The sequence below is a fragment of the Rhodococcus sp. GQ147 genome (genome assembly GCF_059759155.1).
This window is the reverse complement of record NZ_JCAXDU010000023.1, coordinates 1-57,527: the sequence shown is the minus strand read 5'-3', so window position 1 is coordinate 57,527 and position 57,527 is coordinate 1. Positions and strand designations below refer to the sequence as shown.

The 57,527-nt window shown below is 68.3% G+C and carries 53 protein-coding genes and 1 pseudogene; 30 read left to right on the top strand and 24 right to left on the bottom strand.

The window, feature by feature from the left end; all coding sequences use genetic code 11:
* The first annotated feature begins 11 nt into the window (after positions 1-11).
* Together obgE and proB are read left to right on the top strand one after the other, a co-directional pair.
* Positions 12-1,469, top strand: coding sequence for a GTPase ObgE (gene obgE / locus AC6CID_RS21650; RefSeq protein ID WP_019289071.1), 1,458 nt, complete (start codon positions 12-14; stop codon positions 1,467-1,469).
* A 51-nt stretch (positions 1,470-1,520) separates the two neighbouring features.
* Positions 1,521-2,624, top strand: a complete 1,104-nt coding sequence (gene proB, locus AC6CID_RS21645) for a glutamate 5-kinase (RefSeq protein ID WP_006551186.1) — start codon at positions 1,521-1,523, stop codon at positions 2,622-2,624.
* Positions 2,625-2,629: 5 nt separating this feature from the next.
* Here proB and AC6CID_RS21640 read toward each other — a convergent pair whose 3' ends face one another.
* Together AC6CID_RS21640 and AC6CID_RS21635 are read right to left on the bottom strand one after the other, a co-directional pair.
* Complete coding sequence (locus AC6CID_RS21640; RefSeq protein WP_006551187.1) at positions 2,630-3,475, bottom strand: NAD-dependent protein deacetylase; 846 nt, start codon at positions 3,473-3,475, stop codon at positions 2,630-2,632.
* A gap of 5 nt (positions 3,476-3,480) precedes the next feature.
* The gene (locus AC6CID_RS21635; RefSeq protein WP_498354443.1) at positions 3,481-5,019 is read right to left on the bottom strand and encodes an ATP-dependent DNA ligase; all 1,539 of its coding nucleotides are present in this window, start codon (positions 5,017-5,019) and stop codon (positions 3,481-3,483) included.
* 134 nt (positions 5,020-5,153) lie between these two features.
* Here AC6CID_RS21635 and ligD point away from each other — a divergent pair, with 134 nt between their 5' ends.
* Complete coding sequence (ligD, locus tag AC6CID_RS21630) at positions 5,154-6,092, top strand: non-homologous end-joining DNA ligase (protein WP_498354442.1); 939 nt, start codon at positions 5,154-5,156, stop codon at positions 6,090-6,092.
* Positions 6,093-6,116: 24 nt separating this feature from the next.
* On the opposite strand, the gene AC6CID_RS21625 is transcribed toward ligD, so the two are convergent.
* From AC6CID_RS21625 to AC6CID_RS21605, 5 genes are all read right to left on the bottom strand, one after another.
* Positions 6,117-7,052: a D-isomer specific 2-hydroxyacid dehydrogenase family protein gene (locus tag AC6CID_RS21625; protein ID WP_024100603.1), complete on the bottom strand. Its 936-nt coding sequence runs from the start codon at positions 7,050-7,052 to the stop codon at positions 6,117-6,119.
* A 49-nt stretch (positions 7,053-7,101) separates the two neighbouring features.
* Positions 7,102-7,500, bottom strand: a complete 399-nt coding sequence (locus AC6CID_RS21620) for an ectoine synthase (RefSeq protein WP_006551191.1) — start codon at positions 7,498-7,500, stop codon at positions 7,102-7,104.
* Positions 7,501-7,558: 58 nt separating this feature from the next.
* On the bottom strand, positions 7,559-8,848 hold the full coding sequence (ectB, locus tag AC6CID_RS21615; RefSeq protein WP_006551192.1) for a diaminobutyrate--2-oxoglutarate transaminase: 1,290 nt from the start codon (positions 8,846-8,848) through the stop codon (positions 7,559-7,561).
* A gap of 61 nt (positions 8,849-8,909) precedes the next feature.
* The gene (gene ectA / locus AC6CID_RS21610) at positions 8,910-9,416 is read right to left on the bottom strand and encodes a diaminobutyrate acetyltransferase (RefSeq protein ID WP_064060935.1); all 507 of its coding nucleotides are present in this window, start codon (positions 9,414-9,416) and stop codon (positions 8,910-8,912) included.
* Between the two features lie 216 nt (positions 9,417-9,632).
* Complete coding sequence (locus AC6CID_RS21605; protein WP_064060936.1) at positions 9,633-11,819, bottom strand: RecQ family ATP-dependent DNA helicase; 2,187 nt, start codon at positions 11,817-11,819, stop codon at positions 9,633-9,635.
* Positions 11,820-12,168: 349 nt separating this feature from the next.
* Here AC6CID_RS21605 and scpC point away from each other — a divergent pair, with 349 nt between their 5' ends.
* Positions 12,169-13,710: a succinyl-CoA:acetate CoA-transferase ScpC gene (gene scpC / locus AC6CID_RS21600; RefSeq protein ID WP_039587366.1), complete on the top strand. Its 1,542-nt coding sequence runs from the start codon at positions 12,169-12,171 to the stop codon at positions 13,708-13,710.
* 75 nt (positions 13,711-13,785) lie between these two features.
* Here the strand turns inward: scpC and AC6CID_RS21595 are convergent, their stop codons facing one another.
* Positions 13,786-14,400 (bottom strand): DUF3515 domain-containing protein, encoded by a 615-nt coding sequence (locus tag AC6CID_RS21595; RefSeq protein ID WP_024100608.1) that lies wholly within the window; start codon positions 14,398-14,400, stop codon positions 13,786-13,788.
* A 96-nt stretch (positions 14,401-14,496) separates the two neighbouring features.
* Here AC6CID_RS21595 and AC6CID_RS21590 point away from each other — a divergent pair, with 96 nt between their 5' ends.
* From AC6CID_RS21590 to AC6CID_RS21580, 3 genes are read left to right on the top strand one after another with little or no spacing between them, the layout of a single operon-like run.
* The gene (locus tag AC6CID_RS21590; RefSeq protein ID WP_052227379.1) at positions 14,497-15,468 is read left to right on the top strand and encodes a thiamine-phosphate kinase; all 972 of its coding nucleotides are present in this window, start codon (positions 14,497-14,499) and stop codon (positions 15,466-15,468) included.
* Positions 15,469-15,513: 45 nt separating this feature from the next.
* Positions 15,514-16,041 carry a gamma carbonic anhydrase family protein gene (locus tag AC6CID_RS21585; protein WP_006551198.1) on the top strand — a complete coding sequence of 176 codons (528 nt, stop codon included), beginning with the start codon at positions 15,514-15,516 and terminating at the stop codon, positions 16,039-16,041.
* A gap of 3 nt (positions 16,042-16,044) precedes the next feature.
* Positions 16,045-16,773 (top strand): uracil-DNA glycosylase, encoded by a 729-nt coding sequence (locus tag AC6CID_RS21580; RefSeq protein WP_064060937.1) that lies wholly within the window; start codon positions 16,045-16,047, stop codon positions 16,771-16,773.
* 22 nt (positions 16,774-16,795) lie between these two features.
* On the opposite strand, the gene AC6CID_RS21575 is transcribed toward AC6CID_RS21580, so the two are convergent.
* Positions 16,796-17,611, bottom strand: coding sequence for an enoyl-CoA hydratase/isomerase family protein (locus tag AC6CID_RS21575; RefSeq protein WP_006551200.1), 816 nt, complete (start codon positions 17,609-17,611; stop codon positions 16,796-16,798).
* An 88-nt stretch (positions 17,612-17,699) separates the two neighbouring features.
* Entirely contained in the window at positions 17,700-17,891 is a 192-nt protein-coding gene (gene rpmB / locus AC6CID_RS21570) for a 50S ribosomal protein L28 (protein ID WP_006551201.1), read from the bottom strand.
* Positions 17,892-18,124: 233 nt separating this feature from the next.
* Between rpmB and AC6CID_RS21565 the strand changes: the two genes are divergently transcribed.
* The 10 genes from AC6CID_RS21565 (at position 18,125) to mutM (ending at position 30,268) form a co-directional block, all read left to right on the top strand.
* Positions 18,125-19,813, top strand: coding sequence for a DAK2 domain-containing protein (locus AC6CID_RS21565; RefSeq protein ID WP_033096480.1), 1,689 nt, complete (start codon positions 18,125-18,127; stop codon positions 19,811-19,813).
* A gap of 45 nt (positions 19,814-19,858) precedes the next feature.
* A complete protein-coding gene (gene recG, locus AC6CID_RS21560; RefSeq protein ID WP_033096481.1) occupies positions 19,859-22,150 on the top strand; it encodes an ATP-dependent DNA helicase RecG in 2,292 nt (763 codons plus the stop codon).
* A gap of 182 nt (positions 22,151-22,332) precedes the next feature.
* Positions 22,333-25,734: a pyruvate carboxylase gene (locus AC6CID_RS21555; RefSeq protein ID WP_498354441.1), complete on the top strand. Its 3,402-nt coding sequence runs from the start codon at positions 22,333-22,335 to the stop codon at positions 25,732-25,734.
* The gene (gene rsmD, locus AC6CID_RS21550; RefSeq protein WP_006551204.1) at positions 25,731-26,297 is read left to right on the top strand and encodes a 16S rRNA (guanine(966)-N(2))-methyltransferase RsmD; all 567 of its coding nucleotides are present in this window, start codon (positions 25,731-25,733) and stop codon (positions 26,295-26,297) included. The genes AC6CID_RS21555 and rsmD overlap by 4 nt, the downstream gene beginning before the upstream one ends.
* Entirely contained in the window at positions 26,294-26,785 is a 492-nt protein-coding gene (gene coaD / locus AC6CID_RS21545; protein ID WP_006551205.1) for a pantetheine-phosphate adenylyltransferase, read from the top strand. The genes rsmD and coaD overlap by 4 nt, the downstream gene beginning before the upstream one ends.
* A 138-nt stretch (positions 26,786-26,923) precedes the next feature.
* Entirely contained in the window at positions 26,924-27,682 is a 759-nt protein-coding gene (locus AC6CID_RS21540; protein ID WP_006551206.1) for a DivIVA domain-containing protein, read from the top strand.
* A gap of 101 nt (positions 27,683-27,783) precedes the next feature.
* Entirely contained in the window at positions 27,784-28,398 is a 615-nt protein-coding gene (locus AC6CID_RS21535) for a YceD family protein (RefSeq protein WP_006551207.1), read from the top strand.
* Between the two features lie 2 nt (positions 28,399-28,400).
* Positions 28,401-28,583, top strand: a complete 183-nt coding sequence (rpmF, locus tag AC6CID_RS21530) for a 50S ribosomal protein L32 (protein WP_006551208.1) — start codon at positions 28,401-28,403, stop codon at positions 28,581-28,583.
* An 11-nt stretch (positions 28,584-28,594) separates the two neighbouring features.
* A complete protein-coding gene (rnc, locus tag AC6CID_RS21525; RefSeq protein WP_498354440.1) occupies positions 28,595-29,398 on the top strand; it encodes a ribonuclease III in 804 nt (267 codons plus the stop codon).
* Positions 29,399-29,404: 6 nt separating this feature from the next.
* Complete coding sequence (mutM, locus tag AC6CID_RS21520) at positions 29,405-30,268, top strand: bifunctional DNA-formamidopyrimidine glycosylase/DNA-(apurinic or apyrimidinic site) lyase (protein ID WP_498354439.1); 864 nt, start codon at positions 29,405-29,407, stop codon at positions 30,266-30,268.
* Between the two features lie 37 nt (positions 30,269-30,305).
* Here mutM and pcaG read toward each other — a convergent pair whose 3' ends face one another.
* Together pcaG and pcaH are read right to left on the bottom strand one after the other, a co-directional pair.
* A complete protein-coding gene (gene pcaG, locus AC6CID_RS21515) occupies positions 30,306-30,989 on the bottom strand; it encodes a protocatechuate 3,4-dioxygenase subunit alpha (protein WP_498354438.1) in 684 nt (227 codons plus the stop codon).
* Positions 30,986-31,717 (bottom strand): protocatechuate 3,4-dioxygenase subunit beta, encoded by a 732-nt coding sequence (gene pcaH, locus AC6CID_RS21510; protein ID WP_498354437.1) that lies wholly within the window; start codon positions 31,715-31,717, stop codon positions 30,986-30,988. The genes pcaG and pcaH overlap by 4 nt, the downstream gene beginning before the upstream one ends.
* A 94-nt stretch (positions 31,718-31,811) precedes the next feature.
* Between pcaH and AC6CID_RS21505 the strand changes: the two genes are divergently transcribed.
* The 11 genes and pseudogenes from AC6CID_RS21505 to AC6CID_RS21455 all read left to right on the top strand — a co-directional run.
* Positions 31,812-32,783, top strand: coding sequence for a LysR substrate-binding domain-containing protein (locus AC6CID_RS21505; RefSeq protein ID WP_094980614.1), 972 nt, complete (start codon positions 31,812-31,814; stop codon positions 32,781-32,783).
* Positions 32,776-33,213 carry an OsmC family protein gene (locus AC6CID_RS21500; protein WP_006551214.1) on the top strand — a complete coding sequence of 146 codons (438 nt, stop codon included), beginning with the start codon at positions 32,776-32,778 and terminating at the stop codon, positions 33,211-33,213. The genes AC6CID_RS21505 and AC6CID_RS21500 overlap by 8 nt, the downstream gene beginning before the upstream one ends.
* A 3-nt stretch (positions 33,214-33,216) precedes the next feature.
* Positions 33,217-33,504, top strand: a complete 288-nt coding sequence (locus AC6CID_RS21495) for an acylphosphatase (protein WP_006551215.1) — start codon at positions 33,217-33,219, stop codon at positions 33,502-33,504.
* An 87-nt stretch (positions 33,505-33,591) separates the two neighbouring features.
* A complete protein-coding gene (locus AC6CID_RS21490) occupies positions 33,592-34,536 on the top strand; it encodes an SMP-30/gluconolactonase/LRE family protein (RefSeq protein WP_498354436.1) in 945 nt (314 codons plus the stop codon).
* 36 nt (positions 34,537-34,572) lie between these two features.
* The gene (gene smc, locus AC6CID_RS21485) at positions 34,573-38,199 is read left to right on the top strand and encodes a chromosome segregation protein SMC (protein ID WP_498354435.1); all 3,627 of its coding nucleotides are present in this window, start codon (positions 34,573-34,575) and stop codon (positions 38,197-38,199) included.
* A gap of 12 nt (positions 38,200-38,211) precedes the next feature.
* On the top strand, positions 38,212-39,795 hold the full coding sequence (gene ftsY / locus AC6CID_RS21480) for a signal recognition particle-docking protein FtsY (RefSeq protein WP_498354434.1): 1,584 nt from the start codon (positions 38,212-38,214) through the stop codon (positions 39,793-39,795).
* A gap of 221 nt (positions 39,796-40,016) precedes the next feature.
* The gene (locus AC6CID_RS21475; RefSeq protein WP_006551219.1) at positions 40,017-41,324 is read left to right on the top strand and encodes an ammonium transporter; all 1,308 of its coding nucleotides are present in this window, start codon (positions 40,017-40,019) and stop codon (positions 41,322-41,324) included.
* A gap of 63 nt (positions 41,325-41,387) precedes the next feature.
* Positions 41,388-41,726: a P-II family nitrogen regulator gene (locus tag AC6CID_RS21470; protein WP_006551220.1), complete on the top strand. Its 339-nt coding sequence runs from the start codon at positions 41,388-41,390 to the stop codon at positions 41,724-41,726.
* Positions 41,716-44,229 (top strand): [protein-PII] uridylyltransferase, encoded by a 2,514-nt coding sequence (locus AC6CID_RS21465; protein WP_024100623.1) that lies wholly within the window; start codon positions 41,716-41,718, stop codon positions 44,227-44,229. Before AC6CID_RS21470 ends, AC6CID_RS21465 begins: the two co-directional genes overlap by 11 nt.
* Positions 44,230-44,357: 128 nt before the next feature.
* Complete coding sequence (ffh, locus tag AC6CID_RS21460) at positions 44,358-45,926, top strand: signal recognition particle protein (protein WP_024100624.1); 1,569 nt, start codon at positions 44,358-44,360, stop codon at positions 45,924-45,926.
* Between the two features lie 63 nt (positions 45,927-45,989).
* Positions 45,990-46,304, top strand: a pseudogene (locus tag AC6CID_RS21455) (amidohydrolase family protein); the annotation flags it as partial.
* A gap of 470 nt (positions 46,305-46,774) precedes the next feature.
* Here the strand turns inward: AC6CID_RS21455 and AC6CID_RS21450 are convergent.
* Positions 46,775-47,071 (bottom strand): hypothetical protein, encoded by a 297-nt coding sequence (locus tag AC6CID_RS21450; RefSeq protein ID WP_498354433.1) that lies wholly within the window; start codon positions 47,069-47,071, stop codon positions 46,775-46,777.
* Positions 47,072-47,261: 190 nt separating this feature from the next.
* Between AC6CID_RS21450 and AC6CID_RS21445 the strand changes: the two genes are divergently transcribed.
* Positions 47,262-47,417 carry a hypothetical protein gene (locus tag AC6CID_RS21445; RefSeq protein WP_498354432.1) on the top strand — a complete coding sequence of 52 codons (156 nt, stop codon included), beginning with the start codon at positions 47,262-47,264 and terminating at the stop codon, positions 47,415-47,417.
* Positions 47,418-47,493: 76 nt separating this feature from the next.
* On the opposite strand, the gene AC6CID_RS21440 is transcribed toward AC6CID_RS21445, so the two are convergent.
* Both AC6CID_RS21440 and AC6CID_RS21435 read right to left on the bottom strand, forming a co-directional pair.
* Positions 47,494-47,748 (bottom strand): hypothetical protein, encoded by a 255-nt coding sequence (locus AC6CID_RS21440; protein ID WP_248846231.1) that lies wholly within the window; start codon positions 47,746-47,748, stop codon positions 47,494-47,496.
* A gap of 297 nt (positions 47,749-48,045) precedes the next feature.
* Positions 48,046-48,303: a hypothetical protein gene (locus AC6CID_RS21435; RefSeq protein ID WP_248846232.1), complete on the bottom strand. Its 258-nt coding sequence runs from the start codon at positions 48,301-48,303 to the stop codon at positions 48,046-48,048.
* 247 nt (positions 48,304-48,550) lie between these two features.
* Here AC6CID_RS21435 and AC6CID_RS21430 point away from each other — a divergent pair, with 247 nt between their 5' ends.
* Complete coding sequence (locus AC6CID_RS21430; protein ID WP_498354431.1) at positions 48,551-48,856, top strand: hypothetical protein; 306 nt, start codon at positions 48,551-48,553, stop codon at positions 48,854-48,856.
* A 467-nt stretch (positions 48,857-49,323) separates the two neighbouring features.
* On the opposite strand, the gene AC6CID_RS21425 is transcribed toward AC6CID_RS21430, so the two are convergent.
* The 9 genes from AC6CID_RS21425 to AC6CID_RS21385 are packed head-to-tail and all read right to left on the bottom strand — an operon-like array spanning position 49,324 to position 57,043.
* Positions 49,324-49,626 (bottom strand): hypothetical protein, encoded by a 303-nt coding sequence (locus AC6CID_RS21425; RefSeq protein ID WP_006551226.1) that lies wholly within the window; start codon positions 49,624-49,626, stop codon positions 49,324-49,326.
* A complete protein-coding gene (locus tag AC6CID_RS21420) occupies positions 49,623-51,107 on the bottom strand; it encodes an MFS transporter (RefSeq protein WP_217579895.1) in 1,485 nt (494 codons plus the stop codon). The genes AC6CID_RS21425 and AC6CID_RS21420 overlap by 4 nt, the downstream gene beginning before the upstream one ends.
* Positions 51,104-52,204, bottom strand: coding sequence for a pyridoxal phosphate-dependent aminotransferase (locus AC6CID_RS21415; protein WP_064060945.1), 1,101 nt, complete (start codon positions 52,202-52,204; stop codon positions 51,104-51,106). Before AC6CID_RS21415 ends, AC6CID_RS21420 begins: the two co-directional genes overlap by 4 nt.
* Positions 52,201-52,710: a GNAT family N-acetyltransferase gene (locus AC6CID_RS21410; protein ID WP_006551229.1), complete on the bottom strand. Its 510-nt coding sequence runs from the start codon at positions 52,708-52,710 to the stop codon at positions 52,201-52,203. Before AC6CID_RS21410 ends, AC6CID_RS21415 begins: the two co-directional genes overlap by 4 nt.
* A complete protein-coding gene (dapF, locus tag AC6CID_RS21405; RefSeq protein WP_498354430.1) occupies positions 52,707-53,567 on the bottom strand; it encodes a diaminopimelate epimerase in 861 nt (286 codons plus the stop codon). The genes AC6CID_RS21410 and dapF overlap by 4 nt, the downstream gene beginning before the upstream one ends.
* Positions 53,554-54,501, bottom strand: coding sequence for an N-acetyl-gamma-glutamyl-phosphate reductase (argC, locus tag AC6CID_RS21400; RefSeq protein ID WP_033096491.1), 948 nt, complete (start codon positions 54,499-54,501; stop codon positions 53,554-53,556). Before argC ends, dapF begins: the two co-directional genes overlap by 14 nt.
* A gap of 22 nt (positions 54,502-54,523) precedes the next feature.
* Positions 54,524-55,234 (bottom strand): 2OG-Fe dioxygenase family protein, encoded by a 711-nt coding sequence (locus AC6CID_RS21395; protein ID WP_006551232.1) that lies wholly within the window; start codon positions 55,232-55,234, stop codon positions 54,524-54,526.
* Positions 55,231-56,205 carry an iron-containing redox enzyme family protein gene (locus tag AC6CID_RS21390; RefSeq protein ID WP_230826425.1) on the bottom strand — a complete coding sequence of 325 codons (975 nt, stop codon included), beginning with the start codon at positions 56,203-56,205 and terminating at the stop codon, positions 55,231-55,233. The genes AC6CID_RS21395 and AC6CID_RS21390 overlap by 4 nt, the downstream gene beginning before the upstream one ends.
* A gap of 25 nt (positions 56,206-56,230) precedes the next feature.
* Positions 56,231-57,043: a ThiF family adenylyltransferase gene (locus AC6CID_RS21385; protein ID WP_198162495.1), complete on the bottom strand. Its 813-nt coding sequence runs from the start codon at positions 57,041-57,043 to the stop codon at positions 56,231-56,233.
* Positions 57,044-57,527 lie beyond the last annotated feature (484 nt).

The following is a 57,527-nucleotide window of genomic DNA, read 5'->3' as shown; positions in this document are numbered from 1 at the left end:
AAGGTCCACCCATGTCCCGCTTCATCGACCGGGTGGTGCTGCACGTCAGCGCCGGCAAAGGCGGCAACGGCTGCGCCTCCGTCCACCGCGAGAAGTTCAAGCCGCTCGGCGGCCCCGACGGCGGTAACGGAGGAAACGGCGGCGATGTCGTCCTCGAAGTCGACCGGAACGTCCACACCCTGCTCGACTTCCACTTCCACCAGCACGCCAAGGCGACCAACGGTGCCCAGGGCGCCGGCGGCCACCGCAACGGTGCCAACGGCGGCGACCTCGTCCTGAAGGTTCCCGACGGCACCGTCGTACTCGACCGCGACGGCCGCATCCTCGCCGACCTCGTGGGCACCGGCACGCGTTTCGTCGCCGCGCACGGCGGTCGCGGTGGTCTCGGCAATGCCGCACTCGCGTCGAAGGCACGCAAGGCCCCCGGCTTCGCGCTCCTCGGTGAGGAAGGCGAGGAACTCGACCTCGTCCTCGAACTGAAGTCCGTCGCCGACGTCGGCCTCGTGGGCTTCCCCTCGGCCGGCAAGTCGTCGCTCGTGTCGGTGCTGTCGGCCGCCAAGCCGAAGATCGCCGACTACCCGTTCACCACCCTCGTGCCGAATCTCGGTGTGGTGCAGTCGGGCGACACGACCTTCACCGTCGCCGACGTGCCCGGCCTGATCCCCGGCGCCAGTGAGGGTCGCGGCCTCGGCCTCGACTTCCTCCGTCATCTCGAGCGCTGCGCCGTGCTCGCGCACGTTGTCGACTGCGCGACCCTCGAACCCGGCCGCGACCCGATCTCCGACATCGACGCGCTCGAGGCCGAACTCGCCGCCTACCAGCCTGCGCTGTCGGGCGACAGCGGACTCGGCGACCTCGCCGAGCGCCCCCGCATCGTCATCCTCAACAAGGCCGACGTGCCCGACGCGAAAGAACTCGCCGAGTTCGTCACCCCCGAACTCGAGGCCCGTGGCTGGCCGGTCTTCACGATCTCGGCCGTGAGCCGCGACGGCCTGCGTCCGCTGACGTTCGCCCTCGCGAGGATGGTCGACGAGTACCGGGCGGCGCATCCGCCGGCCGCGCCCACCCGCCCGGTGATCCGTCCCGTCGCCCGCGACGAGGAGGCCTTCACCGTGGTCCGCGATCCCGAGGTGCCCGGCGGATTCATCGTGCGGGGCACCCGTCCCGAGCGGTGGGTGCGCCAGACGGCCTTCGACAACGACGAGGCCGTGGGTTACCTCGCCGACCGACTCGCCCGTCTCGGCGTCGAGGACAAGCTCGTCAAGCTCGGCGCGGAACCCGGATGCTGGGTCACCATCGGCGAGGTCGGCTTCGAGTGGGAACCGCAGACGCAGGCCGGCGTGGACGTCGTGCCCACCGGTCGCGGCACCGATGCCCGTCTCGACCAGGTCGACCGCGTCGGCGCTGCCGAGCGTCGCCACGCGAAGAAGGTGCGCCGCGGCCTGGCCACCGACGACGAGTTCGAGTAACCGTCCGCGCGCCCCGACCGTTCAGGAAACCCGAAGCGTACCGAGGAGAACATGAGCGACACCCGGGAGGTCGTCTCCCACGCCCGCAGCGTAGTGGTCAAGATCGGCTCGTCGGCGATCACGAGCCTGGTGGGTGGACTCGACCGTGGCCGGCTCGATCGTCTCGTCGATGCCATCGAGGCCCGCATCCGCACGGGTTCGAGTGTCATCGTGGTCTCCTCGGGTGCGGTCGGTGCCGGGCTCGCACCGCTCGGTCTCACGAGTCGGCCGCGTGATCTCGCGACGAAGCAGGCCGCGGCCAGCGTCGGGCAGCTCACCCTCGCCCACGCCTGGGGCACCTCCTTCGCCCGCTACGACCGCACGGTGGGCCAGGTGCTCCTCACCGCCGACGACATCGGCCGGCGCACTCAGCACCGCAACGCGCAACGCACCCTCGACCGGCTGCGTTCGCTCGGGGCGGTGCCGGTGGTCAACGAGAACGACACCGTCGCGACCGTCGAACTGCGCTTCGGCGACAACGACCGGCTCGCTGCACTCGTCGCGCATCTCATCGGCGCCGACGCGCTGATCCTGCTGTCCGACGTCGACGGCTTGTACGACGGGGATCCCCGCAAGGGCTCCGCGAACCTCATCCCCGAGGTCCGCACCCCCGAGGATCTCGACGGTGTGGTCGCCGGGTCGGGCGGCGCGCTGGGCACCGGTGGCATGGCGTCGAAACTGTCCGCGGCCCGTCTCGCGGCGGACTCCGGCGTGCCGGTGCTGCTCGCCGCGGCCTCCCAGGCCGATCGTGCGCTGGGCGCCGCCGACGTCGGCACGGCCTTCGCGGCCCGCCCACAGCGTCTGTCGGCGCGGCGTTTCTGGGTGCGGCACGCCGCCGACGTCCACGGTTCGCTTTATCTCGACGAGGGTGCCGTGCGGGCCGTGATGGAGCGGCGACGCTCGTTGCTCGCCGCCGGAATCACCGGCACCAGTGGCGGTTTCCACGCCGGCGACGTCGTCGGCATCGTCGCGCCCGACGGCCGCACGGTCGCGCGCGGGGTGGTGGCCTACGACGCGTCCGAACTCGATTTCATGATCGGCTTCTCGACCGGTCAGCTGCCGCCGGATCTCCAGCGACCCGTCGTGCACGCCGACGACCTCGTCCGGGTGGTCTGAGAACCTCACGAAGTCGGTGCGGTCACCGCGTCGGCCAGGAAGGCGAGGGTCTCCGAGGTACCCGCCTCGAGCTTGAGGGTCGCCAGCGCATCCCCGCGGGTGGGGCCACGATTGATCACCACCACCGGGATGTTCCGCTGCACGGCGCGACGTACGAACCGCAACCCCGACTGCACCGTCAGTGAGCTCCCGGCGACCAGCAGGGCGTCGGCACCGTCCACCACCGAGAAGGCGAGATCGACGCGCGGGCGCGGCACCGTCTCCCCGAAGTACACGATGTCGGGTTTGAGCATCCCGTCGCAGCGCTCGCAGTCGACGACGACGAAGTCCTCGGTGTCGGTGACCACCGCGTCCGCATCGGGGGCGACCTCGAGACCGGTCGTCGCGCGCATCCGGTCGTCGAATCCCGGATTGGCCGCGCACAGCCGTTCGTGCAGCGTGAACCGCGAGATGCGGTGTTCGCACGACAGGCATCGGACCTGCGCGTAGGTGCCGTGCAGGTCGATGACCTGCCGGCTGCCGGCCTTCGTGTGCAGCAGGTCGACGTTCTGGGTGATCACGCCGACGACGGAACCGGCGCGTTCGAGGGCCGCGAGCGCCCGGTGCCCGGGATTCGGGCGGGCGGCGTCCATGTGCTTCCAGCCGACGTGGTTGCGGGCCCAGTAGCGTTGCCGGAACTCCGCGTCGCCGACGAACTGCTGGTAGGTCATCGGGTTGCGGGGCGGCGAGTCCGGTCCGCGATAGTCGGGGATACCGGAGTCCGTCGACAGCCCGGCGCCGGTGAGAACAGCGATCCGACGGCCGTGCAGGAGAGTGGGCAGGTCGTCGGAACGGAGTGGAACGTCGATCACTCCTTCTACGGTAGGCGGCTTCCGGGAACCGGTGCCGCGGGCAGCAGCGCGCGGACCGCATCGATGGTGTCGGCGTCGGCGGCCGACTTGTCGGGCCGGTACCGCAGCACCCGTGCGAAGCGCAGCGCCACCCCGCCCGGATAGCGGCTGCTCGTCTGCACTCCGTCGAGTTCGATCTCGACGACGATCGCGGGTCGCAGGTGGACGGTGTGCTCGTCGCGGTGTGTCTCGTGGCGTGGGAATTCCTCTGTCTGCCACTGCAGCAGCGCGTCGGTGAGTCCCTTGAACGTCTTCCCGACCATGATCGGCGGACCACCGTCGGGGTCGCGGGCACCGAGGTGCAGGTTGGACAGGAAGCCGGTGCGGCGCCCGTAACCCCATTCGGCGGCGAGCACCACGAGATCCAGGGTGTGCTCGGGTTTGACCTTCTGCCAGGCTCGGCCCCGGCGGCCGGCGGTGTAGGTCGATGTGAGCGACTTCACCATGACGCCCTCGTGACCGTTGCCGAGCGAGTCACCGAGGTGCGCCTCGGCGCTGTCGGCGTCCGGAGCGACGAGCGCGGGGATGCGGTGCTCACCCGCGACGCGGGCGAGATGGTCGCGACGCACCGACAGCGGCTCGTCGAGCAGGTCGGCGCCGTCGAGGTGCAGGCAGTCGAAGAAGTACGGGTGGAGAAGCAGTTCGCGTCCGGAGCGGGCACCGAACCGGCTCATGGTCTCCTGGAACGGTCGGGGACGGCCGGCATCGGTGAGCGCGAGTGTCTCGCCGTCGAGCACGACACTGCGGCACGGCAGCGCCCGGACGAGTTCGGCCAGTTCGGGGACCGATGCGGTGATGTCGCGCAGCGTGCGGGTGAAGATCCACACCGCGTCCTCGTGGCGGTGCACCTGGATGCGTGCACCGTCGAGTTTGTACTCCACGCTCACCGCCCCGTCGAACTCGATGAGTGCCGCCTCGAGCGACTCGGCGGGTGAGGCTAGCATCGGCCGGACCGGTCGGCCGAGCTCCAGGCCGAACTCCGCCAGCGCGTCGACACCACCCTCGAAGGCCGCCGCTGCGGCCTGCGCGAGTCGGCCCGACAACATCACCGCCCGACGGACCGGTTCGACGGGGAGACCGGCTGCCGCTGCGACCGCATCGGTCATCACCCCTTCGAGCGCGCCCTGCCGCAGCTCACCGCCGAGGAGCGCGACGAGGAAACGCTGCTCGGCCTCGGTGGCCCGTTCGAACAGATCCAGGAGCAGTTGCTGCCGCGCGGCGGTGGATCCGGAACCGGAGATGCCGGCGAGGCGGTCGAGGAAGCCGGACACCTCGTCGACGTCGAGCACGGGATCGTCGGCGACCGGTGCGGAGAGGCCGGCGAGGGTGCGGAAACCGACACCCAGGCGACCCTGGGTCATCTCTCCGGACAACCACGAGACCACCGCTTCGACCTCGTGAGGTTCGGCGCGCCCGAGTAATTCCCGCAGCAGATCGATCTTGGTGCGTCGTGACCGTGTGGCGGCGACGGCGACGGAGGTGTCGACAACCGAGTGCAGCAGCATCGCTTCGACGTTAGCGCCCGGACGTGCCACGCGGAGGAAATCGTGCGCCGGGGTGTATTTCCGCACGGGGTGGGAATCGAGAGGCCAGGATGGTGCACAGGACGCCTCCACGCAGGGAGGGACGGGAGACGCGGATGAGCAAGGACGCCGATGCAGTCGAACTCGACGTGGACGGTCGCACGGTGCGCATCTCGCACCCCGAGCGCGTGTACTTCCCCGAGATCGGGGCGACCAAGCTCGACCTCGCGAACTACTACCTGAGCGTGGGAGAGGGGATCGTCCGGGCACTCCGCGAACGGCCCTGCATGCTGCACCGGTTCCCCGACGGGCTCGAAGGGCGGAAGGTACACCAGAAGCGTTTGCCGCGCGGGGCTCCGGACTGGGTCGAGACCGTGCGGGTGCACTTCCCGCGCTACGACCGCGATGCCGACGAACTGTGCGTGACCCATCTCGCCGACGTCGTGTGGGCCGTGCAGATGTCCACCGTGGAGTTCCATCCGTGGAACTCGCGGCGCAGCGACGTGGAGCGACCCGACGAGTGGAGGATCGACCTCGATCCGATGCCCGACTGCGATTTCGACCGGGTCCGGCGTGTCGCGAAGGTGGCGCACGAGGTGCTCGACGAACTCGGTGCCATGGGCTGGCCGAAGACCTCGGGCGGCGACGGCCTGCACGTCTACGTCCGGATCGCGCCGGAATGGGAGTTCGACGACGTCCGAAGGGCCGCATGGGCTTTCGCGCGGGAGGTGGAACGACGCGCGCCCGGCGACGTGACGACGGCATGGTGGCGCAAGGAACGCGACCCGTCGGCGGTCTTCGTCGACTACAACCAGAACTCGCGCGACCACACGATCGCCAGTGCCTATTCGGTCCGCGGTGTGTCGGAGGCGACGATCTCCACTCCGGTGCAGTGGGAGGAGATCGACGACCTCGAACCACGGGACTTCACGATCCGGACCGTGCCGAAGCGGTTCGAGGAACTCGGCGACCTGCACTCGGGTATCGACGACGCGGTCTTCTCCCTCGATCCGCTCCTGGAATGGGCGGAACGCGACGAGAAGCCGTCGGAGTGAGCCCTATGGCCCGGTAGACGTGGCCTAGTAGCCGGCGCTGGGATCGACGACCCCGATCGGCACGAGGCCGGATGCGAAGCGTGTGACGTTCTCGATCACGTGCTCGAGATAGGCCGGGATGCGCAGCGGGGGTGGATTGGCGTCGTGGGGAGTGATCACGGCGTTGGGGAGCGTCCACAACGGATGATCCTCGGGGAGCGGTTCGGGATCGGTGACGTCGAGCCCTGCACCACCGATCGCGCCGGATCGGAGAGCGGCGACGAGGGCGTCGGTGTCGACGAGATCGCCCCGGGCGACGTTGACGACCCACGCCGTGGACTTCATCGCTGCGAGCTCGGTTGCGCCGACGAGCTGCTCGACGTCGAGAGTGGCCGTCGCGGAGATGACGAAATGATCTGCCAGAGGCCATATCTCGTCGATACGTTCGACGGGGAACGTCTCGATGGCTCCCGGCACGGGACGACCGCTGCGGGTGACGGCGAGCGCGCGCGCCCCCAGCGCGGCCAGCATCGGGATCAGCGCCCGGCCGACACCCCCGGCGCCGATGATCCCGACCGTCGCGCCGCGGAGGGTGCCGACGACCGGCGCGAGACTCTCGGGTGTCCACGAGGTGGCCGCCAGATGGGCCGGCAGGGCCCGGACCCCGGCGAGCAGGAGCAGGAGCGCGTGCTCGGCGACGGTCGTGGAGTAGGCCGCGGCCGCCGACGTCCAGGTGACGCGAGGATGGGCCTTGACGACGCCCTGCGACAGCCAGTACTCGACACCGGCGGACGGTAGCTGCACCCAGCGGACGGAGGCGGGGAGGACCTCGGGGAAGTCCTGCGGCCCGGCCGTCCAGACGAGCGCGTCGGGGGTCTCCTCGAGTCCGCAGGGCACGCCGCCCCCGCCCGTGACCGCCCGTTCGAAACGGGGGTCGCGCTCGGGGCCGACAGCGATGCGGGGCGCACGCTCGGGAGTCATGGTCTCGACTCTAAGCGTCCGCCCCGCATCGGTCACGTGGTTACCGCGCTCAGGCAGGTTCGACGATCAACGGGTACACACCGTTCTCGTCGTGCACCTCACGGCCGGTGACCGGAGGATTGAAGACGCACAGCATGCGCATGCGCGTTTCGGGGAGCACGCGGTGACGCTCGTGTCCGTTGAGCAGGTACATCGTGCCCGGAGCGAGGTCGTACTCCACGTCGTTGTCGAGGTCCTGGAGCTTGCCGGTGCCCTCGACGAGCCATACGGCCTCGACGTGGTTGGCGTAGTGGAACTCGTTGACAGTGCCGGGTTCGATGGTGGTCTCGTGGAACGAAAAGCCCACCTTGTCGCCGGCGAGGACGATGCGCTTGCTGCGCCACTGGCCGTCCTCCGAGACGACGTCGCGCTCGGTGCCGGTGATCTCTTCTGTCGTACGAACGATCATGGGTGTCGAAAGTCCTTCTTCTGCAAGTGGGTTCGGAACGGGCGGAGCGGGGGACCGCTCAGGAACGGACCTTGGCGGTCGCTTCCGCCAGGATGTTCAGCCCGAACTCGAGTTCGTCGTCGGTGATGGTCAGCGGCGGCAGCAGCTTGACGACCTCGTCCGACGGACCGGAGGTCTCGGCGAGCAGACCCTCTTCGAAGGCCAGGGCGCAAACCTTGTCGGCGTCCTCCGGCTTGTCGAAGACCAGGCCCTGGACCAGGCCGCGGCCGCGGGTCGAGACGCCGTCGAACATGTCCGACAGGTTCATGAAGGTCTGACGGATGCGCTCGCCCTTGCGCAGGGTGTCGCGCTCGAGCTTGTCGTCGGCCCAGTAGTGCTCGAGGGCGGCAGCCGCCGTCACGAAAGCCGGGTTGTTGCCGCGGAAGGTGCCGTTGTGCTCGCCCGGGCCCCACACGTCGAGCTCACGCTTGAACAGGGTGAGCGCCAGCGGCATTCCGTATCCGCCGATCGACTTCGACAGGGTCACGATGTCGGGCGTGATGCCGGCGATCTCGAACGAGAAGAACGGGCCGGTGCGGCCGCAGCCCATCTGCACGTCGTCGACGATCAGCAGGATGTCGCGTTCCTTGCACAGGTCGGCCAGAGCGCGAAGCCACTCGGGGCGAGCAACATTCACGCCGCCTTCACCCTGCACGGTCTCGACGATGACCGCGGCCGGACGGTTCAGGCCGCTGCCCGCGTCGTCGAGGACGCGCGAGAACCACTGGAAGTCCTCGGTGACGCCGTTGAAGTAGTTGTCGAACGGCATCGGCGTGGCGTGGACGAGGGGGATACCCGCGCCGGCGCGCTTCATCGAGTTACCGGTCACCGACAGCGCACCCAGGGTCATGCCGTGGAAAGCGTTGGTGAAGTTGATGATCGACTCGCGACCGGTCACCTTGCGGGCGAGCTTGAGCGCCGCCTCGACGGCGTTCGTGCCGGTCGGGCCGGGGAACTGGACCTTGTAGTCCAGGCCGCGCGGCGCGAGCACGTGCGACTCGAAGGTCTCGAGCAGCTTGCGCTTGGCGACGGTGTACATGTCGAGGCCGTGGGTGACGCCGTCGCTCATGATGTAGTCGACCAGGGCCGACTTGAGAACCGGATTGTTGTGGCCGTAGTTCAGGGCTCCGGCGCCGGCGAAGAAGTCGAGGTAGTCCTTGCCGTCCTCGCTGCGCAGCCAGGATCCCGATGCCTTGTCGAAAACGGCGGGCCAGCCGCGGCTGTAACTCCGGACCTCGGATTCGAGGTGCGAGAAAATCGCAGTATCGGGCTTACTGGTGGTCTCGGGCTTGTTTTCCAGGATGGTCATGTCGTGGTCCTCCTGTGATTATTCGAGAATTACGAAGATGTCGTGCGCACACGCGCTGCGATCATTCGCCGATGGTGTAGAGATCCTCGGCCAGATGTGAATCGGGGAAATCGTCGGGCGCGAACAACTCGGTGCGAGTGATATGCGTTCCGCGGCGACGCGCGAGAGCGGTGAACATTGCGATCGACGCTTCGTTGTCGGGACTCACCGTCGTTTCCAGACGGGTCACGCCGAGCGGCTCGAGTCGGTCGAGCAGAGCGTCGAGCATACGGCCGGCCACTCCACGTCCACGCTGGTCTGCGTCGACTGCCACCTGCCAGACGAACAGGGTGTTCGGGAAGTCGGGACGGCGGTAGCCGGTCACGAATCCCACGGGGCGATCGGTGTCGTCCGTTGCGACGACCGATGTGTCGGCGAAATCGCGACACCACAACACATATGCGTAACCGGAATTGACGTCGAGAACCTGCGAATCACGCGCGATCTGCCAGAGTCGTCTACCGTCGGCGATACGCGGACGCCGGAATTCGATTGCAGCCGGCTCACTACCGGACTCGGTGGCGGCCACCTCCGAAGAGGTGGTCGCGGTATTCGATTCAGCCGAGTCGGGGGTCGGGGTACTTCTTTCCTTGACGGGCCTCATATGTCCTTTCAACCTAACAACTTCCGGTGTCGAGATCACGCCCGTGTCCGGAATCGGGATCGGAACCCTGTGGTCCGTGCAGGTCGAGCGCATGTTGTGATGCCGGTCACAAACATGTTACGTCGGTCCTCCTCGTGGCGATTACTTCGGGCTCGCGAGTGCGTACGGCAACACCGCGTCGGCTCCCGCGGCGACGAGAGTTCTCGCCGCCATCGTGAACGTCCAGCCGGTGTCGGTCACCGCATCGACGAGAAGGATCGGACCACTCGACCCGAGGTTGTCGGGTCGCTCCCACGCATCGATCAGTGCGGCGACCCGATATGCCGAGTTCGCTGCCGTCGGCTCCGTATTCCCGCTTCGGCGTCGCAATACACCTAGATCTCGTAATCGTCCGATTTGTGCCAATCGGGACGCGAGTGACTCGACGAGCAGGGGATGTGTGGGGGAGTCCATGGCCATGACGGCGGTGGGCCGCTCCTCCCAGTCCCACGCGGCGAGCACCGCGATCGACGCGTCGACCACCGCCTTCGGCACTTCGCGGTCCGGTCCGTCGAGCAGTTCGCGCAGTCGCGGTCCCCATCCCAGATCCGACAGCCTGCCCAGCACTCGCCCGGGGTGCGGACCGTCCGTGATCCGGCCCGACAGCGGGATCCCGAGGGTCGACATTCCCGTGGGCCACTGCCGGCGAGGCGGCAGATCCACACCGGGGCGTTCGAGCCGGGCGCGGGTGCGGGCGACCTCGTCGTCGCCGACGGACGTCTCCCACCGGGAGCCGATGCAGTTGTCGCACCGGCCGCAGCCGGGGCCTCCGGCGGTGTGATCGCAGCCGGGGCCTCCGGCGGTGTGATCGCAGCCGGGGGTCCGGGTGTCGAGATCGGGGTCGTCGAGCTGACGGCGGAGGAAGACCATGCGGCATTCGGTGGTGCGTTCGTATTCGAGCATCGCCTCCTGTTCCGCGGCGCGCGCCTCCTCGAGCCGCCCGTAGCGCTCCTCGTCGTACATCCAGGGCTGCCCGGTGGCGATCCAGCCACCCTTGACCCTCTTCACCGCTCCGTCGACGTCGAGGACCTTGAGGACCATCTCCAGGCGGGAGCGCGTGAGGTCGACCCGCGGTTCGAGCGCGGGTGTCGATACCGGCCGTTCGGTATCGAGCGCTGCGATCACACGGCGTACGAGTGCCTCGTCCGGGAAGGCGACCGAGGCGAACCACTGCCAGATCCGGCGGTCCTCCGGGCCGGGGAGCAGAACCACCTCGGCGCGTTCGGTGGAGCGACCCGCACGCCCGACCTGCTGGTAGTAGGAGATCGGGGACGAGGGAGCGCCGAGGTGCACCACGAAGCCGAGGTCGGGCTTGTCGAAGCCCATGCCGAGTGCCGAGGTCGCGACGAGCGCCTTGACCTTGTTGTCGAGGAGATCGGCCTCGAGCTGTTCACGTTCGGTCGGTTCGGTCTGACCGGTGTATGCCGCCACTGCATAGCCGTGGTCGGTGAGCAGCGCCGCGAGGTCGCGGGCGGCGGAGACCGTCAGCGCGTACACGATGCCCGAGCCCGGCAGATCCTTCAGATGTTGCGCGAGCCATGCTGCGCGTCGTGCCGGTTCGTCGATCCGCACCACCGACAGGTGCAGCGACGGACGGTCGAGGCCGCCGCGCAGCACGAGCGTGCCGTCGGAGCCGGCATTGCTGCTTCCACCGAGGTCGCTGCCTCCGCCGACACCGAGCTGGGCGGCGATGTCGGCGACAACCCGGTCGTTGGCGGTCGCGGTCGTCGCCAGGACCGGGATGTCGTCGCCGAGTTCGGCGACGAGGGTGCGGATGCGGCGGTAGTCGGGCCGGAAGTCGTGACCCCAGTCCGACACGCAGTGCGCCTCGTCGACGACCACCAATCCGGCGTCGCGGGCGAGGGAGGGCAAGACCTGGTCGCGGAAGTCGGGGTTGTTGAGGCGTTCGGGGCTGACGAGGAGGACGTCGACCTCACCCGCCGCGATCCGCTCGTGGATCGCCGCCCATTCCGTCACGTTGCCGGAGTTGATGGTCGCGGCGTGGACGCCCGCCCGCTCGGCGGCCGCGACCTGGTTGCGCATCAGGGCGAGCAGCGGCGACACGATCACCGTGGGACCGCGGCCCTGCCGGCGCAGCAGTTTGGCGGAGATGAAGTAGACGGCCGACTTTCCCCAGCCTGTGCGCTGGACGACGAGGGCGCGGCGACGGTGTACCACGAGCGCCTCGATCGCGACCCATTGGTCGTCGCGGAGCCGGGCATCGGGGCCTGCCAGCTCGCGGAGAAGGTGCTCGGCATCGTCGCGCAACAGGTCGGTGGAGTTCGTCATGCTGCAATCGTGCCCGACGACGTTCCGTCACGGCGACGGTGAACGGTTCTCCGGGGGCGGCGAACGGTACTGATGCGGCGGCGAACGGGGATACCGTAGAGATAGCGACGGAGTGGCTCTCACGAAAGAGGGTGGCACCCAGTGTCAGTCGGCGTGGCAGAGATCATGATGTAAAAGCTTGCGAAACAACAACTCCCGATTGCATCGATCTTGGAGTGCGACTCGTGGCACTCTGTGTCCGAATTGGTGACGGCGATCGCTGATCCGGACCGAGTGTGATGAGCGGATCATCCGCGTCGCTATGGTCGTCGTCATGTACGCAGCCCTTTCATCCCCCGCAGCGCCGTCTGTGGAGTCGGTCGTCGTGACCCCGGCCGAGGCTCGGGTACGTCATGAGACCTACCGCAAGAAGATCGTGTCGGCTCAGGACGCCGTCCAGTGGATTCGCCCCGGCGACACGGTCGCCATCAGCGGCTTCGCCAGCGCAGGCACCCCGAAGGCAGTGACCCCGGCCCTCGCCGAACACATCCGGCGCACGCGGGCGACCGGCGGCGACTTCCGGATCAACCTGCTCACCGGAGCGTCGGTGGCCTCCGACACCGAGCGCATGCTCGCCGACGTCGACGGAATCGCGCTGCGTATGCCGTACCAGGCAGAGCCCACCGCCCGAGGGCGGATCAACGAAGGCCGGATGGACTACGTCGACATACACCTGTCGCACGTCGCCCAGCAGGTCTGGGAGGGCTACTACGGACACATCGACGTCGCCGTCGTCGAGATCTCCGGCATCACGGAGACGGGCGAGCTGATCCCCGCCACGTCCATCGGTAACAACAAGACCTGGCTCGACGTCGCCGAGAAGGTGATCCTCGAGGTCAACTCGTGGATCCCCGCCGCCATGGACGGCGTGCACGACGTCTACTACGGCACCGCGCTTCCCCCGAACCGTCGTCCGATCGACCTCACCGACGTCGAGGACCGCATCGGCCAGCCCTACTTCCGGATCGATCCGGAACGCGTCGTCGCGGTCGTCGAGACCGACCGTTCCGACAGCGCCACCGCGCTCACGGCGCCCGACGCCACCAGCCGGGCCATCGCCGACCACGTCCTCGACTTCTTCGCGCACGAGGTCGCCGCGGGACGGCTGCCCGCCGACACGCTGCTTCCGCTGCAGTCGGGTGTCGGCAACGTCGCCAACGCCGTTCTCGCCGGTCTCGACAGCGGACCGTACCGGGGGCTGACCTGCTACTCGGAGGTCATCCAGGACGGCATGCTCGACCTCGTCAAACACGGCACCGTCCGGTTCGCCTCGGCGACTTCCCTCGCACTGTCCGAAGCGGGGCTGAACGACTTCGTCGAGAACATCGACTTCTACCGCGACCACATCATGTTGCGGCCGCAGGAGATCAGCAACCACCCCGAGATCGTCCGCCGACTCGGCATCATCGCCATGAACGGCATGCTCGAAGCCGACGTGTACGGCAACGTCAACTCCACCCACGTGATGGGCACCCGCATCATGAACGGCATCGGTGGCTCCGGCGACTTCGCGCGCAACGGCTACCTGTCGATGTTCCTGAGCCCGTCGACGGCCCGCGACGGCGCGATCTCGTCGATCGTCCCGATGGTGCCGCACGTCGACCACACCGAGCACGACGTGCAGGTCATCGTGACCGAACAGGGTCTCGCCGATCTGCGCGCACTGTCCCCCCGCCGTCGGTCGCGGGTCGTCGTGGAGCGCTGCGCGCATCCCGACTACCGCGCCGAACTGCTCGACTACATCGAGCGCGCAGAAGCCACCCCCGGAGCAGGTCACACCCCGCACCTGCTCGGTGAGGCGTTCTCCTTCCACGAGCGCTACCAGCGCACGGGGACCATGCACGCGTCCTGATCGACGCGGCGACGAACACGGTCGGCCCCGGCACCACACCACGGTGCCGGGGCCGACCTTTCTCGTCCGTCCGGCTCAGCGGATCGGCGCCGGATCGATCTCCTGCTGCGGGAGCGCCGCGGAGATCGTCGCCGTGATGTCCTGCAGCGGGGTCGGCCCAGATCCGTCGGGCACGGTCAAGGCCACGTAGACCGGACGGTCGACGGCGAACCACGTACTCGCCGGGATGCCCTGCTCGGCGCCCGACACCTCGAACCACTGCACGTCGTCGATCACCTGCAGCGCCGCCGCTCGGTCGAACTGGTCGGGCCGGTCGAGACCGCAACGCAGGACGACCTCCTCGCCGTCGTCCGACTGCCAGGCCGCAGCACCCACCGGTGCCGGATCGGCCAGTTCGGCGCGCGTGTAGTCGCCGAGCTCCTCCGGCAGCGCGTCGAGCAACTGCGAGCAGGATTCGGATTCCGCCTCCGGAGCGGGCACGGGACCGAGACCCACGGGTGTATTCACCGGTGACTGCGACACGATCACGGCCGCCACCACCACTCCGACCAGCAGGGCGACGGGCAGTGCGATCGCCGTGGCGATCAGAGCGGGACTGCGTCGCATCCCGTCCGATCCGGGTGCCTCGACGGGGGCGTCGTCGGAAGGTTCGCGATCGGAAGCAGAGGTGTCGTTCATCGTGTCCAGCATCCGGGCTCGGGGACAGGGGGCGGTAGCGTGATCGAACGTAGCAGGGCACGTGCCGGCTCTCTCCCACCGCCGACCGAGAAAGAGGCGACCGTCACCGTGACGAACCCGAGCGGACCCACCGTCGCCGACATCGGCGAATTCCCAGTGATCGAGCGCGCGGTGAGAGCACGGCGGCAACCCGACAGCACACTCGTCGGGCCGGGCCACGACGCAGCGGTCGTGACAGCATCCGACGGGCGCATCGCGATCTCGACCGACATGCTGGTCGAAGGACGTCACTTCCGGTTCGACTGGTCGAGCCCGGAAGAGGTCGGACGCAAGGCGGTCGCCCAGAACGGAGCCGATGTCGCCGCGGTCGGCGCCCGCCCCACGGCCTTCGTCGTCGGCCTCGGTTGTCCGCCCGAGACTCCCGTCGCCGTGCTCGACGGCATCTCGGCGGGCATCGGGGAGGCTGCGGAGGAGATCGGCGCCGGAGTCGTGGGAGGCGATCTCGTGCAAGCGGGTCAGGTGATCGTCTCGGTCACCGTGCTCGGCGAACTCGACGGACGGCCACCGCTGCTCCGCTCCACCGCCTGCCCCGGCGACGTCGTCGCCCTCGCCGGTCGCATCGGTCGTTCCGCGGCGGGTCTGGCCCTGCTGCTGGCCGGCAACCGGGACTTCCCCGAACTCGTCGCGGCGCATCGTGTGCCCACTCCGCCCTACGCCGCAGGTCCTGCAGCGGCCGCAGCAGGCGCCCACGCATGCACCGACATCTCCGACGGTCTCGTCGCCGATCTCGAGCACATCTGCACGGCTTCGGAGGTCGCGATCGACCTCGACTCCGGTGCGCTCGCTCCCGACACGCAACTCCGCGAGACCGGTCGGGTGCTGGCGGCCGACCCGTGGGAGTGGATCCTCACCGGCGGCGAGGACCATGCCCTCGCAGCGTGCTTCCCTCGCGAGGTCGCACTGCCGGACGGATGGCGGCCGATCGGCGTGGTCCTGGAAGGCTTCGGCGTCACCGTCGACGGGCAGCGCCGCGACGGATCCGGAGGCTGGGAGAGCTTTGCGGCGGGCGCTGGTCACTAGGGCGACCACTTCGGGTGGGGTTCGCTCGAGATAGGTTCTGCAGTCATGGCTGTCTACGCACTCGGCGAGCGTGTCCCCGATATCCATCCCGACGCGTGGGTTCACCCCGACGCGGTCGTGATCGGCAACGTCACCCTCGGTGCCGGTGCCTCCGTGTGGCCCTCGGCGGTGCTGCGCGGGGACTACGGCACGATCACCGTGGGGGAGAAGACCAACATCCAGGACGGCACGATCATCCACTGCACCGCGATCGAGGCCACCGTGATCGGCGCGCGGTGCGTCGTCGGGCACAACGCGCACATCGAGGGCTCCACGATCGGTGACGGCGCGCTGATCGGCTCGGGTTCGCTCGTCCTCAACGGATCGGTCATCGGCGCCGGAGCGCAGGTCGCCGCCGGCGCCCTGATCCCACCGCGCTTCGAACTTCCGCCCCGCCGCATGGCGATGGGCATCCCCGCGAAGGTCCGCGAGGGCTACGAGATCCCCGAGAACAAATTCGACCCCAACGCCGAGATGTATGCGGCGAACGCCGCCTACTACCGGACCGCTCTCCGCCGCATCGACCAGGAGTGACAGGTGGCCGACACCGTCGACACACAGTCCGCGGACGGGGGAGCGGACGAGCCCCGTGCCGGTCGGCCCCTGTCCGAACTCGTCGACCCGGGCTGGGCGCGAGCACTCGAATCCGTCGCAGGTGACATCACCGCGATGGGGCAGTTCCTCCGCGCCGAACTCGCCGCGGGCCGCAGTTACCTGCCGTCCGGTCCGAACGTGCTGCGTGCCTTCACACAGCCGTTCGAGTCCGTCCGCGTCCTGATCGTCGGGCAGGATCCCTATCCCACTCCGGGTCACGCTGTGGGACTGAGCTTCTCGGTGGCTCCGGCCGTACGGCCGATCCCGCGCAGTCTCGCCAACATCTACCGCGAGTACACCGACGATCTCGGTCTGCCGCAGCCCTCCACGGGCGACCTGTCGCCGTGGACCGAGCACGGTGTCCTGTTGCTCAACCGGGTCCTCACCGTCGCGCCGGGCCAGCCGGCCTCGCATCGCGGCAAGGGCTGGGAGGCCGTCACCGAGCAGGCGATCCGCGCGCTGGTCGCGCGCGGTACCCCGCTCGTCGCGATCCTGTGGGGCCGCGACGCGGCGACCCTCGAACCCATGCTCGGTGGTGTGCCCACCGTGAAGTCGGCGCACCCGTCCCCGCTGTCGGCCTCACGCGGATTCTTCGGGTCGCGTCCGTTCAGCCGCGTGAACGCCCTGCTCGTCGAGCAGGGCGGCGAACCGGTGGACTGGCGACTGCCCTGACCACCGATCCGCCGCCCGGATGTCAGGCGCGGGCCGAATCCCAGTCCGGACGCCGCTTGGCGACGAAGGCGTCGACACCCTCGATACCCGTGGGCGTCGTCGCGGCCGCGGAGATCGAGGCGGCTTCGGCATCGAGGTGGTCGGACAGCGATCGTCCGGCCGAGCCCGCCACGAGCGAGCGGATGGCGGCGTAGGACTGCGTGGGGCCGTGCGCGAGGGTTCGTGCGAGTCGTAACCCTTCGCTTTGGATCTCGCCGTCGGCGACGAGCCGGCTGAGCAGACCCAGGCGCACGGCTTCGTCGGCGCCGATCACGGCGTCGGTCATGATGATCTCCCGTGCCCGCGACGGGCCGACGATCCGCGGCAGGGTCCACGACATGCCGCCGTCGGGGGAGAAGCCGATCGACGGGTACGCGGCGCGCATCTTCGTGCCGGGGCCGGCGAGCGCGATGTCGGCGAGCAGCGCCAGGCTCATGCCGGCGCCGGCGGCCCAGCCGTGCACGGCGGCGACGACCGGCACGGCCGCCTTCTCCAGTGCGCGCACGAAGTCATGGAAGAGGTTCGCGATCTCGAGCAGGTGGGCGCCACGGTCCTCGGCCGCGGCGAATCCGTGGACGTTGCCGCCCGCGCAGAAGTTCGCACCCTCACCGACGAGCAGCACGGCGCCGATCTCCGGGCCTGCCGCACGCAGGGCTGCGATGCCCTGCTCCATCCCTGCGGGGGACAGGGAGGTGCCGTGCTCGGAGGTCGCCACGGCGATCCGCAGGACGCGGTCCTCCACGCTCACCAGTGAACGGAGAGAGTCGCTGTCGGGGAAGGAAACTTGGTTCTCGGTCATTCCCGCACGATATCGGGCCGCAGGATCGAACGGCGAAGGCCCCCTGCGCAATCAGCGCAGGGGGCCTTCGCGACGACTCGACCGGGAATCAGCCGCGGACGACCTTGCCGGCCTTGAGGCAGGAGGTGCACACGTTCATCTTGCGGGTGTTGCCCGGTGCAACCTGAGCGCGCACGCTCTGGATGTTCGGGTTCCAGCGACGGTTGGTACGCCGGTGCGAGTGCGAGACCGACTTCCCGAAGCCGGGGCCCTTGGCGCATACGTCGCAGACGGCAGCCATGTCGCGAACTCCTTGTGTCTAGTGGATAGATCTTCTGTCTGTTGTTTCGCCTTGCGAACACGGGGAACGAGCCGCCCGTGCGAGGCAACCCGGCAAGCTTAGCGAACTCGAGGGCGGTTGGCCAAACCGGACGGTGCGACGACTCGCGGCTAACCTGTTCGCCAGGGCTCGGCACCGTGCGCAACGGTACCGATCGCAGAGGTGGACGATGCTCGCAGGACGAGGCGAAGGGGGTGGAATCGTTGCTCGGAGCCGAGGACACGGTGGACGGGCGGGCGCTGCGCCGGTGGGTCGAGTTCGGTGTGGAAGCGCTCGAACAGCGCCGAGCGGAGATCAACTCGCTCAACGTCTTCCCGGTGCCCGACGGGGACACCGGAAACAATCTGCTGATCACCCTGCAGGCCGCGGCGGCCCGGATCGGCGGGCCCGTGGACGGCGCGCTCACCGCATCCGACGTCGCCGAAGGGCTCGCGCGTGGTGCCTTCGCCGGGGCGCGGGGCAACTCCGGGATCATCCTGGCACAGGCACTGCGCGGTCTCGCCGACGCGATCGCGGGACTGACGACGGTCGGCGCCCGGGACCTCGCCGCCGCCTTCTCCAACGCCGCGACGCTCGTGACCGGAGCGCTCAGCGCACCCGCGAAGGGCACCATCGTCAGCGTCCTCGAAGCTGCGGCCGAGGGCGCGACCCGCGTCGCCTCGGAGACGGATGCGACCGTGTGCGATGTCGCCGTCGCGAGTGCCGACGCCGCCGCCGACGCGCTGCAGCGCACCACCACCCAGCTCGACGTCCTCGCCGAGGCAGGGGTCGTCGACGCCGGCGGCCTCGGCCTGCTCGTGCTGCTCGACTGCCTGGTGGAGGTCACCACCGGAATACGGCCCGATCGCCGGATGGTGCTCGCCGGCACCTCGCGGCCTGTCGTCGAACCCGAGATCGTCGACGAACGTCACGACAGCGACCAGCAGGAGTACGAAGTGATGTATCTCGTCGGGAATTCCGACGACGCGCGCATGGATGCCTTGAGGTCCTCCCTCGACGCGCTCGGCGACTCGGTCGCGATCGTTTCCGGGGGATCGGGGTGCTGGTCCGTTCACGTGCACTGCTGCGAGCCCGGAGCTGCCGTGGAGGCCGGTCTCGCGGCGGGTTCGCTGAGCCGCATCGACATCACCTGCTTCGCGCTCGAGTCCGCGCGTCGCGGGTGCGGCGACGGTCCCGTGGCGCTGGGCACGGCTCCCGCCCGGGTCCGTGCCGAGTCGGCGGAGGAACAGTCCCGGGCGGTCCTCGCAGTGGTGGGCGGCGAGGGCGCGGCCGAACTGTTCGAGGCGGAGGGTGCCCGGGTGCTGCGGGCCGAGGAGATCTCAGCCCCGGACGAACTGCTCGAGGCGATCCGGGCACTGCCGAGCCGGGACGTCCTGGTGCTGCCCAACGGTGCGCTCTCCGCGCAGGACGTCGTCGCCGTGGGCGCCCGGGCGCGGCGGGACGACCGTGACGTGATGTTCCTGCCGTCCTCCTCCGTCGTCCAGGGGCTGGCCTCGTTGGCCGTGCACGATCCGATGCGCGCGACGGTCGACGACGCCTTCGCGATGTCGGAGGCGGCGTCGTGCGTGCGCTGGGGATCGCTGCGGTACGCGAACGAACGCGCGCTGACCTGGGTCGGAACGTGCGAGCCCGGCGACAGTCTCGGACTGGCCGGCCATGATGTCGTAGTGATCGAGCATGATCTGGTGACAGCGGGAGCGTCGCTGCTCGACAGGATTCTCGCCGCGGGCGGCGAGCTCGTGACGATGCTGGTCGGCGCCGACGCCCCCGACGGACTCGTCGAGCAACTGGCCGCCCACCTCGATCGCCGTCACCCGGAGATCGACGTGGTGGTCTACCAAGGCGGTCAGCGCGGCGACCTGCTGCAGCTCGGCGTCGAGTAGCCGGTGCGCCGCGAGGCCACCGCAGGAGTAGCGGAAGGGACGGCAGTGGCGACACTCGCGGACCGGCTCGATCATGTCCTCGGCCGCAAGACGGCGGACGCCTTGCACGACGCGTTCGGGATGACCACCGTCGAGGATCTACTGAGGCACTATCCGCACCGCTACGCCACCCAGGGCGCCGAACTCGGCGAGAGCCAGCCCGCGGAGGGCCAGCACATCACGATCATCGCGCGGGTCGAGTCGGCGCAGGAGGTGCCGATGAAATCCCGCGCCGGCAAACGCCTCGCGGTGCGGTTGCGCTCCGATCGCCACAGCATCGACGTCACCTTCTTCAACCCGCACCGGGTCAAGCACAACATCAAGCCCGGCGTGCGCGCGATGTTCTCCGGCACCGTGAAGTACTTCCGCGACAAGTGGAGCCTGACCCATCCGAGCTATCTCGTGCTGCCCGAACCGCGCGACGCCGAGGACCTGGTCTCGGCGACCCCCGCGCGGGTGCGGGGCGCCGGCGCCCTGGCGGGTCTCGCCCGCACCGCGCAGGACGGATCGGGAGTCGACATGTCGGTCTTCGACCGCGCGCTGATCCCGATGTACCGCGCGACCCGCGAGGTCGAGTCGTGGACCGTCATGCGCTGCGTGCGGCAGGTGCTCGACCAGCTCGACCACGTCGACGATCCGCTGCCCGAGTGGGTGCGCGACGAGCACGGCTTCGTGGGCCTCGACGAGGCGCTCCGCTCGATCCACCTGCCAGACACGAAGCAGGAGATCGACCGGGCACGCGACCGTCTGCGGTTCGACGAGGCCGCCGCGGTGCAGCTCGTGCTCGCCGGACGCCGGCACGACGTCGAGGTGCGGTCGGCGCCGTCCTGCCCGCGCCGCGAGGGCGGGATCGCCGACGAGTTCGACCGGCGGCTGCCCTTCGAACTGACGGCCGGGCAGCTCTCGGTGGCCGACGAGATCGCGGCCGATCTCGCACGCGAACACCCCATGAACCGGCTGCTCCAGGGCGAGGTCGGTTCCGGCAAGACCATCGTGGCGCTACGGGCGATGCTGCAGGTGATCGACTCCGGTCGGCAATGCGCGTTGCTCGCACCCACCGAGGTGCTCGCGGCGCAGCACGCGCGCTCGCTCACGAAGATGCTGGGCGATCTCGCCGCGGCGGGCGAACTCGGCGCTCACGAACTCGCGACCCGCGTGACCCTGCTGACCGGCTCGATGGGGGTCGCACGCAAGCGGGCCGCGCTCAACGAGGCGGTGACGGGCGATGCCGGCATCGTCATCGGCACGCACGCGCTGATCGAGGACACGGTGCAGTTCTTCGACCTCGGCCTGGTGGTGATCGACGAGCAGCACCGCTTCGGTGTCGAACAGCGCGACGCACTGCGCTCGCGGGGTCGCGACGGCGCGTCCCCGCACGTGCTGGTGATGACCGCAACACCCATCCCGCGCACCATCGCGATGACGGTGCTCGGCGACCTCGAGGTCTCGACCCTGCGCGAACTCCCCAGAGGACGGTCGCCGATCGTCAGCCGCGTGGTGCCGGCGAAGGTGCATCCGAAGTGGGTCGACCGCGCGTGGGAACGCATCCGCGAGGAGGTCGCCGAGGGGCGGCAGGCCTACGTGGTGTGTTCCCGCATCGGCGACGGCGATTCCGACGACGACGCGCTCTTCGATCCGGACGGGCCCGAGCCGTCGGGATCGGGGAAGGGTAAGCAGGCCCCGCCCGAAACCGTCTCTGTGCTCGAGCAGTTCGAGTTCCTCACTTCCGGTCCGCTGCGGGATCTGAGGGTGGGGCTGCTGCACGGTCGCCTCCCCGGCGACGAGAAGGACGCGGTGATGCAGGCCTTCAACGCCGCGGAGCTCGACGTGCTCGTGTGCACGACCGTCGTCGAGGTCGGTGTCGACGTGCCGAACGCGACCGTGATGGTGATCGTCGATGCCGACCGGTTCGGTGTCAGCCAGTTGCACCAGCTGCGGGGTCGCGTCGGTCGTGGCGGCCATCAGGGCCTGTGCCTGCTCGTGACCGACGCGAAGCCCGCGACCCCGACGATGATGCGGCTCGAGGCCGTCGCCGGCACCACCGACGGTTTCGAACTCGCCCAGCTCGACCTGCAGTTGCGCCGGGAGGGCGACGTCCTCGGCGTCGCCCAGTCCGGCACCGTGTCGACGCTGCGGTTACTCTCGCTCGTCGACGACGCCGACGTCATCGAGGCGGCTCGCGACTTCTCCCGGACGGTGACGGAGAAGGATCCTGGCCTCGAACACCACCCGGGGCTCGCAAGCATGGTGCGGGCCGCGCTCGACGCCGAGCGCGTGGCCTATCTCGACAAGTCCTGAGTTACGTTCCGTACACCGTGCCGCAGAACCCGCGGTGAGGTTTCGGTGGCCGTGCCCGGCATGTTGACGCCGTGTTACGACGGGGCCGACTGCATCGTTCCAGTCGTGCCATCCGGGCGCCTTGTCCCACGATGTGGAACGCGCGTCGAAGGCGGCATGTTACGTCGCGGTACCGTCGACCAATGTTCTCGAAAGTGCTTGTCGCCAACCGTGGCGAGATCGCGATCCGCGCATTCCGTGCCGCCTACGAACTGGGCGCCGGGACGGTCGCGGTGTTCCCGTACGAAGACCGGAACTCCCTGCACCGGTTGAAGGCCGACGAGGCCTATCAGATCGGTGAGGAGGGGCACCCGGTCCGCGCATATCTGTCGGTCGAGAAGATCGTCGAAGCGGCCGTGTCGGCCGGTGCCGACGCGATCTACCCCGGCTACGGGTTCCTCTCCGAGAATCCGGACCTCGCCGCGGCGTGCGCCGAAGCGGGCATCACCTTCGTCGGTCCGTCGGCGGAGATCCTCGAGCTGACGGGCAACAAGGCCCGCGCGATCGCCTCGGCGAAGGCCGCCGGCCTCCCGGTGCTGGCGTCGTCGGAGCCGTCGTCGGACGTCGACGAGCTGGTCGCCGCCTCGGAAACGATGAACTTCCCGGTCTTCGTCAAGGCTGTCGCCGGCGGTGGCGGACGCGGCATGCGCCGGGTCGCCGAGCCCTCCCAGCTGCGCGAGGCCATCGAAGCCGCCTCCCGCGAGGCCGACGCGGCCTTCGGTGATCCCACCGTCTTCCTGGAGCAGGCCGTGGTCAACCCGCGGCACATCGAGGTGCAGATCCTCGCCGACAAGCACGGCAACGTCATCCACCTGTACGAGCGCGACTGCTCGGTGCAGCGCCGCCACCAGAAGGTCATCGAGCTCGCCCCCGCCCCGAATCTCGATCCCGAGCTTCGCGACCGCATCTGCGCCGACGCCGTCGCCTTCGCCAAGGAGATCGGCTACCAGTGCGCGGGCACCGTCGAGTTCCTCGTCGACGAACGCGGCAACCACGTGTTCATCGAGATGAACCCGCGTATCCAGGTCGAGCACACGGTCACCGAGGAGATCACCGACGTCGACCTCGTGCAGTCCCAGCTGCGCATCGCCGCAGGCGAGTCGCTCGAGGAACTGGGCCTGTCGCAGGAGGGCATCACCATCCGCGGCGCGGCGCTGCAGTGCCGCATCACCACCGAGGACCCGGCCAACGGGTTCCGTCCGGACACCGGCCGCATCACCGGCTACCGCACTCCGGGCGGTGCCGGTATCCGTCTCGACGGCGGCACCTCGGTCGGCGCGGAGATCTCCGCCCACTTCGACTCGATGCTCGTCAAGCTCACCTGCCGCGGCCGCAACTTCGAGACCGCCGTCGCCCGCGCGCGCCGCGCGGTCGCCGAGTTCCGTATCCGCGGTGTCGCCACGAACATCCCATTCCTGCAGGCGGTGCTCGACGACGAGGACTTCCGCGGCGGCAACGTCAACACCTCGTTCATCGAGGAGCGCCCGCACCTGCTGACTCTGCGCTCGTCCGCCGACCGCGGCACCAAGATCCTGCGCTACCTCGCCGACGTGACGGTGAACAAGCCGCACGGCGAGCGCACCACGACGGTCTACCCGCACGACAAGCTGCCCGCGATCGACCTGAACGCCGAGCCGCCGGCCGGTTCGCGTCAGCGTCTGCTCGAGCTCGGACCCGAGGGCTTCGCCCGTGCGCTGCGTGACCAGAAGGCGATCGGCGTCACCGATACCACCTTCCGCGACGCCCACCAGTCGCTGCTCGCGACCCGCGTGCGCAGCAAGGACCTGCTGACGGTGGCCGGGCACGTGGCCCGGATGACGCCGCAACTGCTGTCGATCGAGGCGTGGGGCGGCGCGACCTACGACGTCGCACTGCGCTTCCTGCACGAGGATCCGTGGGAGCGGCTCGCGGCGCTGCGCGAGGCGATCCCGAACATCAACCTGCAGATGCTGCTGCGCGGACGCAACACCGTCGGCTACACCCCCTACCCGGAGGCCGTCACCCGCGCCTTCGTGCAGGAGGCCACCGACACCGGCATCGACATCTTCCGTATCTTCGACGCGCTGAACAACGTCGACCAGATGCGTCCGGCAATCGACGCGGTGCGCGAGACCGGCACCACCCTCGCCGAGGTCGCGATATCCTACACCGGCGACCTGTCGAACCCGAACGAGTCGATCTACACGCTCGACTACTACCTGCGTCTGGCCGAGGAGATCGTCGAGGCCGGTGCGCACGTCCTGGCCATCAAGGACATGGCGGGTCTGCTGCGCGCCCCGGCCGCCGCGACGCTCGTGTCGGCGCTGCGGAGCAACTTCGATCTGCCGGTGCACGTGCACACACACGACACCCCGGGCGGTCAGCTCGCCACCTACCTTGCGGCCTGGCACGCCGGTGCCGACGCCGTCGACGGTGCGTCCGCGGCGCTGGCCGGTACGACGAGCCAGCCCGCCCTGTCGGCGATCGTCGCCGCCGCGGCGAACAGCGAGTTCGACACCGGTCTCGACCTGCAGGCCGTGTGCGATCTCGAGCCGTACTGGGAGGCGCTGCGCAAGGTGTACGCACCGTTCGAGTCGGGGCTGCCCGCACCGACCGGCCGCGTCTACACCCACGAGATCCCCGGCGGTCAGCTGTCGAACCTGCGCCAGCAGGCCATCGCGCTGGGCCTCGGCGACCGCTTCGAAGAAGTCGAGGCCGCCTACGCCGGCGCCGACCGCCTCCTGGGCCGCCTGATCAAGGTCACGCCGTCGAGCAAGGTCGTCGGCGACCTCGCGCTGCACCTCGTGGGCGCGGGCGTCTCGGTCGACGACTTCGCCGCCGAGCCCGGCAAGTACGACATCCCCGATTCGGTGATCGGCTTCCTGCGCGGCGATCTCGGGACCCCGGCCGGCGGCTGGCCCGAGCCCTTCCGCAGCAAGGCGCTGTCGGGCCGCGCCGAACCCAAGCCGATCACTCCGCTCGCGCCGGAGGAGGAGAAGGCCCTCGGCGGTTCGTCCGACGAGCGTCGCCGCATGCTCAACCGCCTGCTCTTCCCGGGTCCCGCGAAGGAGTTCGAGCAGCATCGCGAGACCTACGGCGACACCACCGAGCTGTCGGCCAACCAGTTCTTCTACGGTCTGCGGCACGGCGACGAGCACCGGGTGCGCCTGGACAAGGGTGTCGAACTGCTCATCGGCCTCGAGGCGATCTCCGATGCCGACGAGAAGGGTTACCGCACGGTCATGTGCATCCTCAACGGGCAGCTGCGCCCGGTGTCGGTGCGCGACCGCTCGGTGGCCGCGGAGACCCCTGCCGCGGAGAAGGCCGACCGCAACCATCCCGGTCACGTCGCGGCGCCGTTCGCCGGCATGGTCACCCTCGTCGTGTCCGAGGGCGACAGCGTCTCGGCGGGCGACACCGTCGCCACGATCGAGGCCATGAAGATGGAGGCCGCGATCACCGCGCCGCGCGGCGGCCGCATCACGCGCGTCGCGATCGGGCCGGTGCAACAGGTCGAAGGTGGCGACCTGCTCGTCGAGGTGTCCACGGGAGACAGCGCCGAGTGACACGGATCGTCGCCGGCCGGGCAGGGGGGCGGCGCCTGAAGGTGCCGCCCCGCGGAACCCGGCCCACCTCCGAACGGGTGCGCGAAGCCCTGTTCAGTTCGCTCGACGCACGCATGGACATCGATGGGGCCGCCGTCCTCGACCTCTACGCGGGGTCGGGGGCGCTCGGCCTCGAGGCGCTGTCCCGCGGCGCCGAGCACGCGATGCTCGTCGAGTCCGACGCGAAGGCGGCGGGCGTGATCCGCGAGAACATCGCGACGGTCGGACTGTCCGGTGCGGTGCTGCGCACCGCACCGGTATCCGCGGTGCTTGCGGGCACCCCCGACCGCGTCTACGACCTCGTCCTGGCCGACCCGCCCTACGCCGTGACCGAGGAGGCCGTCACCGGCGTGCTCGGGACGCTGGTGTCCGGAGGTTGGGTCGAGGACGGCTCGATCGTCGTGGTCGAACGGTCGTCGCGATCACCGGAAACGGTGTGGCCGCAGGGATTCGAGGTCGGCAGGTCGAAGCGCTACGGCGAGACGAGAGTGGAAATCGCCACCTGCTACGGTGCTGGGTCATGAGCCGCGCGGTCTGCCCAGGATCCTTCGACCCGGTCACCAACGGACACCTCGACGTCATCGGCAGGGTCTCGGCCCAGTTCGACGAGGTCGTCGTGACCGTCACGATCAATCCCAACAAGCAGGGGATGTTCACGATCGACGAACGCCTCGAGATGCTCACCGAGGCCACGTCGCACCTGCCGAACGTCACGGTCGACGCCTGGCAGGGCCTGCTCGTCGACTACGCCCGCGAGCGGGGGATCACCGCGATCGTCAAGGGCCTGCGCGGCGCCAACGATTTCGACTACGAGCTGCAGATGGCGCAGATGAACCACAAGCTCACCGGTGTCGACACGCTGTTCGTCGCCACCAACCCGGTCTACAGCTACCTTTCGAGCTCGCTCGTCAAGGAGGTCGCGACCTACGGTGGCGACGTCTCCGAGATGCTGCCGGGCTCCGTGCACGATCGTCTGCTCACGCGCCTGGCCGAGCGGGCCGCCGCGAAATAGACCGGACCCTCCGCACGGCCTGTGACGGCCGTATCCCGACACACCGAGCGCAGGGCACACGAGCGTGCCCTGCGCTGCGGCAGACTGGACGGCGGCGCGGCCGCACCGGTCGTGTCGAGCGAGTGATTGGGGTTGGGCGTGTACCGGGTATTCGAGGCACTCGACGAGCTGGTCGCAATCGTCGAAGAGGCACGTAGCGTTCCGATGACGGCGAGCTGCGTGGTACCGCGCGGCGATGTCCTCGAATTGCTCGACGATGTGCGCGATGCGCTGCCGCCCGAACTCGACGACGCGCAGGACGTCCTCGATCACCGTGACAAGCTGATCAACGACGCGCGGGCTCAGGCCGACAAGACGGTCGGGGACGCCGACGAGGAGGCACGCACCCTCCTCGAGGACGCGCGCGCCGACGCCGACCGCATGCTCGCGGACGCGAAGGCCCAAGCGGACCGGATGGTCAAGGAGGCCCGCGCCCACGCCGAGGAACTGGTGCGCGATGCGCAGGCCGAGGCCGACGATCTCGTCGCCGAGGGCAACAAGCAGTACGAGAGCGTGACCGGGCGTGCCCGCGTCGAGGCCGACCGTCTGGTCGAGTCCGGGCAGGCGTCCTACGAGCGTTCCGTGGCCGAGGGCGAGGCCGAGAAGGCACGTCTGGTGTCGCAGACCGAGGTCGTGCAGGCCGCACACGCCGAGTCGGCGCGTGTCATCGATTCGGCCCACGCCGAGTCCGACCGTCTCCGGACGGAGTGCGACGAGTACATCGACGGCAAGCTGGGAGAGTTCGAGGAACTGCTCGGCACCACGCTGCGGTCCGTCGGCCGCGGCCGGCAGCAGCTGCGGCTGTCGGGTGCTCCCGACTTCGCGGAGGCCGACCACCGGGCGAGCCGTCGCCGCTGACCCGCGGGATTTTCGCTCCTGCCGCCCATCGCGTATCATGGAGCGGTTGCCCTATCACGACCGAGTCGTGTCCTGCGTCGTCCGAAGAAGGTGAGTTCCCCGTGTCCACCCGTGATTCCAGCACGTCCCGTTCCGGCCGGGACTCGGGGCTGGTGTTCGACACGCTCTCCCTGGGCCGCCGGCCCGGTTCGATGCGTACGGTCGAGCGGAAGGTGCCGTCACCCTCGCGCATCGGGCTCGATCTGATCGCGATCGAGGAAGGCTCCGAGATCGATCTCGATCTCCGCCTGGAGTCGGTGTCCGAGGGCGTCCTGGTCACCGGTAGTGTTCGTGTCGACGCCCTCGGCGAGTGCTCTCGATGCCTCGAGTCGTTCACCGAGCCGGTGGACGTGTACCTCACCGAGCTGTTCGCCTACCCGAACAGCGTCACTGAGCAGACCACCGAGGACGACGAGGTGTACCGCGTCGAGAACGATCTGATCGATCTCGAACCGGTCCTCGTGAACGCGGTTGGTCTGGAACTTCCGCTGCAGCCGTTGTGTAGTGACGACTGTGCGGGATTGTGCCCCGAATGCGGCATTCGCCTGGCGATTGCAGAATCCGGGCACCGTCATGAGACAATGGATCCTCGCTGGGCTGGGTTGGCAGCCAAGTTCGGCGCGGGCTCCGAAGAACCCAGCAGTCAAATCGACAGCTCGAACAACGAGGAGAAGTAGACGTGGCCGTCCCCAAGCGCAGAATGTCGCGTTCCAACACCCGGTCGCGGCGCAGCCAGTGGAACACCACTGCGCCGACGCTCGTCACCTGCCCGAACCGGGGTTGCGGAGAGAAGAAGCTGCCCCACGTGGCGTGCCCGTCGTGCGGCACCTACAACGGCCGTCAGGTGACCGCGCCCGTCTAATCGGTATTCACGTGACGAGCAAGTCCTCCGAAACAGCTACCGAGGGCGGCGAAGAGAGCCACGAGTCTCTCCTCGCCGCCCTCGGCGTGCCTCTGGACGCAGAACTCCTGTCCTTGGCGCTCACCCACCGCTCGTACGCCTACGAGAACGGCGGATTGCCCACCAACGAACGTCTCGAGTTCCTCGGCGATGCCGTCCTCGGGCTCGCGGTGACCGAAAAACTCTACCTCACCCACCCGGACAAGTCCGAGGGCGAACTCGCCAAGATCCGCGCGAGCGTTGTCAACATGCACGCGCTCGCCGAGGTGGCGCGCGGCCTCGGAGAAGGCGGGCTCGGAGTGCATCTCCTGCTCGGCAAGGGCGAGGAACTGACGGGCGGACGCGACAAGGCCAGCATCCTGGCCGACGGAATGGAATCGCTCCTCGGCGCCGTCCATCTCGCGCACGGCATCGACGTCGCGCGCGAAGTGGTTCTGCGCCTGTTCGCCGCACTGCTCGAACGCGGCCCGCGCCTCGGTGCTGGTCTGGACTGGAAGACGAGTCTGCAGGAACTCACCGCCGAGCGCGGTCTCGGTGTTCCCGCCTACGAGATCACCGCCACCGGTCCGGATCACGACAAGGAATTCACCGCCACCGCCCTCATCGGTGGCAATCCCTACGGCACCGGTGTCGGACGCACCAAGAAGGAAGCCGAGCAGAAGGCCGCGTCGGCCGCATGGAACGCGCTGACCGAGGGCACTTCTGCCGAGACCGGTGATGCCGGGGCTTCCGACCAGCAGTCCGGATCCGCCGACACGCCCACCGAGGACAACTGACCGCAGGTGCCCGAACTTCCCGAGGTCGAGGTGGTCCGTCGCGGACTCGACGCGCACGTCGTCGGCGCGACTGTGGACTCGGTGCAGGTGCTGCATCCGCGTGCCGTCCGACGGCACGAGCCCGGTCCGCGCGATCTCGCACTGCAGGTGACCGGTCAGAAGGTCGCTTCGGTCGAGCGCCGCGGCAAGTACATGTGGCTCGTGCTCGAACCGGCGGATCTGGCTCTCGTGGTGCATCTGGGGATGAGCGGGCAGATGCTCGTGCAGCCTCCGACCGTGCCGGACGAGAAGCATCTGCGTATCCGCGCCGTCCTCGACAACGGTGCCGATCTGCGTTTCGTCGACCAGCGCACCTTCGGAGGCTGGACCCTGGCCCCGCTCGTGGGGGTGGACGGTGATCGTCTGCCGCTGCCGGTCGCGCACATCGCCCGCGACCCGATGGATCCCCGGTTCGACCCGGATGCGGTCGTGGCCGTGCTGCGCACCAAGCACACCGAGATCAAGCGTGCGCTGCTCGACCAGACCGTCGTCTCCGGCATCGGCAACATCTACGCCGACGAAGCGCTGTGGCGCGCAAGGATTCACGGCAACCGGCCCACCGACGCGCTGTCGCGTCCGAAGCTCCGGTCGGCTCTCGATGCGGCCACCGAGGTGATGGCGGAGGCCCTCGGGCAGGGTGGTACGTCGTTCGACGCCCTGTACGTCAACGTCAACGGGGAGTCCGGCTACTTCGAGCGTTCCCTGAACGTCTACGGACGCGAGAACGAGCCGTGCCGACGCTGCGGCGCGCCGATCCGCCGCGAGAAGTTCATGAACCGCTCGTCGTACAGCTGCCCGAAGTGTCAGCCACGACCGCGAACGACCCGGTAGCGCACGCGCATACCGGGCCGTTCGGAAAGGTGGTGGTTCAGATGTCGAAGAAGACCGTCTCGGCGCCACCGTCCGGAGTGTCCTGCAGCCGGATGTCGATCGTGTAGACGGTGCGTCCGTCGCGCTCGGAACGCGACGCGATCAGGGTGTTGCGCCGCACCTCCCATTCGATGCCCTTCAGGACGGGATCCTCGGCGTTGAGCCCGGCCTCGTCCTCGAAGTAGACCCGCGTGTGCAGCCCGAGGTTGATTCCGCGCGCGAAGATCACCAGCAGGATGTGGGGTGCCGAGACGGAGCGGTCGGGGTTGGTGACGGCCCCGGGCTTGATCGTCTCGATCGTGAACACGCCCGTCTCGAAGTCGCCGCCGGTGCGTCCCCAGCCGCGGAAGTTCGGATCGAGATCCTTGTCCTGTGCGTCGTCCGGATGTGCGTACCGGCCGTGCGCGTTCGCCTGCCAGCTCTCGAGCAGGGCGTCGCGCACCGGGGTGCCGGTGCCGTCGATGACGCGGCCCTCCAACACGATTCGCTCGCCCTCGGTCTCGTCGGTGACGAGGACGTTGCCGAAGTTGTTGTCGAAGATGTCGAAGCCGGCCTGCTGCGGCGCGAGCCCGATGTGGACGTACGGGCCGCCGGTCTGCGAGGGCGTTTCCGGGAAACGCGTGACCATCGCGCGGGGGAGCAGCGGGGGCACGGGCCGGTAGGGATCGGTGGGCAGGCTCATCGCGGGGCTCCCGGGAGGTCGGTGTTCTCGAAGAAGGTGGCGCGGCGACCGCGCAGGGTGATGTCCCAGCGGTAGGCGCGGGCGTCGAACGGCGCGTTGGAGGCGGGGTCCTCCTGGGCGATCAGGCTGCGGAGCTGATCCACGGTCGGGATCGTCCGCGCGATCGGGCACTTCTCGATGAGCGGGTCGCCCTCGAAGTACAGCTGGGTGATCAGGCGCTGCGCCCACCCACGGCCGAGGATCGACACGTGGATGTGCGCCGGGCGCCAGGCGTTGCGGCTGTTGCCCCACGGATATGCGCCGGGTTTGATCGTCCGGAACTGGTAGTAGCCGTTCGCGTCCGTGAGCATCCGCCCGCAACCGCCGAAGTTCGGATCGATGGGAGCGAGATAGGTGTCCTTCTTGTGGCGGTACCGGCCACCGGCGTTGGCCTGCCACACCTCGACGAGTGCGCCCTCGACCGGATTGCCGAACTCGTCCTTGACGAAGCCGTGGACGATGATGCGCTCACCGATCGGCAGGCCGTTCTTCGAGAAGTTCAGGATCAGGTCGTTGTCGAGGGCGCCGAGCTCGTCGCTGCGGAAGACGGGTCCGGTGATCTCCGACAGGGTCGGCTTCGGCGTGATGAGCGCGTTGCGCGGTGCGCGCAGCACCGACGTGCGGTAGCCGGGGGTGAGCGCGGGTGGGTGCAGTGTGTGGTCGCGCTCGACGTATTCGCCGGTGGACATGCGATCTCCGATCTCTGAGCTGTGGACACAACCATAAGGTGAATAAAAACTCATGTAAATTGACAAAACGTCAGTTGATTCATAACTTTCAGTAATGCAATCCGCGTTCGGTCCATCCTCGTCCGTCCCGGAGCAGGTGCGACGCATCCGCCTCCGGCACCTGAGATGTTTCGTCACCGTCGCGCGCGAGGGTCAGGTCGGTCGGGCCGCCGAGCTGTTGCAGCTGAGTCAGCCGGCCGTCACGAAGACACTCAACGAGCTCGAGGTGCTCGCCGGAGCGAAACTCCTCGACCGCGGCCGACACGGTGCGCGCCTCACCGCGGCGGGTCACCGCTTCCTGCGATACGCGCAGGACGTCACCACCTCACTGGACGCAGCTGTGGCCGCACTGGCGGGAGCGGCCGAACCCGCCCGCGAGCCGCTGCGGATCGGGGCCCTACCCACCGTGGCCGGGTACGTACTCCCCGAAGCTCTGGCGGAGCTGCGCCGCGTGCGCGCCGATCTGGACATCCGGATCCGCACCGACCCCAATGCCGTCCTGCTGTCGGCGCTCGCCGCCGGCGCCCTCGACGTCGTCCTCGGGCGCATGGCCGAACCGTCCCGGATGGTGGGGCTGTCGTTCGAGCTCCTGTACGCCGAGACGCTGATCCTCGTCGTCCGGCCCGGCCACCCCCTCGCCGGGCGTTCCGTCTCCGTCGCCGACACGCTCGAACACCCCCTGGTGGTCGCGACCAGCGGAACCGTACCGCGCCACGCGACCGAGGCATTGTTCGAACGTCACGGCCTGCGACTGCCGGTCGGGCTGATCGAGACACTCGACCTCGCGGTGGCACGCGGGGTGGTGCGGCGCAGCGACGCCGTGTGGATCACCACCGAACGCGCGGCCCGGGACGACCTCGCCGACGGCGTGGTCCGGCGCCTGGACCTACCCACCGCGGGCACCGTCGAACCGGTCGGAGTGCTGCGACGCAGTGCCGACGCGTCGTCCGCCGAGGTCGAGGACTTCGTGACCATCCTGCGCGACCTCCCGGTCGACGGGACATGGCAGGATTTCCTCCATGGCTGACCAGACTTCCGACCTTCCCACCACCGAGCTGTGGGTCGAGCGCACCGGCACGCGCCGTTACACCGGACGCAGCTCCCGCGGCGCCGAGGTGCTCATCGGCTCGGAGAGCGTCGAGGGCGTCTTCACCCCGGGCGAGCTGCTCAAGATCGCGCTCGCCGCGTGCTCCGGCATGGCTTCGGACTTCCCGCTGTCCCGCAGGCTCGGCGACGACTACGACGCGACGATCCGCGTCTCCGGTGCCGCCGACCGCGAGAACGAGGTCTACCCGCACCTCGAGGAGGAGATGGTCCTCGACCTGTCGGAGCTCGACGCAGACGCACGGGACCGCCTCATCGCCCTCGTCGAACGCTCCGTCGACAAGGTGTGCACGGTGGGCCGCACCCTCGAGGCGGGCACCGAGGTCTCGCTGACGATCACCCCCGAGGACTGATCGATGAGCGCCCCCGCAGACGTCGAACGGCTCACGGCGTGGGTGCACGGCCGCGTCCAGGGGGTCGGTTTCCGCTGGTTCACGCGTGCCCGCGCACTCGAACTCGGTCTCGTCGGGCACGCGACGAATCATCCCGACGGTCGCGTCATGGTCGTGGCCGAGGGCCCCCGGCCGGCACTCGAACAGCTCCTCGCGTGGCTGCGGTCCGGCGACACCCCCGGTGAGGTGCGGCTCGTCGTCGACTCGTGGGATCCCGCGCGCGGCGACCTCGACGGTTTCGTCGAACGTTGACGTCCGTCCTGTTTGTCCATTCGGCTTGGTATCCTGCCGCGATCGGGTGCACGCGGCCGGGGGCCGCGGTCGGCGAGGGGGAGACATATGGGCAGGCATGCACGTTCGACGATGGTGGCGGCAGCAGCCGCCGCTGTGGCAGTGGCACCCCTGGCCGCAGCACCGGCGGCGGCCGGTCCCACTGCCGCAGCACCGGCGGCGTTCGTTCCGGCTGCCTGCGCACCGCGGTCCGTCACGACGGTCGCGTCGGGGCTCGGTGTCCTCGAGAACCTGGCGTTCGACGAGCGGGGCGGTCTGCTCGTCTCGGACACCTCCTTCGTCGGCCCCGGAGCGCTGCGCCGGATCACTCCCGACGGCAGCGTGACCACCGTGCTGTCCGAGGTGACCGGTCCGGGCGGCATCGTCGTCGACGTTCCCACCGTGTACCTGAACGTGGGCAACACGACCGTCTCGGGGTTGGCCGGGATCGCCGACGGCACGATCGACACGCTCGACCTCGATACGGGTGAACGCGGCACCCACGGCACCGGGCTGGTCATGCCCAACGGCCTCGGCCGGCTGTCGGACGGATCGATGCTCACCTCACGCGATCTCGGCGAGGTCGGACTCACCCTCGTGCCCGCCGGCGGTGGCGAGGCCCGCGTCGTCCGTACCGATCTCGGATCCGTCAACGGCATCGCCGTCGACGGCGACACCGTCTTCACCGTGACGACCTTCGAGAACGTCAACCGGCTCCACATCCTCGACGCACGCGACCTCGAAGGACCCGTGCGCAGCATCGACCTGCCCGGGCCGGGGCTGCTCTCTATGCCCGACGACCTCACGATCGGTCCCGACGGCGCGCTGTACATCGCGCTCAACCTCGCCGGCGCGGTCCTGCGGGTCGATCCGGCGACCGGGCACAGCTGCCGCATCGCCGAGGGCATCCCACTGATGTCCTCGCTCGCCTTCGGTTCGGGACCGGGCTGGGACCCGAACGTCCTGTACACGACCGGTTTCGACGGGACGGTCCGCGCGGTGCACCCGGCCTAGGAAAGCGGTCACAACCCGCCGGTAGAGTTCTCACCCATGTACCTCAAGAGTCTGACGTTGAAGGGCTTCAAGTCCTTCGCCTCGTCGACGACTCTCCGTTTCGAACCGGGTATCACCTGTGTGGTGGGCCCCAACGGGTCCGGCAAGTCGAACGTCGTCGACGCACTCACCTGGGTGATGGGGGAGCAGGGCGCCAAGGCCCTGCGCGGCGGCAAGATGCAGGACGTCATCTTCGCCGGAACCGCCGGCCGCCCGCCGCTCGGACGCGCCGAGGTCACGCTCACCATCGACAACTCCGACGGCGCGCTGCCCATCGAGTACTCCGAGGTCTCCGTCACCCGCCGTATGTTCCGCGACGGCGCGGGCGAATACGAGATCAACGGCAGTTCCTGCCGTCTCATGGACGTACAGGAACTGTTGTCCGACTCCGGTATCGGCCGCGAGATGCACGTCATCGTCGGTCAGGGCCGCCTCGCCGCGATCCTCGAATCCCGCCCGGAGGACCGACGCGCCTTCATCGAGGAGGCCGCCGGCGTCCTCAAGCACCGCAAGCGCAAGGAAAAGGCGCTGCGCAAGCTCGACTCGATGCAGGCCAACCTCGCGCGCCTCACCGACCTCACCGCCGAGCTGCGCCGCCAGCTCAAACCGCTCGGCCGGCAAGCCGAGGTCGCGCGTCGCGCCCAGACCATCCAGGCCGACCTGCGCGACGCGCGGTTACGTCTGGCCGCCGACGACCTCGTCACGCGCCGCGCCGAACTCGCCGGGCACGACGAGCAGGAAAAGATGGTCCGGGAGCGGCTCGACACCGTGCTCGCGGCCTTCGACGACGCTAACGCCGAACTCGCCCGCCACGAACAGGCCCTCGCGCAGCTCACTCCCGGTGCCGAAGCGGCGTCGCAGACCTGGTTCCGCCTGTCCGCCCTCGCCGAGCGCGTCTCGGCGACCGTGCGGGTCGCGCAGGAACGCGCCCGGCACCTGCACGCCGAACCCGAGGACCGTTCCGGTCAGGATCCCGACGAGATGGAAGCCCGTGCCGACCGGATCGCCGCCGAGGAAGCGGAACTGGTCGAGGCCGTCGAGATCGCGCACGGAGCCCTCGAGGCGGCCCGCGAGCAGCTCGCCGCGCAGGAGGAGGCTGCAGCGGCCGCCGAACGCGCACATCTGGCCGCGGTGCGTGCCGTCGCCGACCGGCGCGAGGGCCTCGCGCGTCTCGCAGGCCAGGTCGAGACGATGCGCACCCGCGCCGAATCGATCGACGCGGAGATCGCACGCTTGACCGTCGCCATCGAGGAGGCCCGGCTCCGCGGCGTCGCCGCACAGGCCGAGTTCGAGACCGCTCAGGCACGCATCGACGATCTCGACGCCGGTGAGATCGACGCCGACGCGCAGCACGAACGAGCGCTGGAAGCACAGCGGCTCGCCGACGAGCGGGTCACCGAACTGCAGGAGGCCGAACGCGCCGCGGGCAAGGTGGTCGCCTCCCTCGGCGCCCGCATCGAGGCCCTGTCGATGGGCCTCGAACGCACCGACGGTGCGGCCTGGCTGATCGACACGCGGTCCGGTGACGGACTCGTGGGGCGCCTCGCCGACCGGCTCCGGGTGTCCTCGGGATACGAGGCCGCCGTCGCAGCTGCCTTCGGCGCCGCGGCCGACGCCCTCGAGGTGGAGTCGGTCGACGCCGCGATCTCGGCGGTCGCAGCGCTCGCCGACGCCGACCAGGGTCGGGTGGCATTCGTCCTGCCCGGCACTGCCGGTCCCACCGACACCGGCGACCTGCCGTCCGGTGCCCGATGGCTCCGCGAGGTCGTCGAGTGCCCCGCAGACCTGCGCGGAGGCGTCGACGGCCTGCTGGCCCGCACCGTCGTGGTCGACGACCTGCCCATTGCCCTCGGGGTCTGCGCTGCCCGGCCCGATCTGCGCGCCGTGACGCGCGGAGGAGACCTCGCCGGCTCGGGCTGGGTGGTCGGCGGCTCGCACCGCGCCCCGAGCACCCTCGAGATCCAGGCGGCGATCGATACTTCCCGTGCCGGCCTCGAACAGGCCGAACGTCGCTCCGAGGAACTGGCCGCAGCCCTCGCGGGCGCACTCGCGGAACAGGCCGAACGCGCCGAACACGTCGAACAGACCCTTGCCGCGCTCAACGAGTCCGACGCGGCGATGTCGGCCGTCTACGAACAACTCGGTCGGCTCGGCCAGGCGGCACGCACCGCTCACGCCGAATCCGGACGCCTCGCAGCCCAACGCACGGAGGCAGAGAAGGAACGCGACGCGGCACGGGAGAAGCTGGCCGAGCTCGAGGAGCGACTGCGCCTGGCCGAGGACGACTCGGCCGCAAGTAGCGACGGTGCGGGCACCGATCACACCGCCGCCGAGCGGGAGATGGCCGCGACCGCGCTCGCCGAGGTCCGGGCCATCGAGGTCGAGGCGCGACTCACGGCACGCACGGCCGAGGAACGTGCCGAAGCGCTTCGGGGCAAAGCGGATTCGCTCCGCCGCGCCGCGCAGGCCGAGCGCGAGGCCCGCGCTCGTGCCGAACGTGCCCGCGTCGCGCGTCGTCAGGCGGCGGCCGTCGCCGCGGCGGTGGCCGAATCAGGGCAGCGACTCGCCGAACAACTCGAGGTGGCCGTGGCGACGGCACTCGCACAGCGCGACGACCTGAACCGGCGCCGCGCCGAATGCGCCGAGCAACTCGAACGGGCCCGCGAACTCGTCCGCGAACTGTCCGTGCAGCGCGACCAGCTCACCGACGCGGTGCATCGCGACGAAGTGGCCCGGGCGCAGGCCTCGCTCCGGATCGAGCAACTCGAACAGACCATCCTCGAGCAGCACGGCATCGCCCTCGACGACCTCGTGGCCGAGTACGGCCCCGACGTGCCGCTGCCGCCGACGCCGCTGGAGATGGCCGAGTACGAGCAGGCCCGCGAACGCGGCGAACAGGTCGTCGCTCCCCAACCGATGCCCTACGACCGGGTCACTCAGGAGCGGCGGGCCAAGCGCGCCGAGAAGGATCTCGCGACGCTCGGACGCGTCAACCCGCTCGCGTTGGAGGAGTTCGCGGCGCTCGAGGAGCGGTACAACTTCCTGTCTACCCAGCTCGAGGACGTCAAGAGCGCCCGCAAGGACCTGCTCGCTGTCGTCGAGGAGGTCGACGCGCGAATACTGCAGGTGTTCACCGAGGCGTACGCCGACGTCGAGCGCGAGTTCGAACAGGTCTTCGCGAAGTTGTTCCCCGGCGGTGAGGGGCGGCTCGTGCTCACCGACCCGAGCGACATGCTCACCACCGGCATCGAGGTCGAGGCCCGGCCGCCGGGCAAGAAGGTCAAGCGCCTGTCGCTGCTGTCGGGCGGCGAGAAGTCCCTGACCGCGGTGGCGATGCTGGTCGCGATCTTCCGGGCCCGTCCGTCGCCCTTTTACGTGATGGACGAGGTCGAGGCCGCGCTCGACGACACCAACCTGCGACGGTTGATCGGGCTGTTCGAGCAGCTGCGCGAGAAGTCCCAACTCATCGTCATCACCCACCAGAAGCCGACGATGGAGGTCGCCGACGCGCTGTACGGCGTGAGCATGCGGGGCGACGGCATCACCCGGGTCATCTCGCAGCGACTGCGCGGACGCGAGATCGCGACACCGGTCCCCGAACCGGAGGAAGAGCTCCAGGCCTGACAGTATGGGTGCGTGAGTACCGGAGCCTGGATAGTCATCGCCGCCGCGCTGGCGGTCGTTCTCGTCGCGCTCGTCGTCGGTCTGACCCTCTACCGGCGGCGGCAGGTGTCGCTGAAGGCGCCCGAGACCCCGCAGCTCGATTCCGCCGAGACGAAGGACCGCTCGGGCGGTTACAAGGCGCAGAGCGGATTCAGTTTCTCGCAGGGCACGGCCGCGCCACCGGCGCCGGCCCCCCGACCTGCGCCGAAACCGGCACCGAAGCCTGCGGTGAAGCCGGAGCCGGCGCCCCGCACGGTGCCGTTGCCGGAGGAGATCACCGAAGCTCCGCCGAGCGCACCCGCACCCGCCGAGCCGAAGGCGGAACCTGCGCCTGCGCCGAAGGCGGAACCTGCGCCTGCGCCGAAGGCGGAACCGAAGCCCGAGCCGAAGGTCGAGCCCAAGCCCGAGCCGGAGCCTGCGGAGCCGAAGCCTGCCGAACCGGAGCCGGTCGAGCCCGAGATCGCCCCGGAGCCGGAGCGTCCCGCTCCCGAGCCCGTCGAGCCCGAGGTCGAGCCCGCCCCGGCGACAGAGACCGTTGCCGAACCCGAGGTCACCGAACCCGAGGTCGTCGAACCGGAAATCGTCGAACCGGCCGGACCGGCCGCTGTTCCTCCGGCAGCCCCGATCGAGGAGATCGAACCCACCGCAGGTCGCCTTGTCCGCCTGCGCGGCCGTCTGGCCCGCTCGCAGTCAGCAGTCGGCAAGAGCCTGCTCGGCCTGCTCGGTGGTGGCGATCTCGACGAGGACTCCTGGGAGGAGATCGAGGACACGCTGCTCGTGGCCGACCTCGGTGCCGCGACGACCACCAAGATCGTCGACCGTCTGCGTGAGGAGATGGTCGTGAACAACGTGCGCAGCGAGGCCGACGCCCGCGCTGTGCTGCGCAGCGTGCTTGTCGATGAGCTCCGCCCCGAGCTCGACCGCTCCATCCGGGCCCTCCCGCACGAGGACCATCCCGCGGTGCTGCTCGTCGTCGGTGTCAACGGCACCGGAAAGACCACGACGACCGGCAAGCTCGCCCGCGTGCTCGTCGCGGACGGACGCCGGGTGCTGCTCGGTGCCGCCGACACCTTCCGTGCCGCGGCCGCCGACCAGCTGCAGACCTGGGCCGAACGCGTCGGCGCCGAGGTCGTCCGCGGCAAGGAGGCCGCCGATCCGGCCGCGGTGGCGTTCGATGCCGTCGCGAGGGGCATCGACAACGGTGTCGACGCGGTCCTCGTCGACACCGCCGGCCGCCTGCACACCAAGACCGGCCTGATGGACGAGCTCGGCAAGGTCAAGCGCGTCGTGGAGAAGAAGGCCGCCGTCGACGAGGTTCTGCTCGTCCTCGACGCGACGATCGGCCAGAACGGTCTGATGCAGGCCCGCGTGTTCGCCGAGGTCGTCGACATCACCGGTGTGGTGCTCACCAAGCTCGACGGAACCGCCAAGGGCGGCATCGTCTTCCAGGTGCAGCACGAACTCGGCGTCCCGGTGAAGCTGGTGGGTCTCGGTGAGGGCGCCGACGATCTCGCCCCCTTCGAACCGGAAGCCTTCGTGGACGCCCTGTTGGGCTGATCCGCACCGCGTCCGTTGTTCCGGTCGCTGTCCGCTCATGCGGGCAGCGGCCGGTTCTGTCGGTGGGGATGCGGTGTCCGAAAAGTGTGAAACAAGGATGAAACAAGGTCGGTTCCTGCGTTCACGCCCACGAAACAGCGCGGCGCCTCCACGGAAACATCCGGGCAGCAAGCTTTCCCTCGACAACGCGCCGCTCGGCGCGGCCTACAGGGAGGTTGCAAGTGGAGGAAGTGGTGAACACCGGCGACGCAGCGTGGATGCTGATAGCAGCGTCGCTCGTGCTTCTGATGACCCCGGGCCTGGCGTTCTTCTACGGCGGGATGTCCCGTTCCAAGTCCGTGCTCAACATGATGATGATGTCCTTCGGCGCGATGGCCGTGATCGGGGTCATCTACGTCCTGTGGGGCTGGTCGATGTCCTACGGCAACGAGAGCGTACTCGGGATCTTCGCGAACCCCTTCGAGCAGTTCGGTCTGCAGGGAGCCATGTACGGCGAGGATGGTGAGTTCCTTGCAAGTGGTTCGGGCAACTACCCGCAGATCATCGACATCGGTTTCCAGGTGACCTTCGCGATCATCACCACCGCCCTGATCAGCGGTGCGCTGGCCGAGCGCGTGAAGTTCGGTACGTGGATGGCGTTCGCGGCCATCTGGGTCACCTGCGCCTACTTCCCGCTCGCCCACATGGTGTGGGGTGGCGGCCTGCTCTCGGGCTCCGAGGACAGCATCGCAGCGGCCATGTTCGGCACCGTCGAGGACGGCGGAGAGGTCAGCGCCGCGGTGGAGCCGATCGACTTCGCCGGTGGCACGGTCGTGCACATCAACGCCGGTATCGCCGCTCTCGTCCTGGCCGTCGTCATCGGCAAGCGTGCCGGCTTCGGTCGCACCGCCTTCCGTCCGCACAACCTGCCGTTCGTCATGCTCGGTGCCGCGCTGCTGTGGTTCGGATGGTTCGGCTTCAACGCCGGTTCGGCCTTCGCCGCCGACGGTACTGCCGGCCTGGCCTGGGTCAACACCACCACCGCCACCGCCGCCGCCATCCTCGGCTGGCTCCTCACCGAGCGCATCCGTGACGGCAAGGCCACCAGTCTCGGTGCCGCGTCCGGTACCGTCGCCGGCCTGGTCGCCATTACCCCCGCTGCCGGCTCGCTGAGCCCGGTCGGATCGATCGCCCTCGGCGTCATCGCCGGTGTCCTGTCCGCCCTCGCGGTGGGTCTGAAGTACAAGTTCGGTTACGACGACTCGCTCGACGTCGTGGGTGTCCACCTCGTGTCCGGCCTGTGGGGCACGGTCGCCATCGGCTTCCTCGGCACCGAGACCGGATTGTTCTACGGTGGCGATTACAAGCAGCTCGTCATCCAGATCGTCATCGCAGTCGTCGCCCTGGTGTTCACCGCCGTCGTCACCGCAGTGATCGCCTTCGCACTCAAGCCCATGGGCTGGCGTGTGAGCGACGAGGAAGAGGCCCGCGGTATCGACGAAGCCGAACATGCGGAATCCGCATACGACTTCGCGCCGGCTCTCAAGTGATAAGAAGACCACGACAGTGAGCAGGGATGACAGCGGCCAGCGGGCTCTGGGAAGGATGAGGATATGAAGCTGATCACGGCGATCATCAAGCCGTTCACGCTCGAGGACGTCAAGGCAGGCCTGGAGCAGGCCGGTGTGCTGGGAATGACAGTCAGCGAGGTGCAGGGGTACGGCCGCCAGAAGGGCCACACCGAGGTCTACCGCGGAGCCGAGTACTCCGTCGACTTCGTGCCGAAGGTCCGTGTCGAGGTCGTCATCGACGACTCCGCTGTCGACAAGGTCGTCGAGACCATCGTCGAGGCCTCCCGTACCGGCAAGATCGGCGACGGCAAGGTGTGGGTCACGCCCGTGGAAGCCGTTGTCCGGGTCCGCACCGGAGAACGAGGTTCGGATGCGCTCTGACCCCCAGGGGTCCGGCACTCGAGGCCCTGATCGCGCTGCTTCGGCAGCGGGATCGGGGCCTTCGGTGTCCTCGGCCCGCACAACCGCACCGGCGGGCGCCGCCGATCTGGCGGCCGCCCGCGACACCCTGCTCTCCGGCGGCCCCCGCAGCCGCCGCCTCGACACCGTGGCCCTGCGCCACGCCCTCGTGGACCTGCACGAATTCTGGTTGACGACGAAGGGCTCCGAACTCGGCATCAAGCGCGAGGGAGGCTTCGCCATCGTCGCCGTCGGGGGTCTCGGACGCCGCGAGATGCTCCCGTACTCCGATCTCGATCTCATCCTCCTCCACGACGACATGGCGCCGTCCGTCGTGTCGAAGGTCGCCGACGAGCTCTGGTACCCGCTGTGGGACGCGCACATCAAGCTCGACCACAGTGTCCGGACGGTGCCCCAGGCCCTCCAGGTGTTCTCGTCCGATCTGACGGCCGCGTTGGGAATGCTCGAGGCGCGGCACATCGCGGGCGACGCCCAGCTGAGCAATCTGCTCATCGGTGGTGTGCGACGGCAGTGGCGCACCGGCATCCGGTCCCGCTTCGACGAACTCATCGAGACGACCGAGGTGCGATGGCAGCGCAGCGGGCAGATCGCCCACCGGGCCGAACCCGACCTCAAGAGCGGTCGCGGCGGGTTGCGGGACGTGCAGTTGCTCAATGCCCTGTCCGTTGCGCAGCTCACCGACGGCATGCCAGGACTCGGACCCGACGTCCCGGGCGGCGGGCTCGCGGCCGCCCACCGGCGACTGCTCGATGTACGCACCGAGCTGCACCGCGTCGCCGGCCGCTCCCGCGACCAGCTGCGCGCGCAGGACGCCGACGAGATCGCCGCGGCGCTGCGGATCGGCGACCGTTTCGATCTTGCGCGGGTGCTCACCGAATCGGCCCGCACGATCAGCTATTCCGTCGACGTCGGTCTGCGCACCGCGGCCAATTCGCTGCCGCGCAAGGGTCTGTCGCGTCTGCGCCGCGGACCGGTGCGGCGTCCGCTCGACGAAGGGGTCGTCGAGCACGGGGGAGAGGTCGCCCTCGCACGCGACGCGCATCCGCGTCGCGATCCGGGCCTGATCACGCGGGTCGCGGCGGCCGCTGCGCAGGCCGGACTGCCCGTCTCGGCGGCCACGCTCACCCGACTCGCCGATCACGCACCGGAGCTGCGCGAACCCTGGCCCCGGGAAGCCCTCGACGACTTCCTGGTGCTGCTCGGCTCGGGACGTCGCGCGGTCGACGTCATCGAGTCGCTGGACCGCACCGGACTGTGGGGGAGGTTGCTCCCCGAATGGGGTGCGGTGCGCGACCTGCCGCCCCGCGACGCCGTCCACACGTGGACCGTCGACAGGCACCTCGTCGAGACCGCCGTGTACGCGAGCGAACTGACGACGCGGGTCTCCCGTCCGGACCTGCTCGTCCTCGGCGCATTGCTGCACGACATCGGGAAGGGACGCGGGGGCGACCACAGCGTGGTCGGTGCCGAACTGGCCCTGCAGATCGGGCGGCGGATGGGCCTGTGGCCTTCGGATCTGGCGCTGCTCACCTCGATGGTGCGGCACCATCTGCTCCTGCCGCACACCGCGACCCGCCGCGACCTCGACGATCCGGAGACCGTGGCCGCGGTCGTCGGCGCCCTCGACGGGGATCCGGTGCTGCTCGACCTGCTCCACGCCTTGGCCGAGGCGGATTCGCAGGCCACCGGCCCGGGGGTGTGGGGGGACTGGAAGGCGTCGCTGATCCGGGAACTCGTGCGCCGCTGCCGCATGATGATGGCGGGGGACGAGCTGCCGGCACCGGATCCGATCGATCCCGCCCTCGCGAACCTCGCCGAGGACGGCGCCCTGCACGTCGCGCTCGAACCACGCGAGGACGGCCGCAGCTTCTCCGCGACCTTCGTCGCGCCCGACGAGCGGGGCGTGCTCTCCGACGAGGCCGGTGTGCTCTCCCTGCACGGTCTGCGGGTGCTGTCGGCCTCGATCGGCAGTCACGCCGGCAGCACGGTCAACAGCTTCGTCGTGGCTCCGAGATTCGGTTCACCGCCCGAAGCGGCCCTGCTCCGGCAGGAACTCGTGCGGGCGCGCTCCGGCGATCTCGACCTCCTCGGTGCCCTCGAGGCCAAGGACCGCGCCGAACGCGAGAGCCGGCTTCCCGAGCGAACGGCCCGGGCGGTTCCGGTCAGCGCCGCTCTCGCGCCGCCGCGGATCATCTGGTTCGAAGGATCCGAATCGGACCAGGTCGTGCTCGAGATCCGGTCGGAGGACCGGATCGGTCTGCTGTGCCGTCTCGCGGACGTCTTCGAGCGTGTCGGAGCCGACGTGCGGTGGGCGCGGGTGAGCACGCTGGGTTCGACGGTGATCGACTCGTTCTGCGTCGATCTCGCCGGTGCCCACACCCGTGTCTCCCGGGAACATCTCGAGAAGGAACTGTTGTCGGTCCTGCCTGCTCCCGAGCCGCCCGCACCCGTCGACAGAGCGTGACCGACGGATCGTGACAGCGCGGGTGGCCCGCGCTGTGGTGTGGCCACCCGCGATCGCGAGGGATCGGGAGCGGTTACCCTGGTTCGCAGCAATGTCCGCATCTTCGTCAGAGCTCAGGAGCGCATTCGGTGTTCGAATCCCTTTCCGACAGGTTGACAGGGGTCCTGAAGGACCTGCGCGGCAAGGGGCGGCTGTCCGACGCGGACATCGACGCGACCTGCCGTGAGATCCGCCTCGCCCTGCTCGAGGCCGACGTCGCGCTGCCCGTCGTGCGCGAGTTCATCAAGAAGATCAAGGTGCGCGCCAAGGGCGCCGAGGTGCATGGCGCGCTCAACCCGGCCCAGCAGGTCGTCAAGATCGTCAACGAGGAACTCGTCGGGATCCTCGGCGGCGAGACCCGTCGTCTGCAGTTCGCGAAGAACCCGCCGACGGTCATCATGCTCGCCGGTCTGCAGGGTGCCGGTAAGACCACGCTCGCGGGTAAGCTCGCGAAGTGGCTCAAGGCGCAGGGGCACACCCCGATGCTGGTCGCCTGCGACCTCCAGCGCCCCGGCGCTGTGACCCAGCTGCAGGTGGTCGGTGAGCGTGCCGGCGTGTCGGTCTTCGCGCCCCATCCCGGCACCTCCATCGGCGGAGGCGAGAACGAACTCGGAGTCACCGCCGCCGACCCGATCGCCGTGGCCGAGCAGGGCATCGCCGAGGCGCGCAACAAGCAGTACGACGTGGTCATCGTCGACACCGCCGGTCGCCTCGGTATCGACCAGGAACTCATGGCGCAGGCCGCGGGCATCCGCGACGCAGTGCAGCCCGACGAGGTGTTGTTCGTCCTCGACGCGATGATCGGTCAGGACGCCGTGAGCACAGCCGAGGCGTTCCGCGAGGGCGTCGGCTTCACCGGCGTGGTGCTCACCAAGCTCGACGGCGACGCTCGCGGAGGTGCCGCGCTCAGCGTCCGCGAGCTCACCGGCCAGCCGATCATGTTCGCCTCCACCGGTGAGAAGCTCGAGGACTTCGACGTCTTCCACCCCGAGCGCATGGCCAGCCGCATCCTCGGCATGGGCGACGTGCTCACCCTGATCGAGCAGGCCGAGCAGGTCTTCGACGCCGAGCAGGCCGAGGCCACCGCCAACAAGATCGGTTCCGGCGAGCTCACCCTCGAGGACTTCCTCGAGCAGATGATGGCCGTGCGGAAGATGGGCCCCATCGCCAATCTCCTGGGCATGCTGCCCGGAGCCGGGCAGATGAAGGACGCTCTCGCCAACGTCGACGAGAAGCAGCTCGACCGCATCCAGGCGATCATCCGCGGCATGACGCCGGAGGAGCGCGCCAACCCGAAGATCATCAACGGCTCGCGGCGATTGCGCATCGCCAACGGTTCCGGTGTGAAGGTCTCCGACGTCAACCAGCTCGTCGACCGGTTCTTCGAGGCCCGGAAGATGATGACGGCCATGGCCGGCCAGATGGGCATGCCGGGCGCACGCAAGAATCAGCGCAAGAAGGGCAAGAAGGGGAAGAAGGGCGGTCGCGGACCGACGCCGCCGAAGGTGCGGGGCGGTATGCCCGGCGGCTTCCCCGGTCTCCCAGGCGGCATGCCCGCCGGGATGCCCGACCTGTCGAAGATGCCGAAGGGCCTCGACGAGCTTCCTCCGGGACTCGAGAACTTCGACCTGTCGAAGCTGAAGTTCCCCAAGAACTGAGCCGGTCCGGGGATGACCGTGACCGAGGGTGATGCGCGTTCCTTCGTCGTGTGAGGCCGGTCGTTGGCCGACGGCGAACCCGTCGAACTGTTCGTCGGGGCCGACGGAGCGTTCACGGCCGAGCCCGGCCGCGACGCCGAGGTGCTCTGCGCCGACGGCTGGATCCTGCCGGGCCTCGTCGACGCGCACTGCCACGTCGGCCTCCGGTTCGGTGGGGGAGCGGAGGACGAGGAGGGTCTGCTCGCGCAGACCGTCACCGAACGCGACGCGGGTGTCCTGCTGCTCCGCGACGCCGGGTCGCCTGTCGACACCCGGGCCCTCGATCAGCGGGCGGACCTGTCCCGGATCATCCGGGCCGGCCGGCACATCGCCCTGCCCAGCGCTCGCTGATCTAGCCCGCTAAAGTAGCCGATCCCTCGATGATGGGAAGGACGGAAGTACATCCCTGACCGGGGGAGGCCCGTGTATGGGTCCGCACACGTGTTCTGCGGATGGGCGGTCATGTCCCGCACTCGGCAACTGGGGCCTTTCGTGACTTCACAATGGTGGTTTCGCCTCGCTGGTGATGAAGCACCGGTGCTGTGGGAATGGCGCTCGATGGGTGCCCCGGATCCGGGATCGCTGGTGTCGGTGCGGCGGCCGCGGTCGTCGGTGCGGCAGCGACACATTCCAGTGTCGGCGTCGCGAAAGGCGATGTCCTCGACCCGGTGATCACTCGGATCACCCGCGGCCGTCCCTATCGGCACGTCATGGGATTCGAGGCAGGCGAGCAGCGTCGCGCGGACAAGGACGCACTCTTCAACACCGACCGACGCACCGGCGAGTACCCGTTGATCGACTGGGGGTGGTCACGCGCCGACGCGATCGACTACACCCGCTCGATCCTCGGCACCAGCGTCGGCAAGAGCGCGTGCACATTCTGTCCGTTCAGCTTTGCCAACAAGAGCAGTCGCGCCGAGAACTTCGCTCGTTATGCCGAAGCACCCGAAGTCGGCGCGAGAACTCTGTTGATGGAACACCTCGCACTCGCGCTCAATCCAGCGCAGGGCCTCGTCGGCGGCCGCCGCCTGATCGAGATGCTCCGCGAGCACCAGCTCGACAACGTCCTGGATGCCGTCGAGGCAATCCTCGAGAGCCACGAGCACGCCATCTACGAGATTCGCCGCATTCTGCGGCCCCGCAAGACCGACCCGACCGAACTCGGCGATGCCGCACGCTCGGTCCGCATCCGCGGCTGCGGCTCCCGGGCCAGCATGCACAACATCCTCGGTCGCCTCGCGGCCGACGGAGCCGCACAGAACAAGGTTCGCCCGGACATCGGGGACGATGGAAATCGTGCGTGTCTACCAGCACGAACGTGGCCCGGTGTGCCCGACCGTCGAGCGGTACTTCGTCGTAGCCCCGGCCCTGGCGTTACCGAAAGAGCACGCCAACGTCGACCAGTGGTGGACACAAGCCTTCGCCGCCGACGCGATGCAGCCGGCAGTGTAAGGCGCAGGGGACGTGCCATTTACGCATGTCAGTGGGGGTGTACCGGGTGGGCCGCCGGTCAACGGTCCAAAGATGGTCACATCTTCCACAGAGCCAGCACCGCGGCGCGCAGGTTCGCAGAGATGATGCGGTGGTCGCGGTGCAGGCGCGGGTTCGAGTGACCGCGGTCGGTGAGGATGCGCGTGGCGTCGGATATGGCGATGGGGTCGAGGTCGGCGCGGGCGCGTAACCGGTAGGCCAGGGCGTGGCGGGTGTGGGGGATGCGGTGGGGGCCGGTTGCGACGACGGCCGGCGGGTCCAGCCGGGTGTCGTCGTTGCTGATCCGGATCACGACGTCGCCGGGCTGGAGACGGGTGCGGCGGTCGGGACCAGGGTTGTCCTCGCGGACCTAGTGGGTGCGATAGCCCGGGGCCGATCCCGGCCAGGGGTACGACGCGGCCGATCTGCCAGATGGCGGTGGCGCTGTCGAGGAACACCTCGTCGACGACGGTGTCCTCGAGACGGTCGAGGAAGGCATGTGCTGCTGCGATGGCGCCGGGATCGTCGGCGATCAGCGCGGTTTTGTCGGCGACGGTGGAGACGTGCGAGGCGCTGGCCGGGCCGACGATCACCTTCTCTGCGGTGACGATCAGGCCGGTGTGCAGGTTCGCAGTCGACAGCACCTGCACGCCGGCGTCGAGGAAGTGGGCGAGGGTGGTGGGGATGTGGCGTGTGCGCGCACGGCGGCGCGGGCGGTGTCGACGATCAACTGGCCCCCGCTGCGCAGCGGCAGCAGGTCGGGCGCGGTGTGGTCGAGGTAGGCGATGGCGACGCGCCGGGGTCCGGGCCGGCGCAGGGCCGCAGTGATGGCAGGCCAGGGGTGAGGTGCGTGCAGGGTCGTGCCCATGCTCGGCACGGTAGCGAACAACGACGTCGTGCACGATGCAGACATGGACCGAGAGAGGCGCTGTCGGCGGCGGTGCGGATCGGGTATCGACCCGCCCTCGTCTCGGCAGGACTGTGGAGGCGACACTGTGCACCTGCAAGTGCAGACCGGAGACGGCCCGGCTCCGGTCGAGTCCGTGGAGCGAGGAGCGGGGATGTACGGAATGCGGACGAGCCGGGAGCACTTCTCGATACCCGGATCGAATCCGGTGGCAACCTCGGTCGATGTGCACGCTCTCGCCGAGACCGCGCGCCGCGTAGGCGGTGTCGGTCGGGGTCCGGCGCCGGTGATCGCCGAACTCGTCACCGGCGACTGGCAGCTGGTGTACTTCGCCGAGGCGGACCGGTTGCGGGAGATCACCCGCGCCCAAGGCCGCAAGTATGAAGGGGTGCGCGCCGGTCGGCTGCGGTGGTCCTCGACCGTGCGCGCTGTTCCCCCGGTGACGGAAACCGCCGTACCGCCCCGTGATCTCGATGTCCCTGCTGCGTCCCGAGCCCATCCGGAACCGTGGTGATGCCCACCGACGATGTGACGCCGCTCCGGCCGCGTACCGCCACCGGAATGATGATCGCGGTGCTGTAGGTCACCTTCGCGATGTGGTTCGCCGCTTCCGGTCAGGCAGGTCCCGGTGTCGGCGCGGGTCTACTGACCGTGATTCGGCTCATCGCCGTGGCGTGCGGGTGCCGCGCACGCGACCGCACTGCCACCGTCGATGGCGCGGGGACGTGTCATCGAGGCAGTTAAATGGCGTTGCATTATGAATGTACTGCGCTTCATGATGTCGTCTCCCCGGATGATCATCTTCCCCGGTGCCCAGCGATTCCGGCCGGTACGAGTTCACGACTCGTGCGTGGGACCCCTACAACCCGGCTCCAGGGGTCGGGATCGCTCAACGGGCACCCGATCGAACAGTGCTCCGCCGGTTTCGCGATTTTCAGAGGTACCGTGACTACTCCGACCGATAGTCCGCTTGCTCCTGGGTTATCCCGAGAATGACAGCTCCGGTACGGCTGCGGGGACGGTGGGAGGAGCCGGGAAGGAACCGGACGTACGTTCCTGCGGGATGACACCGATTTCCTTCAAGGATTTCGCCCCGAAGAACGTAGTACCATTCCTCCCGGTGTGACGGCCCACCTCGGGCCAACAACTGCCGGGGGCAAATTCGATCAGCCAACTCGACGCGAAATCCGAACGATGAATGCGCCGCCGCAGAATGCCGTCGGTGACCGGTTCGGCCTCGATGTCGAACACGGACAGCACGTGGCAGAGCGGCTCGTTGGTCATCGTGGCATCACCTTTGCTGCGGACACGTCCTCCGACACCCTGACGGCGTGAGCCCGCCGGTGAGGTCGGACTACGCGGAGAACTGCACAGGCGAAGGCAGCAAGAGCGACAGCACAGACGACAATCATCCCGTCGCGATAGTCGGCGGGTGTGGCTACGACACCGACCGAAGTTCCCTGCGGGAGCCGGAGTGTCACGACCGCCAGCACAAGCGCTGAGCCCAACTGATAGCCGGTCTGGGCAACCGCGGCAGCTACGCCCTGGTCCCGATCGGGAACTCCGGAGGTGGCTTGCACATAAGCGCCGGTAAAACTCATCGGGAAAGCGAAACCGACAAGCACCACAGTGGGAAGGACGAGATCCCAGAACGAACCCCCACCGCCGATTCGCAGGAACAACAGGTACGCGACTGCATAGATGCCGAAACCGGTAGCGATGACGAGGCGGGTTCCCACAGCGCTGATCAATACGCCGACCTTAGGTCCGATGATTGCCACCAGGACACTCAACGGGAGGAACCCAAGCGCCATCTGCAGCGGTGACCAGTGCAGGTTCTGCTGCAGATATAGCGCACTGAGGAACTGAAAGCTTGTGTAGGTTCCCATGATTGCAGCGCTGAACAGAGCGGCGGAGAGCAAGTCCCCCCCGCGGAACAGGTGCCGGGGGAACAGAGGTGCGACGCTACGCCGTTCCGTGTATGCGAACCCTGCGGCGAGAACGAGCACCCCGGTTGCCAGGGCGAGTGTCGACGTCGAGGTCCAGCCTGCTTGTGGCGCTTCAACCACGGTGTAGACAAGCAGCAGCATCGTCGCAGTAAGAGCGAGCGATCCGGGCAGGTTCAATGTTCTCCGCTCGGTGCGGATTGGTCGATCAGGGGGGACGAAGGTCACTGCGCCGGCCCAGACTACAGCGGCCATCACCACTGACAGCGCGAATACCCAGCGCCACCCGACACTGCTGAGCAGGCCGCCACCGAGAAGGCCGGCCGAGAAGCCGACGGCTCCGCAGGCCGTGTAGATGCCGACGGCACGATTTCGGGCTGGTCCTTCAGGGAAAGTCGTGGTGATGATCGCGAGCCCGGCTGGTGCGGTCAGCGCTGCGCCCACACCCATACCGAACCGGGCAACGATGATCAACTCGACGGTGGTAGCGAACGTTCCGAGCAGAGATCCAGCAAGCAGGATCGCCACGCCGACGAGCAGGACCACACGGCGGCCGATCGCATCGGCGAGCCTGCCGGCGAACAGCAGCAGACCGCCGAAGCTGAGAACGTAGGCGCTGACGGTCCACTGAACGGCGCTGGCTGATGTCGCAAACTCGGATTGTATCGACGGTACAGCCACACCGATCATGGCGCTGTCGAGGCCATCGAGGAACAACGCACCACACACCACGACGAGGACTGCCCATAAACGTATGTCCCAGCCGGACTCGCTTGGTTCGATGGTCCCGGATGACGCGGTCGGTTCCGAATCGTTCATGCGCGGCCTCCGGCCGTGAGGGGATCCAATCGAGGACCGCACACGGCTCGGGCCAGAACCTTCAAGCCGCGGTCGAGATCTACGGGAGGCCGAGCGATGGCGACACGCAGATACCCGGGCCGATCGAACACCTCCCCGGGGATGACGAGTACACCCTCATCAAGCGCCCGTCGGGCCACGGCGAGACTGTCGAGGGACTTATCGATCCGAAGCCACGCGAATGGCAGATCGTCCCGAGCATTGACGATGCTGACCTGCGGGAGCACAGACGCCCATTCCTGCAGAGTGTGAGCACCACTTCGACAGAGGGTGCGGGCTCGGGCGAGAAACCGGTCGCCGTCGCGCAGGACGGCCGTCGCGATGGACTCGCACAGTACCGAGTTGGAGATGGTGGTCAGGTGCTTCCGCTGCGTACAGCGGTCGACCAGGTCAGCAGTGGCGATACACCAACCGATACGAAGCCCCGGCAGACCGTGCAGCTTCGACAACCCGCTGATGACGGCAACGCAGTCGGAGATCCCGGCCGCCGACATATCGGGATCGCAAACATACTCCTCGTCGACCACGAGCACGGCGTCGTAGGCATCGGCGATGTCGGCGACCGCTTCGATGAAGTCGCGGGACGCGGTCCAACCGGTCGGGTTCTCCGGTGTGGCGACGACGATGACCTTCGTTCGCCAGGTCACGGCCTCCGCGACCGCAGCCAGCAGAGTGTGCTCACACGGATCGAGTGCGACCGTCACAACCGAGAGCCCGACCTCGGCCGGATAATAGGTGTGCTGGCTCCAGCCCGACCCGATCACTACCGCTTCGCTGCGATCGGTGATTTCGAGGCTGCGGACCAGAAGGGAGAATGCCTCTTGGGCACCGTGGCAGACAAGAACGTCTGCCGGGTCGACATTGTGGTAGCGCGCAGCGATAGCTGCACGCAGTTCGGGCAGCCCGGCCTGGTGACCATATCCGAGTGGCACGGTGGTGATCTCGGCGAAGCCCGGGACAGTGGTAATGTCCGCGAGTTCGACGTTGCTGTCACCAAGATCGAGGGTGTAACGACCGTAGCTCTCGACGAAGATCCATTGCTGCATCGTCAGTGTCATGCTGGTGTGATCCTTCGTTGGACGATAGCGAGGTCCTTCCGGACACCTTCGAGGTCCGCCACCCCCGTGCACATGCCGACGCGATCGAAACCGAATCTGGCGAACAACTGGACGCTCGCAGCGTTGTCGGCGAACATGCTGGTGACGACCGTGCGGATGCCTAGGCGAGGAGCGTCGTCCAGGAAGGTGCGTAGCAACGTCGATCCGATCCCGCGACCTTGGAAGGCCGGATCGAGATAGACGCCGCAGTCTGCGGTGACGCGGTAACCGGGACGATCGTTCCAAAAATCGGATACGGACAGATATCCGGTGACCGTGCCATCGTCGACAGCCACATAAATAGGTCGGGACCCGAAATCTCTTCCGGAGAACCATCCTTCGATATCGTGCACGCCACGCGACTCGAGGTCACACGTACTGGCACGCGATTCGATTGCGTGATTGTAGATCTCGCATATGCGCTGCGCGTCGGCGACTGTGGCGTGACGGACGGTCAGTGTGGTCATAATGCAGCTACCGCCTTCGGGGAGGGGGGTCGGACGGTGCCCGCGAACACATGGTGCGCCCGTCCGGTCTGCCAAATTTGTGTGCCGCGCCGATCGACGGTGAGCTGGCCACCGGGCATCCGAACGGTCACCGGGGCGGTGGTCGAACCGCGCGACAGTGCGGCCGCCGCGGCGGCGCACGCGCTGCTACCCGAGGCGAGAGTACGGCCGGATCCACGCTCCCAGATGTCGATGTCCATCCCGGCTGCGTCGATCCGTGCGACGAACTGGACGTTGGTGCCGGAGGCGAACAGAGGATGAGTGGCGATCTGCGGTCCGAGGGTGTTCTGGATATGGGGCTCGACCGGGGTGAACACGACCGTATGTGGATTTCCGACGGACAATGCGGTCACGTCGAGAGCGCCGGCGGAAGTATCGAGCACGAACCGCTGTGGATCGATCGAGGGGTCGGTCAGCCCGATCGCGTGGGGCTCGAACACCGCCGGTCCCATTGCCACAGTGAGCGTGCCATCGTTGTTGACCTCGATCGGGGACGTTCCGGCGAGGCAGTCGATCTCGAATCGATCGCGATCGACTGCGCCGATATCGAGCAGCCACTGAGCATAGATGCGCAATCCGTTGCCGCTGCGCTCGCATTCGCTGCCGTCAGAATTGAAGATGCGCACTCGGAACGGCCCGCTCGCCAGGGACGGGCAGTGGACGAGAATACCGTCGGCGCCCACACCGAATCGGCGATCGCACAGCCTGACGATCTGCTGTACGTCCAAGGTCGTGCCGAAGTGACCGCCGTCGAAGACGAGGTAGTCGGTGCCCAGCGCGGTGTACTTCGTGAAAGGGAGATGCTCAGTGCTGGTCATCGATACCGAGCCCTTCCGGGTAGCCGAACATGATGTTCAGATTCTGGATTGCGGCCAGCGACGCGCCCTTGCCGAGGTTGTCCAGGTGGCACACCAAGGTCAGGTCGGTGCCGTCGTCGAAGCAGTAGACGGCAGCGTTATTGGTGCCCACAACGTCGTCGACCATGAGCAGACCGTTCGGGTCATCCGGTTGCGCGGTGCGCACCTGGACGAATTGTTCGTCCGCATAGGACTGTTCGTACTGCTTCAGGACGGCGACGGCGTCGGTCTCGTCGGTCAGGGCTTCGCGACCGAGGGTGATCGTCACCGACATCCCGCGTTCGAAGGCACCGACGGACGGTACGAACTGTGGCTTGCGGCCGAGTGGGCTGTGTCTCACGATCTCGCGCACGTGCTTGTGCTCGTGGTCGTGGGTGTAGCTGCCGGTGCGCAAGGTCTCGCCGGCGCGTTCGAAGCGCTGCAGCATCGCGCGACCGCCTCCGCTGTAGCCGGAGATTCCGAAGATGGGAACGTGCGCATTCCGGCGGAGGAGACCGGCGCGCGAGAGCGGGTTGAGCAACAGGAGCGCCCCAGTGGCGTAGCACCCGGGGTTGGCTACCCGCCACGCACCACTGATCCGATGTCGCTGGGCACCGCGGTCCAGTTCGGGCAGCCCGTATGCCCAACCGTCCGACACCCGGTGTGCACTGCTGGCGTCGAGCACGCGCACACCCAGTTCGTCTGCCAGAGCAGCGGATTCCATCGCAGCGGCGTCGGGAAGACACAGCACCGCACATTCGGCCTCGGCGAGGAGAGCGCGCTTGGCGGCGAGATCCTTTCGATCGTCGTCCGACAAGTGCAGGATTTCGAACTCGGGGTGATGGCGTCGCAGCAGGTCTTCGATCAGAAGACCTGTGGTGCCGGCTGCCCCGTCGAGGAACAAGGAGATGCTCATAAGTGATGTCCTCGCCGGCCGATCACATCCGGCCCGGGACAACGTGCGGTTCGAGCACGGCCGTGTCGTGCTCGTCGCCGTACCACCGTTCGTCCCACCGTGAGTAGGCAACGATGAGGATGTCCCGGGTGCCGCGGACATCGGTGGCCGCCTGGATGTCGGTCACATCATGCAGGACCGCCCGATCGTCGAGCAGCAACGTTTGACCGGGGGTCATCGTGTGTTCCCATAGCGGCTGTCCGGCCTCCTCGTCACTCCACACCCGAGTGCAGCCGCCGGTGACGTTCGAACGGGCGAACGCGCTGATGGTGACGAACTCGTGACCGTCCTTGTGCCGGCCTTCCGGAGTCAGCTGGCCGGAGCGCCGGGGTTCGGCGATGCTCCGGTTCTGGTGCACGTTGATCTGCCAGGCGGTCGTGCGGTCGAGGCCGAGCTGGTCCGCCAGTTCGGTGACGATCCCGCTGAAGTCCACCTCGAGCGGCTCGTACGGGCGCTTGAATCCGCCACCGACCGGGTTGAACTCCTTTGGCGCGGTGTAGGCGCGTGCCGGCAGCAACTCGGTGCCCCAACCATCGCTATCGTGGACGAGCTTGAACTGGGAAAACCGCTTGTATCGGGTGCCGTTGCCCATGAACGGATCGTGCGGACAGTTCTCATAGGAGATCAGTTGCTCGGCGGTGGCGAACAAGCCGTCCACGAGTGCGTAGCCGCGCTGTGCGAGATCTGTGTTCATCGGGCACTTCCGTAGGTCAGGGTCTGCAGGGTGGAGTCGAGGTAGCGCTGCGACGAGTTGAGGCGCGCCACGGCGCCCCAATAGATCTCGGGTGCCACCTCGGGACGTTCCTCGACCAAGGGAATGATGACGTTCTTGAAAAACCCCGACGCATGGCGCGCATCGATGCCGATGTGCTCGCGGTGGTACTCGATTCCCTCGACGGAGAGCGCGTTACGCCGCCACGCCTCGAGCAGCTGCGCGCACCGGCGCGGAAACAGGAATTCGGTCACGGCGAAGCTGCCCACGGCACGGAAGATCAAAGGCCTGCGCAATGCCAGCATGGCTGAGAGGTTCCCGCATACCATGGCGTCGACACTGAGATTCTCGCGGATGAAGTCGTCGGTGGCACCGACCTCGTTGAGAGCGTTCTGGAACATCACGGTGTGCACGCGCGGTTCGGTACCGTTTCCCATCTCGTCCCAGTAGTTGCCGGCCAGTTCGAGTTTCGGGCGTACGGACATCCCGATTTGCATCAGAGCGATGAAGTCGTCGAACCGCGGATCCAGCGCCGACTCCTGCGCAAGGTAGTAGGCGATGTCGCCGATTTCAGCACTGTCGGGCAGGAATTCGATATAGAACGGGTGCCGGTTCGCTGGGTGCTCGCGAACGATCGATTTCAGACTGCGCACGAATTCGAGCCCGCCCCCGGACGTTGACGGGCATGCGGCGTGGTCGATGAATCGGTCCTCGTATGAGAGCATGCGCTCTTCGATCTGCAACGCACAGTGCAGGTCGGAACGCAAGGTGTCCAAGCCGGTCCGGGGCACGGAAGAAGGAATTTCGAACGAACGCGCATGAACGTCCGCAAGGCGCTGCTGAACCCGCAGCAAGGCGTCACTGTCGCCATACGTGTATGCGCGGTCGAGGAGTTCGGGCAGGTCGTTGATTTCGGCGGGCTGCTCGAGCAGGCCAGAAGAGAGTGATGCCATGAGATCTCCGAAGGTCGCTAAGGGATCAGCCGAGAACAGCAGTGGACATGGAGCTGGAAACGAATTGCATTGCACGAAGATCGAACTCGTACATCTCGGGAACGGGACGGAACTGGGACGGCAGTCCGAGGATTGCGCAGACGGCCTGCATCGACCCCCACGAGGTGGCCAGCAGGCACGAGGCGCTCACTGAGGCGACCTTGTGGTTCTCGAAGTCGAGATTCGGATCGTCGAGATAGGCGCGATGCAACGCGTTCGGAGCGAGTGTGTTTCCGAAGTTCTCGAGGTTCTGCTGCTCGTCGTTCGAATCGGACTGGTGGAACAGGACGTCGAAGTCGATTCGATCGTTCTCGTGATAGTTGAAGTAGTGCCCCGTCACGCCGTACGCGACCGGGCAGCACAACACGGTGGGCACCTTGTGAATGAGAGCCTGACGGTGCAGCATCCGACGCTCGTTCATGGCGAAGAAGTCGATGGTGTCGCAGAGCGCCGAGGCGCCGGCGACGAAGTCGGAGACATTGTCTTCGTCGATGTCCGGGAACCGCGTGACGGTGATCTCCGGATTGATCGAGCGCAAGCGCTCTTCCAGCACCTCGGACTTCAGACGTCCGACGGTGTCCACTGTCGCACCGAATTGGCGATTCATGTTCTCCGGCCCGAAACGGTCCGTATCCGAGAGGCGGAAGTTGCCGATGCCCATCCGTGCGAGGCACTCCGCATACGTGTACCCCGTTCCGCCGCAACCGGGTATCGCCACTGTGGCCTTGCCCAGTGCGCGCAGCTGTTCCTCTGTAACCAACCCCAGCATGCGCCCGAACAGCACTTCCCGTGGATACACATTTCCCCCTCTGATCACGTTGAAGGCAAAGGACCCGGCATCGACCAAACCTGCGTCGAGACGTGCACGAGCAGGCGGAACAGATGCTGTGGTGATGGCCCCCGGACATCGAAAAGAAACCATCCGAGCGGTTTCTTTCGGGCAACTATAGCGCCCGATCGGGGCTTCGCAAGTGCAACAAAACGGATCCCTAGGCTCGGGCTTTCGCCCTCAGTTGTAGTTGGTGACTCGTCACGGATCGCTGACCGGATAACCCACCGGACTCAAGGTGAGGCGCCCGACAGGCTGTTTCCGAAACAAAGGCGCACCCACCAGATGACGGATGCAGAAGAGTGTCGCGAGTCGCTCTTCCACTCTGATCCGCCGACTGAACGCGTCCGGGATCACGACACAGAACACCTTCCCGCACGCGTCGTATGTTCAGTGGGGGAACCACCCGACACGAAGCGCTCAGGGGACTGCTGCTGACCTACAACTCGTTCGG

What these genes read in the sequence shown, in the direction of transcription:
- obgE (WP_019289071.1), top strand. Translation starts at nt 12, where the DNA reads ATGTCCCGCTTCATCGACCGGGTGGTGCTGCACGTCAGCGCCGGCAAA.
- proB (WP_006551186.1), top strand. Translation starts at nt 1,521, where the DNA reads ATGAGCGACACCCGGGAGGTCGTCTCCCACGCCCGCAGCGTAGTGGTC.
- AC6CID_RS21635 (WP_498354443.1), bottom strand. Translation starts at nt 5,019, where the DNA reads ATGCTGCTGCACTCGGTTGTCGACACCTCCGTCGCCGTCGCCGCCACA.
- ligD (WP_498354442.1), top strand. Translation starts at nt 5,154, where the DNA reads ATGAGCAAGGACGCCGATGCAGTCGAACTCGACGTGGACGGTCGCACG.
- AC6CID_RS21625 (WP_024100603.1), bottom strand. Translation starts at nt 7,052, where the DNA reads ATGACTCCCGAGCGTGCGCCCCGCATCGCTGTCGGCCCCGAGCGCGAC.
- AC6CID_RS21620 (WP_006551191.1), bottom strand. Translation starts at nt 7,500, where the DNA reads ATGATCGTTCGTACGACAGAAGAGATCACCGGCACCGAGCGCGACGTC.
- ectB (WP_006551192.1), bottom strand. Translation starts at nt 8,848, where the DNA reads ATGACCATCCTGGAAAACAAGCCCGAGACCACCAGTAAGCCCGATACT.
- AC6CID_RS21605 (WP_064060936.1), bottom strand. Translation starts at nt 11,819, where the DNA reads ATGACGAACTCCACCGACCTGTTGCGCGACGATGCCGAGCACCTTCTC.
- AC6CID_RS21595 (WP_024100608.1), bottom strand. Translation starts at nt 14,400, where the DNA reads ATGCTGGACACGATGAACGACACCTCTGCTTCCGATCGCGAACCTTCC.
- AC6CID_RS21585 (WP_006551198.1), top strand. Translation starts at nt 15,514, where the DNA reads ATGGCTGTCTACGCACTCGGCGAGCGTGTCCCCGATATCCATCCCGAC.
- AC6CID_RS21575 (WP_006551200.1), bottom strand. Translation starts at nt 17,611, where the DNA reads ATGACCGAGAACCAAGTTTCCTTCCCCGACAGCGACTCTCTCCGTTCA.
- rpmB (WP_006551201.1), bottom strand. Translation starts at nt 17,891, where the DNA reads ATGGCTGCCGTCTGCGACGTATGCGCCAAGGGCCCCGGCTTCGGGAAG.
- AC6CID_RS21555 (WP_498354441.1), top strand. Translation starts at nt 22,333, where the DNA reads ATGTTCTCGAAAGTGCTTGTCGCCAACCGTGGCGAGATCGCGATCCGC.
- coaD (WP_006551205.1), top strand. Translation starts at nt 26,294, where the DNA reads ATGAGCCGCGCGGTCTGCCCAGGATCCTTCGACCCGGTCACCAACGGA.
- pcaG (WP_498354438.1), bottom strand. Translation starts at nt 30,989, where the DNA reads ATGAGCCTGCCCACCGATCCCTACCGGCCCGTGCCCCCGCTGCTCCCC.
- pcaH (WP_498354437.1), bottom strand. Translation starts at nt 31,717, where the DNA reads ATGTCCACCGGCGAATACGTCGAGCGCGACCACACACTGCACCCACCC.
- AC6CID_RS21505 (WP_094980614.1), top strand. Translation starts at nt 31,812, where the DNA reads ATGCAATCCGCGTTCGGTCCATCCTCGTCCGTCCCGGAGCAGGTGCGA.
- AC6CID_RS21500 (WP_006551214.1), top strand. Translation starts at nt 32,776, where the DNA reads ATGGCTGACCAGACTTCCGACCTTCCCACCACCGAGCTGTGGGTCGAG.
- AC6CID_RS21495 (WP_006551215.1), top strand. Translation starts at nt 33,217, where the DNA reads ATGAGCGCCCCCGCAGACGTCGAACGGCTCACGGCGTGGGTGCACGGC.
- AC6CID_RS21490 (WP_498354436.1), top strand. Translation starts at nt 33,592, where the DNA reads ATGGGCAGGCATGCACGTTCGACGATGGTGGCGGCAGCAGCCGCCGCT.
- smc (WP_498354435.1), top strand. Translation starts at nt 34,573, where the DNA reads ATGTACCTCAAGAGTCTGACGTTGAAGGGCTTCAAGTCCTTCGCCTCG.
- AC6CID_RS21470 (WP_006551220.1), top strand. Translation starts at nt 41,388, where the DNA reads ATGAAGCTGATCACGGCGATCATCAAGCCGTTCACGCTCGAGGACGTC.
- AC6CID_RS21465 (WP_024100623.1), top strand. Translation starts at nt 41,716, where the DNA reads ATGCGCTCTGACCCCCAGGGGTCCGGCACTCGAGGCCCTGATCGCGCT.
- AC6CID_RS21435 (WP_248846232.1), bottom strand. Translation starts at nt 48,303, where the DNA reads ATGGGCACGACCCTGCACGCACCTCACCCCTGGCCTGCCATCACTGCG.
- AC6CID_RS21425 (WP_006551226.1), bottom strand. Translation starts at nt 49,626, where the DNA reads ATGACCAACGAGCCGCTCTGCCACGTGCTGTCCGTGTTCGACATCGAG.
- AC6CID_RS21420 (WP_217579895.1), bottom strand. Translation starts at nt 51,107, where the DNA reads ATGAACGATTCGGAACCGACCGCGTCATCCGGGACCATCGAACCAAGC.
- AC6CID_RS21415 (WP_064060945.1), bottom strand. Translation starts at nt 52,204, where the DNA reads ATGACACTGACGATGCAGCAATGGATCTTCGTCGAGAGCTACGGTCGT.
- AC6CID_RS21410 (WP_006551229.1), bottom strand. Translation starts at nt 52,710, where the DNA reads ATGACCACACTGACCGTCCGTCACGCCACAGTCGCCGACGCGCAGCGC.
- dapF (WP_498354430.1), bottom strand. Translation starts at nt 53,567, where the DNA reads ATGACCAGCACTGAGCATCTCCCTTTCACGAAGTACACCGCGCTGGGC.
- argC (WP_033096491.1), bottom strand. Translation starts at nt 54,501, where the DNA reads ATGAGCATCTCCTTGTTCCTCGACGGGGCAGCCGGCACCACAGGTCTT.
- AC6CID_RS21395 (WP_006551232.1), bottom strand. Translation starts at nt 55,234, where the DNA reads ATGAACACAGATCTCGCACAGCGCGGCTACGCACTCGTGGACGGCTTG.
- AC6CID_RS21390 (WP_230826425.1), bottom strand. Translation starts at nt 56,205, where the DNA reads ATGGCATCACTCTCTTCTGGCCTGCTCGAGCAGCCCGCCGAAATCAAC.